We start from the raw sequence: 57,671 nt of genomic DNA on the forward strand, positions 1-57,671 counted from the left end.
GTGATTCGATGTAACGTTGTTTGTACTTTTTCTTTCATAAAGAAAGAATGGTGGCTACTGCGGGATTCGAACCTGCGACCCCATCATTATGAGTGATGTGCTCTAACCAACTGAGCTAAGTAGCCATCTGAGAGCGAAGTAATATAATATAATCTCGCTTCCAATGCCATTATCTTTTTAAAGATAATTACACTTTTAATAGTGGCTGGGCTACCTGGATTCGAACCAGGGAATGCTGGCATCAAAAGCCAGTGCCTTACCGCTTGGCGATAGCCCAACAGGATATCATTTAAGATATCTAAATAATGGTGCGGTCGGAGAGACTTGAACTCTCACACCTCTCGGCGCCAGAACCTAAATCTGGTGCGTCTACCAATTCCGCCACGACCGCTTTATTTCCTAAAAACTCTTTGTTGTCAAAAGACATACGTTTAATAACAAACAGAGTGCTTAGGAAATGGTGGCTACTGCGGGATTCGAACCTGCGACCCCATCATTATGAGTGATGTGCTCTAACCAACTGAGCTAAGTAGCCATTTCCAAATTGTTGCTCATTTCGAGACGTTGCCGCTTCGTTGTGAACGGGGCGCATTATGCGGAGTTGAGTGAAACCCGTCAACTTTTTTTTTGAATAAATCACGAATAAACATCTGTTCGGTTTCTTTTTAGTCAAAGAGGCGTATTTGTCAGCAAGAAATAGGTTCAAATGCCGATATATATAGGAAGTTAAGTTTTGGATAAGAAGCTCTTTAGAAAGAGCGAAAACGAAAAAGGCCAGTGAATTCACTGGCCTTTTATTAGATGTTTATCGGTAATTAAACGTTGAAACGGAAGTGAACAACATCACCGTCTTTAACGATGTATTCTTTGCCTTCAAGACGCCATTTACCTGCATCTTTTGCTCCGCTTTCACCGCCAAATTCGATGAAATGTTCGTAACCAACTACTTCTGCACGGATGAATCCTTTTTCGAAGTCGGTGTGGATCTTGCCTGCAGCTTGTGGCGCAGTCGCACCTACAGGGATCGTCCAAGCGCGAACTTCTTTAACACCTGCAGTGAAGTAAGTCTGAAGAGTAAGTAGTTCGTAACCAGAGCGGATCACTCGGTTAAGGCCTGGTTCTTCGATACCCATGTCTGCAAGGAACTCTTCACGATCTTCATCGTCAAGTTCAGAAAGCTCAGATTCGATTGCAGCACAAACAGCAACAACAACGTTGTTCTCTTTTTCTGCGTACTCACGAACTGCGTCTAGGTAAGGGTTGTTTTCAAAACCATCTTCAGCAACGTTTGCGATGTACATTGTTGGCTTAAGCGTTAGGAAGTTAAGGTAGTCGATCGCCGCTACTTCTTCTTTAGCAAGTTCAACAGTACGAGCCATACCACCTTCTGTCAGGATAGGTAGTAGCTTTTCAAGAACCGTAGTTTCGAATTTAGCGTCTTTATCGCCGCCTTTTGCTTTTTTAGCATTGCGGAATATTGCACGTTCACAGCTATCTAGATCGGCAAGAGCAAGCTCAAGGTTGATCACTTCGATATCTTCGATAGGTGATACTTTGCCTGAAACGTGAACGATGTTTTCGTTTTCAAAGCAGCGTACAACGTGACCGATAGCATCAGTTTCGCGGATGTTAGCTAGGAACTTGTTACCTAGACCTTCGCCTTTAGATGCGCCAGCAACTAGGCCTGCGATATCTACGAATTCCATTGTCGTTGGAAGGATCTTCTGTGGATTAACAATTTTTGCTAATGCATCTAAGCGTAGATCTGGAACCGGAACGATACCTGTGTTTGGTTCGATCGTACAAAATGGAAAGTTTGCTGCTTCGATGCCTGCTTTAGTCAGTGCGTTAAACAGAGTTGACTTACCAACGTTTGGTAGACCAACGATGCCACATTTAAAACCCATGATATAAACCTTATTCTGCTTTGAACGTATGTAAGCGATTTTGTGCTTTTGGTAGGCCATCTTTCAATAAGATGTCTAGGCTACGAACCGATTCGTCAACGACAGCCTCGATACACTCTTGCTCTTTCGCAGGAGCTTTGCCTAATACATAACCTGCAACTTTATCTTTGTGTCCTGGATGGCCAATGCCTAATCTAAGACGATAGAATTCTTTATTGTTACCCTGCTTGCTGATGATGTCTTTCAGACCATTATGTCCACCATGACCACCACCTTTTTTAAACTTACCAATACCTGGAGGGAGGTCTAACTCATCGTGAGCGACCATGATCTCTTCTGGTTTAATTTGGTAGAACTTTGCCAGTGCTGCAACTGCTTTGCCGGATAAGTTCATAAAAGTCGTTGGGATCAGCAAACGAAGATCTTCACCATGAACCATGATACGACCCGTTAGGCCAAAGAACTTTGGTTCGTTCTTCAGTGTCACGTTGTGTACACGTGCTAATTCTTCAACTACCCAAGCACCCGCATTGTGGCGAGTTTTGGCGTATTCTGGACCTGGATTAGCCAGTCCAACGAGAAGTTTTATTTGTTGGCTCAAGGTATGGATCTCTCTTGGGATTTCAAAAAGCGCCGTATGATATCACAGTTTATGAAAAAGGTGCGAGCTAGCTGATAGCAACTCAATGATTCAAAACTGTGGTCAAATTCACTTTGTGGTCGTTATACCAATCGTAGTAAATAACTGGTCACCCTAGCTGGTTAAAATGCTCGATAACTGCGTTATAATTTTTGATTGTAGAATAACTACTTATCAAAAAATTACGCCTTGTTCTCAAGCTTTTTTCCTGCGCTATTTCTGAACACTTACTTACTGTGATTGGTATTAGATATAAAAAAAGCACTTCATTGAATGAAGTGCTTAATATCTTTTTCAGATTGTTCTGCTAAAGCAAAGCTATAGAACTTTGATTAGTTGAACATCGCAGAGATAGACTCTTCGTTGCTGATACGACGAATCGCTTCAGCAAGCATGCGAGAAAGGCTTAGTTCAGTTACTTTACCTGTCGCGGCCATTTCTGGAGAAAGCTTGATTGAATCGGTAACAATAACTTGGTCTAGAACTGAATTGCGGATGTTTTCTGCAGCAGTACCAGAGAATACAGCGTGAGTTGCGTAAGCGAATACACGCTTAGCACCGCGCTCTTTAAGCGCTTCAGCTGCTTTACATAGTGTGCCACCCGTATCGATCATGTCATCAACGATAACACAGTCACGGCCTTCAACATCACCGATTAGGTTCATTACTTCAGAAACGTTAGCACGTGGACGACGCTTATCAACGATAGCGATGTCAACATCACCTAGCGCTTTAGCCGTTGCACGAGCACGTACAACACCACCAAGGTCTGGAGAAACCACAACTGGGTTTTCTAGGCCACGGTTAGCCATGTCTTCTAGAAGAACTGGAGTGCCGAAAATGTTATCAACAGGTACATCGAAGAAGCCTTGGATTTGCTCTGCGTGTAGGTCGATAGTCAAAACGCGGTCAACACCAACGTTAGAAAGGAAATCTGCAACAACTTTTGCAGTAATAGGCACACGAGCAGAACGTACACGACGATCTTGACGGGCATAACCGAAGTAAGGGATTACAGCAGTAATACGGCCAGCAGAAGCACGGCGCATTGCGTCAATCATTACCACCAATTCCATAAGGTTGTCATTGGTTGGTGCACAAGTTGATTGAATCAGGAATACATCGCTACCACGAACGTTTTCATTGATTTGTACAGCGACTTCGCCATCAGAAAAACGGTCTACAGTAGCATCTCCAAGAGAGATGTATAGACGATCAGCAATACGTTGGGCTAGTTCAGGTGTTGCGTTACCAGCAAATAGCTTCATATCAGGCACGGTGGAAACCTCGGGTTGCGTCCAGTTTTAAATAGATTGTGGGTGGGCTGATTGGTATTCAGCCAAAGTTTCTTTTAAAGGCGAAATGTTTCGTCCTCTCGCGACAAACGCGGAAACTGTGTCAGGCAGTTGCTCTAGCACTGATTCGGCTTCTTTTTTGCTGCTAAATTCAGCAAAAACGCATGAACCCGTACCAGTCAATCTCGACGGCGCGTATTGTAGCAGCCATGAAAGTTGCTTATCAACCTCTGGGTACAGCATTCGCACAATTTTTTCGCAATCGTTTACGTATTCTTGCTCTAGAAGCGTTGATAGTGCTCGCTTCGGCGTATTTCGAGTTAATTCTGAATGTGTGAATATGTCTACAGTTGCTATGCTCACTTGAGGTTTAACAACGAGATACCATTTTTCATCCGGATTGGCGGGTTGCAGTTGTTCTCCAACCCCTTCAGCAAAGGCGGCATGGCCTTTAACGAAGACAGGAACGTCTGCACCAAGCTTCAAACCGATCTCTGCTAGCTGATTATCAGAAAGGTTGAGTTGCCATAAATGGTTGAGAGCGACTAACACGGTCGCAGCATTTGAAGAACCTCCACCAATGCCACCTCCCATAGGAAGCACTTTCTTTAACTCAATATCCGCACCGAAAGTCGTCGATGTGTATTGTTGAAGGGCAGTTGCGGCTTTCCAAATCAGGTTATCTTCTGTCGCAACACCTGGAATTTCAGGTGTGATGGTTATCGAGCTTGTTTCTCGGTTTGCGGTAACCGTAAGTTCATCGCCAAAGTCGACAAACTGAAATAGGGTCTGAAGTTCGTGATAGCCATTGTCGCGTTGGCCAGTGATATAGAGAAATAAATTCAGCTTAGCTGGCGAAGGCCAGTGCGTTGGCGTTGTTATCATTTTTTCAGTGTCCACTTCGAAACTACAATGTTGATTTTGTTCTCGTCTTGATTGAATGACAATCGAGTAGGGAGGGGAATTGTCTCTACCTTTGCGTTGTCTTCATCTGATAGTTGCTTACTCGGCATCTCTGTATTGTGATAGTTAGCAAAATTCAGGGTCCACAGTTGACTGCTGACTTGTTTAGACAGAGATTCAAGCGTGTTAGTGCTGTTGAGTTGGTAGCTGTCTGCTTGGTCGGGAATGCCAAGGAACCATTGTGGTAGGTGATCAATGGGGATCTGCAATCCAGTAAGTTGCTCTACCAATACAGATGCACTTGCATGGGTGAATACTTGATCATCGTAAGTCACGACTTTTGCACCCAAACTGTCGATTGTAAGGTTCAAAGCGGTTTGACCAAGGAAAGTGGTCAGTCTTAATTGGCTTTGATTTGGGGAGTGCTTCCATATGAAGTTTAGGCTTTGGCGTTGCTCTGGAGAAATGTAAGCGAGCTTGCCTGAAGCTTGATAGTTTTCTATCTGTAAAAGCCTGTTTTGGTGACTTTGCCACTCAACGCTGGTCGGTTGTTCTGGGATAGACGAGCAACCCACCATAATGATGGTCAAAAAAATAAGAGACGTGATTTTTCGAAGCTTGCTCATATTTGCTCACAACTTGTTCAAATTTATCTAAAAAACGTCTCAACTATAGCATTGAATTCACGAACTCAGGAAAACAAATCCCGCTTGCTCTTTAAATAGAGCCATGCATCAAGTAAAATTCGCCCCTTGTTTCCATTCCCTGATCGAGAACTTCTGATACATGTCTTTGCTTGCCGTAGGTATCAATCACAATACAGCGTCGGTTGAATTGCGAGAAAAAGTCGCTTTTGGTCCAGATAAATTATCTGAGGCACTTAAGCAACTTAACGCAAATGCACACGTAAATGGAAGTGTCATACTTTCTACCTGTAATCGAACTGAAGTGTATTGTGACGTCAAAGGCGTGGCAAAAAACAAGTTGATCGATTGGCTGTCTGTATTTCATCAAGTTAGCCCTGAAGAATTAAAACCGAGCATCTACATCCATGAAGAACAAGCCGCGATTAAGCACTTAATGCGCGTTGCCTGTGGTTTGGACTCTCTGGTGTTGGGTGAACCACAGATTTTAGGTCAGGTGAAGCAAGCTTATACAGACTCTCGAGATAACAAATCTGTTGATGCTTCAATGGAAAAACTGTTTCAGAAATCATTTTCTGTCGCTAAGCGTGTTCGAACTGAAACTGAAATTGGCGGAAGCGCGGTTTCCGTTGCTTACGCAGCTTGCACATTAGCCAAACACATCTTTGAGTCGATTGCTGAATCAACGGTGTTACTGGTAGGTGCGGGTGAGACGATTGAATTGGTGGCAAAACACCTTTCAGCGAATGGTTGCACCAAGATGATTGTGGCCAACCGAACTCGTGAGCGTGCTTTAGGGCTAGCTGAAGAGTTTGGTGCTAAAGTGATTAGCCTCAATGAAATCCCCGATCACCTGCATCGAGCGGATATCGTGATCAGCTCAACCGCTAGTCCACTGCCTATTATTGGGAAGGGCATGGTTGAGACCGCACTTAAGACAAGAAAACATCAACCGATGTTGTTGGTTGATATTGCAGTTCCCCGAGACGTTGAGTCTCAGGTAGGCGATCTGAATGATGCTTACCTGTATTCCGTTGATGATCTGCAGTCGATTGTTGATGGCAACATTGAACAACGTAAAGTGGAAGCGATCCAAGCGGAAGCGATCGTTAGTGAAGAAAGTGCAGCATTCATGAGTTGGATGCGTTCACTGCAAGCGGTAGACAGTATTCGTGACTATCGAAAATCGGCCAATGAAATCCGAGAAGAATTATTAAGTAAGAGTTTACAATCACTTGCCGCTGGCGGTGACCCTGAAAAAGTTTTACTTGAGCTAAGTAACAAGCTCACAAACAAATTGATCCATGCTCCAACGCGTGCACTCCAAAGTGCAGCAGAGCAAGGAGAACCTGCAAAATTAACGGTCATTAGACAGAGTTTGGGCTTAGAAAACCCTCAATAATATTCGACCTCCAACAGAATAAGACATTATGAAAGCCTCGATTCTAATAAAGCTTGAAACACTTGTTGAACGCTATGAAGAAGTTCAACATCTACTTGGTGATCCCGATGTACTTGGGAATCAAGATAAATTCCGTGCCTTGTCAAAAGAGTATTCTCAATTAGAAGAGGTGACGGGGTGCTTTAAATCATACCAGCAAGCTCAAGAAGATTTAGAAGCTGCTGAAGAGATGGCAAATGAAGACGACGCAGAAATGCGTGAAATGGCTCAAGAAGAAATCAAAGATGCGAAAGCGAACATTGAACGTCTGACTGATGAGCTGCAAATTCTTCTGATTCCAAAAGATCCAAACGATGAGCGTAACTGCTTCTTAGAGATTCGTGCCGGCGCAGGTGGTGATGAAGCGGGGATCTTTGCAGGTAACCTTTTCCGTATGTACTCTAAGTTTGCCGAGAAAAAAGGCTGGCGCGTCGAAGTGATGAGCAGCAATGTTTCAGAGCAGGGCGGCTTTAAAGAGATGATCGCTAAAATCAGTGGCGACGCTGTTTACGGCACAATGAAGTTCGAGTCTGGCGGTCACCGTGTACAACGTGTACCGGAGACGGAATCTCAAGGTCGTGTTCATACATCAGCATGTACTGTTGCGGTTATGCCTGAGATTCCAGAAGCGGATCTGCCAGAGATCAAAGCTGGCGACCTTAAGATTGATACTTTCCGTGCATCTGGCGCGGGTGGTCAGCACGTTAACACCACGGATTCAGCAATCCGTATTACTCACTTACCTACAGGTACAGTAGTAGAGTGTCAAGACGAGCGTTCTCAGCATAAAAACAAAGCGAAAGCGATGGCTGTTCTTGCGGCTCGTATCGTTCAAGCTGAAGAAGAGCGTCGTGCTGCCGCGATTTCAGATACACGTCGTAACCTATTAGGTTCTGGTGACCGTAGTGACCGTATTCGTACGTACAACTACCCTCAAGGCCGTGTTTCTGATCACCGCATCAACTTAACTATCTACCGCCTGAACGAAGTTCTGGAAGGTGATATGCAAAGCCTGCTTGATCCTGTTCTACAAGAGCACCAAGCCGATCAACTAGCTGCACTTGCTGAGCACAACTAATTACTATGCAGTCAGCATATACGGTTGAAAGTGCTTTAAAGTCAGCAATCGTACAGCTTCAAGAGGGCGATAACACATCGCCCTCGATTGATGCTGCGGTACTGCTTTGTCACGCCTTAGATAAACCTAGATCTTACCTACTGACTTGGCCTGAGAAGCATCTCACTTCAGAACAAGAATCCGAATTCCATACCCTTCTAAAACGTCGCTTAACCGGTGAGCCTGTGGCTTATATTGTTGGTGAACGTGAGTTTTGGTCGCTGCCGTTAAAAGTCTCTCCTTCTACTTTAATCCCGCGTCCAGATACGGAACGTTTGGTTGAAGTGGCGTTAGACAAAACGTATGGCAAGCAAGGTGCGATTCTCGATTTAGGAACTGGTACAGGTGCGATTGCTTTGGCATTGGCCTCTGAGATGCCGAACCGACCAGTGACGGGGATTGATCTTCGTCCGGAAGCGCAGCAACTTGCGACAGAAAACGCTCAGCGATTAAATATCACCAACGCCACCTTTTTACACGGCAGTTGGTTTGAGCCTTTGAACCTAGCCAACTCTGAAAAAGAAGCGGTGAAGTTCTCGTTGATTGTCTCTAACCCACCTTACATAGAGAAGAATGCCCCTCATTTATCTCAAGGTGATGTGCGTTTTGAACCGATCACAGCGTTAGTTGCTGAAGAGAAAGGTTTAGCAGATATTCGATACATTTCTGAAAACGCACGAAGCTTTTTAGAAAACGAAGGTTGGTTAGCGTTTGAACACGGTTACGACCAAGGTTTAGCTGTACGTGAGATTATGCAGGCGCTCGGATATCTCGATGTTGTGACAGAGAAAGATTACGGTGGTAATGACCGAGTGACATTGGGTCGTTACTGTTCATAGGCTGCTGTTAATCATCTTGTGAGCAATAGATGATGAACTTGCTAAATTGATACCTTTAACTCGAAAATACACTTAACTTGATAATGCATTTAACGCAGAAATACAGAGCATTAACGGGTATTGTGTGGCTCGTGTTAACGAAAGACATATAAAAATATAAAGGAATACCATGTACGAAGGTTTAAAACATTTTCACCTATTAACGATTGCTATAAGCGCACTGCTTCTTTCGATTCGTTTCGCTCTTATGATGGCTAACTCACCGAAGCTTAAGCATCCTTTCTTACAGCGTTTCCCTCATATCAATGACTCATTGCTGTTGCTTTCGGGTATTGGTTTGATTTTTATCACTGGCTTTATTCCATTTACACCAGCAGCACCCTGGTTAACCGAAAAACTAACCTGTGTTATGGCTTACATCGCACTGGGCTTCTTTGCGCTTAAGCTAGGTAAAAACAAGCTACTGAGAGTGTTCTCTTTCTTTGGTGCGCTTGGCTGGTTAGCGATGGCAGGTAAAATTGCAATGACGAAGACACCAACATTTTTCGGTTAATTATCTCCTTATTTCGGTTAACTACCTATGTACGAATTTTTTGATGAAGACTTTGACCAGCTAGAGTTAGCTGAAGGTGCATTGATCTTAAATAAAGCGATTAACCCAGAAACTCAAGACAGTTGGGCAGAACAAGAGTTGGCGAGATTGTTAAAAGACGCCGAGTTTGCTTTGGTTAACGAAACGGATGAACAGCAGAAGTTTGAATCCTTTATTCGACTATTCTTTTATGAGTGGGGTTTTGCTGGGGATAAAGATGCGTATTTTTCTTCGGAAAACGCATTTATCGATAAAGTACTTGAGAGAAAAAAAGGCATTCCAGTGAGTCTTGGTGCGATCTTTCTTTATCTAGGTCGCAAGTTAGGCTTCCCTGTTGAAGGCGTGTCTTTCCCAACTCAATTCTTACTTAAAGTGAGTTGGTTCGGGCAAGCTGCTGTATACATTAACCCGTACAACGGCGAGTACGTTGGCGTGCAAACTTTACGAGCATGGCTTATTGGGCATGATGGCCCACTAGCTAAGGTAAAAGCTGAACACTTAGAAGTTGCTGACCACCCAACGATTATTGGTAAGTGGCTAGCGTTACTTAAGAGTGCATTGCTTCGAGAAGAGCGTTATACGCTTGCATTGAAGTGTACCGACCTTGCGTTAACGTTTGTGCCGGATGATCCGTATGAAATCCGCGACCGCGGCTTTATTTATCAGCAGCTAGACTGTCATCAGGTCGCTGCTACGGATTATCAATATTTTATCGACCAATGCCCAGATGACCCTGCATCTGAGCTACTAAAATCTCAAGTGAACGTCATGAACGAAAAGATAGTGGTTGTTCACTAATTAATAATTATTTAGAGAGAATATGATGGAACAGAAAACAGTTCACATTGGCAATATGCCAATTGCTAATGACAAGCCATTTACGCTATTTGCAGGTATGAACGTTCTTGAATCTCGCGATCTAGCTATGCAGATCTGTGAGCACTACGTGAAAGTAACAGAGAAGTTGGGTATCCCTTATGTATTTAAGGCGTCTTTCGACAAAGCAAACCGTAGCTCAGTTCACTCATACCGTGGTCCTGGCATGGAAGAAGGTCTTAAAATTTTCCAAGAGCTGAAAGATACCTTTGGCGTGAAGATCATCACTGATATTCACACTGAAGCGCAAGCTCAGCCTGTTGCTGATGTGGTTGATGTAATCCAGCTTCCAGCGTTCCTTGCTCGTCAAACTGATCTTGTTGAAGCAATGGCTAAGACTGGCGCGGTTATCAATGTGAAGAAGCCTCAGTTCATGAGCCCAGATCAAGTGGGTAATATCGTTGATAAGTTTGCTGAGTGTGGCAACGAGAACATCATTCTTTGTGAACGCGGTTCTTGCATGGGTTATGACAACTTAGTAGTTGATATGCTTGGTTTTGGTGTGATGAAGAAATCATCAAACGGTAGCCCAATCATCTTTGATGTGACTCACGCGCTTCAAATGCGTGATCCATCAGGTGCTGCATCTGGCGGTCGTCGTGAGCAAACGGTTGAACTAGCTAAAGCGGGCATTGCGACGGGTATTGCTGGTCTATTTCTTGAGGCTCACCCTAACCCGGATCAAGCTCGTTGTGATGGCCCATCAGCTCTACCGCTAGATAAGCTAGAACCGTTCTTGAAGCAGATGAAAGCACTTGATGACCTTATCAAAGGCTTCGAGCACATCGAAATCAAATAGTTTTATCTGATGTTAAGTCACTAGTATTAACTAGAGAGTGTTAACTCGTTATTTGATTGTAATAGACAAACGCCCAACTCTTAGAGTTGGGCGTTTTTTAATGGAACATCCGTTTAGTTCACCGAAGCCTCGGCCTATTTGGGCTATGACTAAGCTGTCTGTCTGGCTGTTCACGAACTTGTTTTGCAGTGCGTCAATCCACGATAGGCGATTAACCCCTTGTTAACAGAGCCTCTGATTCCCTAAGAAAGCGGTATAGGTGTGTGAGGTCTGTCCTGTTTGTAGTGAATTGCTGACATTCATCACACTTTATAAGTAAACGATTGCCTGTGATGCAGGGGAAGTTTGAGTGTAATCTCATAATTTTGTTACACTTAACTGTTGATTCATGCGTGACCAATTCGACATAAATATGAAATCATCGTGTTACATTTAGAATGTTAATTTAAGATTAGTCATGTTGAAGTCTTATTGTTCGAACTCCAGACAAGGAGTCGCAATGGATTATAGAAAGCAGTGGATTCCCCTAAAAAGTTCAAAGGTATGACAATGAAGCAACGCCTTATTCTAAAGACAGCACTAAGTGCTGCAATCCTAGCTACTTTGGCTGGATGTGCGTCTCAATCAGCTCATGATTGGAACCAAGACGAAACTTATAAGCTAACTATCCTGCATACGAACGACAACCATGGTCGTTTTTGGCAGAACAAATACGGCGAATACGGCATGTCTGCACGTAAAACGCTTGTTGACCAACTTCGTGCAGAAGTTGAAGCAGAAGGCGGTAGCGTGTTGCTTCTATCTGGCGGTGACATCAACACTGGTGTACCAGAGTCAGACCTTCAGGATGCAGAACCTGATTTTAAAGGTATGAATAAAATTGGTTACGATGCAATGGCATTAGGTAACCACGAGTTCGATAACTCACTAGACGTACTGCAAAAACAGATCGACTGGGCAAACTTCCCAATGCTATCTGCAAACATCTACGACAAAGCGACAGGCGAGCGTAAATTCCAAGCTTACGAGATGTTTGAAAAGCAAGGTATCAAAATTGCTGTTATCGGTCTAACGACTGAAGATACTGCGAAAATTGGTAACCCAGAATTTATTGCTGGTATCGATTTCCGTGACCCTAAAGAAGAAGCGAAGAAACTGATCGCTGAACTTAAAGAAACAGAAAAACCCGATCTTATCTTCGCTGTGACTCACATGGGTCACTACGAAAATGGTCAGCGTGGTGTTAATGCTCCGGGTGATGTAGCACTAGCTCGTTACCTAAATGAAGGCGATCTAGATATGATCGTTGGTGGTCACTCTCAAGAGCCTGTATGTATGGAAGGCCCTAACGTTGCGAAGCAAAACTTCAAGCCGGGTGATGAGTGTAAACCAGACGTTCAAAACGGTACTTACATCGTTCAAGCTCACGAGTGGGGCAAGTACGTAGGCCGTGCTGATTACGAATTCCGTAATGGCGAACTAGAGATGGTGAGCTACGACTTGGTTCCCGTTAACCTTAAGAAGAAAGTTAAGATTGACGGCAAGAAGCAACGCGTTCTTATTCAAGATGAAATCGCACAAGATCCAGAGCTGCTTGAATTCCTACGTCCTTTCCAAGAACAGGGCCAAGCTCAGTTAGAAGTTCAAATCGCTGAGACAAATGGCAAGCTTGAAGGTGACCGTAACGTAGTTCGCTTCCAACAAACTAACCTGGGTCGTTTGATTGCGACTTCTCACATGGAGCGTGCAAAAGCAGACTTCGCTGTGATGAACTCTGGTGGCGTTCGTGACTCAATTGAAGCCGGCGATGTGACGTACAAAGATGTACTAACAGTACAGCCTTTTGCAAACATCCTGACTTACACTGATATGACTGGTAAAGAAGTTCTAGATTACCTAAACGTAGTGGCGACTAAACCTGTTGATTCAGGTGCTTATGCACAGTTTGCAGGTATTTCTATGACTGTCGCTGACGGTGAAGTATCGAATGTCTTCATCGGTGGCAAGCAGCTTCGTTTAGATGAAACATACCGCTTTACGGTACCAAGCTTTAACGCTGCTGGCGGTGACGGTTACCCTAAACTGTCTGATCACCCTGGCTTTGTGAACACAGGTTTTGTTGACGCTGAAGTACTAAAAGAGTACCTAGAAGCAAACAGCCCTGTTGATGTGAACAAGTACGCGCCTTCAGGTCAAATGGTTTACAAGTAATTGAACCCAGTTAATTGAATCACTAGGTGCTAAATTAGATTGACTCTAGCACCATGATAAATTTAACTAAAGCGACGCCTCGGCGTCGCTTTTTGTTTATCTATCGTTTGGATTTGTTATGACCCCTGCAATCAATCTCGCCAAGAAAAAGAAAATCGCTCACAGTGTGCATCAGTATCATCATGATACAAATAACACGAATTATGGATTAGAGGCTGTCGAAGCGCTTGGTCAAGATCCCAAACGTGTATTCAAAACTCTGTTGTTCAGCTTGAATGGTGTGGCGAAAGATTTGGCGGTAGCTGTTATTCCTGTTGACCAGAAGTTAAACCTTAAGCTTGCAGCTAAAGCAGCGAAAGGTAAAAAAGCAGAGATGGCTGATCCAGATATTGCTCAGAAAACGACAGGTTATGTGGTGGGAGGAATCAGTCCTCTTGGTCAGAAAAAAGCATTACCTACCTTTGTTCATTCCAGCGCTACCGATTTTGAAACGATATGTGTGAGTGCAGGGAAGAGAGGGTTAGAGATCGAGCTAGATCCGAAAGACTTAGTACTACTTACGCGTGGTCAGTTTGCTGAACTATGCCTGTAGCTTGTGCTTTCCATAACGATAAACGTACATGATCACAAATAAAAACGCCCGCTAGACTAATCTAGCGGGCGTTTCTTTATCGACAGTCCCGTTTGAAAGGATTCTGACTATTTCTTCAAACCTAAAGTACCACCAACACGTTTCGGTGCAGGTTTGTTCGGCCTGTTTGAATCTTGACTACGGTCTGTCGGTTTACCGCTTCGACGTTCGTTATTGTCGCGATCTGTGCGATTGCGATCCGAACGGTTTTTATCTGAATTAGAACGCTCTGAACGAGAGTTTGATTTCCAGTTTTCGGTATTGCCACCGCCACCGCTTTCACCGTTCGATGAGTTACGGCCACGCTTTGAGTTAGGCGCATGACGGAATTCATCCGCATTGTTACCGCGGTAAGTGCGAGTACGGTTCTCGTTTTGATTACGGCGCGCTGTTGAAGTTTGGTTCTCTTCACGGCTATCAAAAAGTTTCGCGTCAGTTGCTTTACGAATTCGTTGACCTTTCGCGTTCATTTTTGACGCATCTTCAGTACTTACTGAGCCTTCACACATCGCCAAGATTTCATTAATCTCTTCGTCGCTCAGGTAGCGCCATTTTCCGTTAGGAATACCGTCTAATGAGATGTTCATAATACGAACACGGCGTAGCTTAAATACTTCGTAACCGAGCGCTTCACACATACGGCGAATCTGACGGTTAAGGCCTTGCGTTAATGTGATGCGAAACGAGAACTTGGTCTCTTTCTCTACCTTACATGGCAAGGTAACAGTATCGAGAATATGAACGCCAGCGCCCATTTGCTTTAAGAACTCAGTCGTAATAGGTTTATCTACACGAACCACGTATTCTTTTTCGTGGTTGTTACCTGCACGTAGGATTTTGTTTACGATATCGCCGTCGTTGGTCAAGAAGATAAGACCATCAGAAGGCTTATCTAGACGACCAATAGGGAATATACGTTTGTGGTGACCTATAAAGTCGACGATGTTGCCTGGAATATCACGCTCAGTAGTACAGGTGATACCTGTTGGTTTATTAAGAGCAATGTAGATCGGCTTTTCTCTTGAACGAACAGGTTTATTGTCGATCTCAACATCATCACCAGGCAAGACTTTAGTGCCCATTTCAGGGATCTTACCGTTAATAGTAACTCGGCCAGCATCAATGAGTTTGTCGGCTTCGCGGCGTGAGCAAAAACCAGTTTCACTGATGTATTTATTAAGGCGTTTAGCTTGGGATTCTTGTGACATGATATTCTCTTAGCGTTTCACAACGGAAATATAGATAAACAAAAAGCAACCTCTGAATAGTTGCTTTGAGTTGGGATTCGTTAACTGAGGACAATTTTAGCACTTGGTGTGAGTCTAGGCACGAAATATCGCTCTTGATGCAAGACCGCTATTAGCTTACTTATCTATCTCAACTTATCAACTGCTGCGCTTTTGATGGCGCTCTCTGTTCTCTAGCTTTTTGTCATTACTCTTTCTGAGCATGACATAGACCGCACCTGTACCACCGTGAAATTGCTGAGCTGAATGAACACATTGAACATCATTAATTTGTGTTAGCCAATTTGCCACGTAGCTTTTCATCATTGCTGGTGGATTCGAACGCTCACCTTTACCGTGGACAATGATAACGGTGCGAACATCCATTCTTAAACACTGGCGTAAAAATGAGAGTACTTCGTTACGAGCGTCTTTCAGTGTTTTCCTGTGAAGGTCGAGTTTGGCTTGAATTGGATACTTGCCCAAGCGCAGCTTTTTGTATACGCCTTCTTGTACGCCATCTTTTTTATAAGCAATGACATCGTCAGGTTTGATCATTGGAGAGTAGTCTAATGATAAGTAGTCTTTCTCGTCGTCAGACAGCCACATAGCGGCTTCACGCTTAGCAAGGTGAGATTCTGTGACTCGGTGTACTTTCTGGTGTTCGGCGGTGTCATGGTCGATACGTTTAACATCGCCCATCATTTCTTGGAATAGATCTAAGTCGTCATCATGAGACATAGTGTGTATCTCAAGTTGGATAAGGATAAGGTAAGTATACCTAAGTTGAGGCCGGGTTTAAAAATGAAAAAACCGGAGAAGACAATAAGTCGGCTCCGGTGCAAAGCGTTTTTACATCTACCTAAAGAAAATGATACTTAAAAGTAGATGATTTAGGCTGAGCGATTCTAGTGAGGAGATTTTTCAGTCATAACTTTGTAGATGAAGAAGCCTCCATAGAACATCATGAGACCCAGAGCCCCGAATATTACTATCATTGAAGATAGCCCCACCGCATTACCAAATAGGAGTTCTAGCCAAAAGTCCATGTGTATACCTCAAAGTTATATGACACGAGTTAGTGTATTAACTGGTGTTATCAATTCACTGATCTGGATCAATCCTGTTTCATAAGTTAAATACTTGTTGGTAACTGTGTGTTTTTCGTCACATTGGCATTTCACTTGTACGTCTTTTGTTCGAACGATTCGATATTGTAAAAAAGAGTGAAAAAAGCCCTTGCGGATAAACTCAGAATCCGTATTATACGCTTCATCGACAGGCAATCAGCCAGTTAGATATCTCGGTGAATAGCGCAGCTTGGTAGCGCATCTGGTTTGGGACCAGAGGGTCGGGGGTTCGAATCCCTCTTCACCGACCACATTAAGAAAGCCTGCTCAATGAGCAGGCTTTCGTCGTTTTAGATCATAGGAAATAGGATCAGAACCAAAGTGGGGTTCGCCTGATATTCAAAATAAGCTCTTCACCGGCCACATTAAGAAAGCTTGCTCATTGAGCAGGCTTTCGTCGTTTTAGAGCGTTGGAAATAGGATTAGAACCAAAGTGGGGTTCGCCTGATGTTCAAAATAAGATCTTCACTGCCACATTGAAGAAAGCCGTAGCACTCTCGTAATAGAGGGGGCTACGGCTTTTTTGCATTTTGGTATATGTGTCATTCCCTAGAGCGACGAAGGAGTGAGTCGGAAATCTCTTGTTGTTCTAAACATCCCGCATAGAGAAAGGATTGACTCAATAAGCCAGCCGAAAATCTGTTTACTTCACATCACACGTGATGTTCTTGATTGGCGTCTCTGAAGTAACAAAGCAAACATACGCTTCAACAGGGTTATTTCGACCAATTCGAATGTAACCCGCCTGTATTTCATCTTCATTAAACGTCACCGAGTGAGAGTTACTCGTTTGGCCATCGTAAAAGCTCGCTTCAAATTTTCTATTCATTTGGCTCGCGATACGGTTGCGTGTCGTCGATGTAATGAACGTAATATTGGCGCAGCGCATCGGTGGCTTCTCAGTGATCAGAAACTGGCCGCTTTCTTTATCTAACACACCGCCTTTTGTATCCGGTTGAATGTCTATCGCCTGAAACTGTTCGATGGTACAAGTTTCTTTAGCCGTCACTACCGTAGGCGTGAGGATCGCTAGGGCTAAAGGTAAAGCAAAGAGTACTAGTTTCATGAGAACAACACCGTATATAAAAAGAGCGAAAGATAATAACACCGTTATGGTGCAATTAAGTGTAATGATTCAGTTATTAGGTAATGGTTATATTATGAGAAGGTCATGGTATCGAATTTAGTTAGTTGTCGTCACTAGTCTCAAATTGACACCGGGCCTGTTGGCTTTGTGATTGTTGAGTGACATTGAAACCTTTCTCTTCTAACAACTGCAATAAGTTACCTTCTCCTATTAGGTGCAAGGCGCCAACCACAATTAAGTAGCTATCTTTCGAGTCAAGTTTCCAATCATTGGCGGATAGTTTGTTTGCCCAGTCTATATTGCGATCGGTTAAAAATGCTTTCTCTAGTTCAGGTGACATCTCAGACAGCTCTGCGAAAGCTTCCAGCTTCGCTAAATCACCCGCTTTCCAACTTTCGATTAAGCAATGAACCACACGATCAGTTTGGTCAAACTCTTCAAGGCTACTGACTAACCACTCCTTACCGTCGTCCTTTTGTTTTGTCATCAGGTCTATTTGGAATTGAAGCGGCTCTAAGCTGATAACGGGAACATCTTGGATAGTCGCTTTGTAAGCTAGCGTCGCATCAACGCCGCCGGCGGAGCCATAACCGAGTTTTTTTAACTGCTGCATCTGTATAGAAAGAGATGTCGCCCAAGGCGGTGAGCTAAGCAGTTGTTGCGTCGGCATGTCCAATGATTTTGAGATGTCGGTTAATAATCGCAGCTGTTCTTCATTGAGTACATCGGCTGTAGTGAATTTGTTGCGGGGATATACAACGTCATCAGACTTTCTGATATCCGTTTCGATAACTAAGCCATCACTGTTTTTTAGCGCGTCGGTAATTGCCGAAGGAAGTGGGTACATGCTCTCGTCTCCCACGTGCACAGAACCTAAGATAGTAAGCGTCAGATCATCCTTTTTGGCTTGCCAATAAAGAGGCTCGGCCGCAGCTTGTTTGGCTGAAAATGCGAGAACGAATAAAGTTACGTACAAAAATGTGCGCAAGGAAAGCTCCTATTAAAAGATATGAACTCGTTAAAATTGATTTTGACGGCGTTTTTTAACGGTTTTTTTTGAGAACGATGTCACGTTGTTTGTACGAAAAGTATAACAACACGAACAAACTCTTAAACCTTTCTCCCTACCAACAACACGATTTTATGAAATCCTTTAAAAAGATTGTGATTCAATTCTCAGTTTTTACGTCAAAATAAAAATGACGGAAGTGCCGTGGGTTGTAACTTTATGATTTTAATATAATTAATTTTATCAGTGTTTTTGAGATTTGAAGCCGATCACTTTATTAACCTGATTTAATTCACAGCAAAAAATAAGCCCATATAGTTTATCTAACTTTCGAAGCGCTCCACTTTGCTTCTGACTCAATTTTAAATTTATGGGTGAATACGATGTTGAAGAGAAACTTACTATCTGTAGCGGTACTGGCTGGTTTGACGGGTTGTGCTGTAACGCAAGCACCTGAGCAACAGGTGGTTAATGCACTGGCTGATAACCTTGATGTGCAATATGAAATTCTAACCAATCACGGTGCGAATGAAGGCATGGCTTGTCAGGACCTAGGTGCTGAGTGGGCGTCATGTAATAAAGTGAACATGACCCTGACCAATGACGGTGAAGCGATTGATTCGAAAGATTGGACTATCTACTTCCATAGTATTCGCCTTATTTTAGATGTTGATAACGAACAATTTAAAATCACTCGTGTAACGGGTGACCTACACAAACTAGAACCTACAGATAAGTTCGATGGTTTTGCCGCTGGTGAAGAAGTGATTCTTCCGTTAACGAGTGAGTACTGGCAACTGTTTGAAACTGACTTTATGCCGGGTGCATTCGTAACTGCGCCAAACGCAGAACCTAAGATGATTGCTTCATTGAATACTGAAGATGTCGCGTCGTTCGTAACAGGTTTGGAAGGAAACAACCTTAAGCGTACACCTGATGACAACAATGTCATGGCGACTGCGGTTACGCGTTTCGAAAAGAATGCGGATCTAGCAACGCAAGACGTTTCAACAACGCTTTTACCAACCCCAATGTCGGTAGAAGCGGGTGAAGGTTCAGTGAGTATTGCTGGTGGTATTGCCCTACCTAAAGAGGCATTCGATGCTGAGCAGTTCGCTGCAATTGAAGAACGTGCAGATGTGGTAAACGTAGATGTGAGTGGCGACCTACCTGTTAGTGTTGCCGTTGTTCCTACTCAGTTTACGGGTGATTTAGCAAAATCTGGCGCTTATGAACTAAGCATCTCGGAAGAGGGGATTGCGATTAAAGCGTTTGATAAAACAGGTGCTTTCTACGCAGTTCAGTCTATTTTTGGCCTAATAGACAGTCAGAACGCTGAATCACTACCACAACTGTCGATCAAAGATGCACCACGCTTTGATTACCGTGGTGTGATGGTGGATGTTGCTCGAAACTTTCACTCAAAAGATGCCATCCTAGCGACGCTAGAACAAATGGCTGCATACAAGATGAATAAACTTCACCTTCACTTAACGGATGATGAAGGTTGGCGTTTAGAAATCCCAGGTTTACCAGAGCTAACGGATGTAGGGTCTAATCGTTGTTTTGATTTGGAAGAGCAAAGCTGTTTACTGCCTCAGCTAGGTTCAGGTCCAACAACAGACAACTTTGGCTCTGGTTTCTTTAGTAAAGCGGATTACGTCGAGATCTTAAGCTACGCAAAAGCGCGCAGCATCGAAGTAATTCCAGAAATTGATATGCCAGCACACGCTCGTTCTGCTGTGGTATCAATGGAAGCGCGTTACACTCGCCTAATGGCGGAAGGCAAAGAAGCTGAAGCAAGTGAATATCGCTTGATGGATCCACAAGATACGTCAAACGTGACGACTATTCAGTTCTACGATAAGCACAGCTTCATCAACCCATGTATGGAATCATCGACTCGCTTTGTTGATAAAGTGATTACTGAAATTGCAGCAATGCACAATGAAGCGGGTATGCCGCTAACGACTTGGCACTTTGGTGGTGATGAAGCGAAAAACATCAAGCTAGGCGCAGGCTTTCAAGATGTTGATGCTCAAGACAAAGTGGCATGGAAAGGTAACATTGAGCTAGACAAGCAAGACAAGCCATTCCAACAGTCTCCACAATGTCAGTCTTTGATTGCTGATGGTTCAGTGAGTGATTTTGGTCACCTGCCTGGCTACTTTGCAAAAGAAGTATCAAAAATTGTTGCAGACAAAGGCATTCCTCACTTCCAAGCTTGGCAAGATGGCTTGAAGTATGTGGAAGAGGGTGAATCTGGCTTCGCTACTGAAACGACTCGCGTTAACTTCTGGGACGTTCTTTACTGGGGCGGCACTTCATCAGTGTACGACTGGTCAGCGAAAGGTTATGACGTGATTGTCTCTAACCCAGATTACGTATACATGGATATGCCATACGAAGTTGACGCAGCAGAGCGAGGTTACTACTGGGCAACGCGTGCAACGGATACTCGTAAGATGTTTGGCTTCGCACCAGAAAACATGCCACAAAACGCGGAAACTTCATTAGACCGTGACGGCAATGGCTTCACTGGTAAAGGCGAGATTGAAGCAAAACCTTTCTACGGCTTGTCTGCACAGCTTTGGTCTGAAACAGTACGTACCGACGAGCAGTATGAATACATGGTGTTCCCTCGCGTACTTGCAGCAGCAGAGCGCGCATGGCACAGAGCTGATTGGGAAAACGACTACAAAGTGGGCGTTGAATACTCTCAAGATACCGACCTAGTAAATAAGCAGTCTTTAAACAACGACTTTAATCGCTTCGCGAATATTGTTGGTCAACGTGAACTGGCTAAGCTTGAGAAAGCGGGTATTGATTACCGACTACCAGTTCCGGGGGCAAAAGTTATTGATGGCAAGCTAGCGATGAACGTTCAATTCCCTGGCGTAGAGCTTCAATACTCAGCGGATGGTGAAAACTGGTTAACGTACGATGAGCAACAACGTCCTTCGGTTTCAGGCGAAACTTACATCCGCTCTATCTCTGAAAGTGGCGAGAAAGTAAGTCGAGTGACTTCGGTGAAATAATCGATAAGCAACATTAATAGATGAGCTCCCTAACTATTATCTTACTCAGATAAAAGTGGGAGCTTTTTTTTCGTCCAAACTAAGTTCGGTACATTCCTTAAACTGAAACATATAGAAATAACCTTTGTTTATAACGTCAACAATGCACATAAGGTGAGCTTCATCGCAAAAGTGACGCACTTCTCATTCTTCTCTTCAAAAAATAAGTCCGCCATAAAAAACTATAAATCAGGTGTGATTGAAATAACTGAATCTAATTTTACGCCGTGAAATAACGTGACCTTGATCCGTTTTGATTATTGGGTTTCTTTTTTTATCTATTTTTATGTTTTTAAGTTATTGATTTGTTAGGTTTAAATAACTTTCTTTTTTTTGATGGTGAGAGAGATCACTCTGTTTGCCCTTTTATTTTGAAGCGTAAATTAATTCGAGCAAGATAGATTTCATGCCAGGGAGGCTACCAATTACTCAAGCGGCGAAGGTGAATGATATACCGAAGATATGTCGCTGAAAAATTTAAACTAAGGCAGTTTACTATGAAAAAAATTATCGCTCTAAGTGCACTTTCTCTAGCTTTCGCTTCTAGTGCTTTCGCTGGTTCTTCTTACGTTACAGGTAATATCCAATTTCACGACGATGGCCGTATCCACGGTTCTGATATGACTTCGACTCTAGAAGCTGGCCACACGTTTGACAACTCTCTAGGCGGTTTAACTGTTTACACTGAGTTTGATGGCATCCAACTTGGCGACCTTGAAGGTCTAACTGCTGCTGAAACTGGTGGCGACGCAACAACTGGTCAAGCAAATGCATTCATCACTGTTGGTGGTGAGCAAGCTTTCAATATCACTGACAACCTATGGGTTGCTGCGGGTTACCAACATGTCTTCTCTGCTGGCGAGAGCATTCAGTTCCGTCCATTGGTTAAAATTGGCTACAACTTCGATAACGGTATCTCTATTAGTAACCGTACTCGTGCACACATCGATGACACTTCTGCAGATGCAGACACTGATTACCGCATGGATAACCGCATTGCTTACTCTGTAAACGAAGACCTAGCGCTGAGCTACAACAACGTATACATGATTGATGCTGAAGCTATGGATCACGAGCTTCGTGCAACATGGACTCGTCAAGGTGTTCAACCTTACTTCGAATTCCGTAGCCAAGCTAACGGAGTTGATTTCGCGAACGGCGCGTCTAAAACAAACAACGCATTCGTATTCGGTGCATCTTACGGCTTCTAAGCTGATTCACTTGGCTGCTTAATCGATTAGATTATTAGCCAAGTGAGTTTCTTCGCTAATTAGCTTTTTTGTTAAATAGAGTTTTTGCTAACTAGCGACGAAAACATAGTGGTACTAACAGCCCGGTTGGTGCCGCGACAAGATTTGCTTTACTGTCCAAAAGCAAAGAGCCTAGTAAGTAAACCACAGTCTTGGGTTTACTTAATGCTAGGCTCTATTTTTATTACTGTTCGTAGGTCTATTTACGCTCTATTTTCCGTTGTAATGACGGTATTCAAACACCTGACCTTTCTCGTTAAACGCATACACAGAATACTCGTCTTTCTTATCGCCATACTCCATGCCCGGAGAGCCCATTGGCATGCCTGGAACCGCCAAGCCAATCGCATTGCGTGGTGGGTTCTCTAAAAAGGCTTTCACGTCCTCTGCAGGAATGTGCCCTTCAAATACGTAACCGTCGATCTCTGCCGTATGGCAAGAAGCCAGTTCTGGCGTTACTCCTAACTTCTGCTTGATTGGGTTCATGTCATCATGGAGTTTCTCTGTGACATCGAAACCTGCGTCTTGCATGTGTTCTGTCCATTCTGTGCAGCAGCCACAATATGGAGACTTATGGTTTAGTACATTAGTAGCGAGAGCTTGTCCTGAAATTGCAGCGAGTGCAGTAAGAGTCATAACTTTACGAATCATGGTGAACCTCATGAATTTGGTTTTTGTTGATATTATAATGAGTGGGTTTGAACAATCTTAATCTGTTGGCATTGCTGACTACGGTGATTGATGACATCGCCATCGCAGCGCCTGCAACGACAGGGCTAAGTAAAAATCCAAAAAATGGGTAGAGCACACCAGCCGCAATTGGAATACCTAACGAGTTATAGATGAAGGCACCAAACAGGTTTTGCTTCATATTTCTCACGGTCGCCTGGGATAGCTCGATCGCATTACTCACAGACAGTGGCGACGAGTTCAGCAGCGTCATTTGCGCACTTTCAATCGCCACATCACTACCACTGCCCATTGCGATTCCTATATCCGCTTGAGCAAGAGCTGGTGCATCGTTAATACCGTCTCCTACCATGGCAACGCTCTTATATTGTTGTTGAAGCTGAACAATATGCTGAGCTTTCTGCTCTGGTAGTACTTCCGAGATAACCTCGTCGATACCGACGTTTTTACCTATTGCTTGAGCCACAGAGTCGTTGTCGCCCGTTAATAGTACGGTGTGAATTCCGGCGGATTTTAGTTGAGCAATGGCTTGTTTGCTATCTATTTTTAACGAGTCTGAAATGCCAAATATGCCTTCCAGTTTTTGATCGATTACAACGAAGATGGGTGTCCATGCTTGTGTACGACAAAGCTCGATGAAATCCGCGCCAATGTCTGTATTGACACCTAATTGGGTTAGGAACTTAAGCGAGCCAACTTGCACGTTCTTGCCGTTAATTATTGCCAGTACCCCAAGCCCTCGTTGGTTTTCAAATTCGCTGTGGGGTAGTGCTGAAACTTGTAAGCTCTCAGCATATTGGCAAACGGCTTTCGCTAATGGGTGTTCTGACCCTACCTCTACCGAATAGGCGTAAGCCAGCAGTTCTTGTTCTGATAAGTCGCCATAAAAGGCCTGCTGAACGGTTGGTTTACCTTGGGTTAGGGTGCCTGTTTTATCAAATACGACAGCATCAATTTTGCTTGCAGATTGCAACACATCTGCATCCTTGATCAGAACACCAAACTCAGCGGCTTTGCCAACGCCAACAGTAATAGAGAGCGGTGTCGCTAAGCCCAATGCGCATGGGCAGGCGATGATTAGCACTGTTGTTGATACCACTAGCATGTAACTTGCACTCGGTTGTGGTCCAACAAAAAACCAAACTAGGGCGGCAATGGCTGCGATCGCGACCACAACTGGTACGAAAACGGCAGAAATAGAGTCGGCAAGCTTCGCAATCTCAGGCTTGCTGCTTTGTGCTTGGCGAACCATCTGAATGATTCGAGTCAACATGGTGCTTGAGCCAATCCCCGTAGCTTCAATGATTAAGCTGCCATCACCATTAATGGTACCTGCTGAAACGCCATCATTAATCGATTTAACGTTGGGAAGCGGTTCGCCAGTCAGCATCGATTCATCGATATAAGATTCGCCAGATACCACGACACCATCGACAGGGACTTTTTCTCCTGGCTTCACTCGAACTTGCATACCGACTTGAATGGCTTCTACAGCGATGGTTTGCTCTTTGCCATCGACGATAACCACCGCTTTTTGAGGCTGTAAGTTAATCAGCGCCTGCAAAGACTTAGTGGTGCGAGCTTTGGCTTTGGCTTCAATGTAGTGACCCAAAGAAATTAGGCCAACAATCATTGCGCTCGCTTCAAAATAGACATGGCGCGATGGTTCTGGGAACCATGATGGAATAAGCACAACCAACATTGAATAGAACCATGCTGCGCCAGTACCTAAAGCAACTAACGTATCCATGGTTGCACGCTTGTGCATCAGTGATTGCCAAGCGTTAGTAAAGAAGCTGCGTCCTGAGGTCGCAAGCAGTACCAAACAGACAACACCTATTAAGCCCCAAGCCAATTGGTCGTTAAATGTAGCAATAGTCATGCTGCCACCAAACAGACCCCACGCCATCAGCGGAGCACCGATAAGTAGCGCGCTTACTGAATTATTTAGGAAAGCTTTTTGGGTACGAAGTTGTTGTTCTTGCTGTTTTTGTTGTTGAGTTGCCGCGTCATCAACGAACTCGGCACCATAACCTGCGGTTTTTACCGATTCTATGAGAGGGCTTTCGATGACGCTACGTGTTTCAGATGTGAAGACTAAGGCTGTCTGTTCGGCGAGGTTGATCTGAGCTTGGTCGACGAACTCATTCTTTTTCAGAGCTTTCTCTACCGAAGAAACACAACTCGCACACGTCATTCCCTCAAGAACAAGGTGATAGGTATATTGGCTAGCCGCAGGTTTAGCTTGTGTCGGTTCCACGGGCACTGTTTTTTTATCGTCTTCTGATTCTTTATTAGATAAAGGCTCATTAATTTCAGAGTAAGGAGTTGCGTGATAACCCACACTTTCGATTAGCTCAATAAGCTCGGATTCTGAAAGCAGACTAACCAACGACAATTCATGTTTGCTGACTTCTAGGTCTGAGATTTGCTCGGTCTGCTCAAGCGCTTGTGTCAGCTTGTTCACGCACTTACCGCAGCTAAGACCGGATAACGAAAGGTGCAGTTTATTGCCCATGCTATAACCAAGCGTCGCTAACTGTTGGTTGAGTTGAACGTAATTAAAAGGAGTAGAAATATCGATGTGGGTCGGCGATATATCATTGATCGTCGTGTTGTCGAATTCGCCAAACAGTGTGCGAACTTTCTTCGCACAACCCATGCAATTTAGGCCGTTGAGCATAGCTGTGTAATGGTTCATATCGATACTCCAATTCTCATCTACGCCTAACATAAACCTTCCCGTAAGGGTAAGGTCAAACATAAATTCAAGAATTTGATATTTGCTGGAATATTGAGTGATGGAATAGATGAGGTTTATCGCGAGCGTGGCGAGAATTTGCCGTTTTAGAGCATTTGACATGTGCTTGAGCTATTGGTTTGCTCCTTCTACGATAGCTTTCGTACAAGATCAGCGCATTAATCATTCACTACTGATTGTAGATTTAAGCGGTGGTGATAAAATAGCGCCCAAAATTTAGTGATATTTTTCTGTTGCAGGCTTTGTAATGGCAATCACTAAAAGAATCACCTACATAATCAAGGTATTTAAATGACGGTTAAAACTCGTTTTGCTCCTAGCCCAACTGGCTATCTTCACGTTGGTGGTGCACGTACTGCACTTTACTCTTGGCTATTCGCTAAGAATCAAGGTGGTGAATTCGTTCTGCGTATCGAAGACACGGACCTTGAGCGTAACTCTCAAGAAGCGGTTGATGCAATTCTAGAAGGCATGCAATGGATGGGTATGGAATGGGATGAAGGTCCTTACTACCAATCTAAGCGTTTTGACCGTTACAACGAAATGGTTGATAAGCTACTTGCTGAAGACAAAGCTTTCAAATGCTATGCGTCTAAAGAGCTGCTTGACGAAATTCGTGCAGAGCAAGAAGAAAACAAAGAGATGGCTCGTTACGATGCGAACCACCCTAAAATTGTTGCAGCAAACGAAGCAGCAAAAGAAGGTGATGCGTGCGTTATCCGTTTCCGTAACCCTAAAGAAGGCAGCGTAGTATTTGATGACCAAATTCGTGGTCGCATTGAAATTTCTAACAGCCAACTTGATGACCTAATCATTCGTCGTACAGACGGTGCACCAACATACAACTTCGTTGTTGTAGTGGATGACTGGGACATGGGTATTACACACGTTGTACGTGGTGAAGACCACATCAACAACACACCTCGTCAAATCAACATCTATGAAGCACTAGGCGCGCCAGTTCCAACTTTCGCTCACTGTGCAATGATTCTTGGTGATGACGGTGCGAAACTTTCTAAGCGTCACGGTGCTGTTTCTGTAATGCAATACCGCGACGAAGGTTACCTACCAAATGCACTAAACAACTACCTAGTTCGTTTAGGTTGGTCTCACGGTGACCAAGAGATCTTCTCTCAAGAAGAGATGATTGAATTCTTCAGCCTGAACGCTATCAGCAAGTCTGCTTCTGCATTCAACACTGATAAGCTACTTTGGTTGAACAACCACTACATCAAGACTTCTGAGCCTGAGTACGTTGCTAAATACCTGCAATGGCACCTAGATGCACAAAAGATCGATACAATAAATGGCCCGGCTATCACTGAAGTGATCACGCTAGTTGGCGAGCGTTGTAATACGCTTATCGAACTTGCTGAACAGTCTCGTTACTTCTACGAAGATTTCTCTGAGTTTGAAGCTGGCGCAGCGAAGAAGCACCTACGTGGTGTTGCTAAAGGCCCACTAGAGCTTGCTCTTGCTAAGGTTGAAGCGCTTGAGGATTTCACTACTGCAAACATCAAAGATGGTGTGATTGCAGCAGTATGTGAAGAGCTAGAGGTCGGCATGGGTAAAATCGGTATGCCACTTCGCGTAGCAGTAACAGGTGGCGGCCAGTCTCCTTCTGTTGATGCAGTGATGGAGCTTGTTGGTAAAGAGCGCGTAATCGCTCGCATTAAGATGGCTCTTGAGTTCATCGCTAAGCGTGAAGCTAACGCTTAATTGAGCATTAGCTAGATTGAAAAAAGGGTCAGTAACTTGGTTACTGACCCTTTTTATTTGTCTTGAGTTTTATCTAGCTAAGCTCAGATTTTCTTGAAGATGATTGAAGTGTTGATTCCGCCAAAGGCAAAGTTATTACTCATTACATACTCAACATTCAATTCGCGACCAGAACCTGTAATGTAATCGAGTTTACCGCAGCGAACGTCGATGTTTTCAAGGTTCAATGTTGGGCTGAACCAGCCGGAATGCATCATTTCTAGGCTCAACCAAGCCTCAATGGCACCACATGCGCCAAGCGTATGACCAAAGTAGCTTTTTAATGAGCTGATTGGCACTTCACCAAAAATGTTCGCGGTCGCATTACTTTCGGCAATATCGCCTTTATCTGTTGCCGTTCCGTGCGCCGAAACGTAACCAATTTTTTCAGCAGGAAGCTGTGCATCTTTCAGCGCTTTCTCCATACAGATTTGCATGGTTTCCATCTGAGGTTGAGTCACATGAGCTGCATCGCAGTTGCTGGCAAAACCGATGATTTCCGCGTAGATCTTTGCGCCACGAGCCACAGCATGTTCATACTCTTCAAGAACAAGTGTACCTGCGCCTTCACCGATAACCAGGCCATCGCGCTCACTGTCGTAAGGGCTAGGGGATTTTTCTGGCGTGTCGTTTTTTAAACTGGTAGCAAAAAGGGTATCGAAAACGGCAGATTCGGTTGGGCATAGCTCTTCACCACCACCGGCAACCATCACGGTTTGGTAACCGTGTTTGATTGCTTCATAGGCGTAGCCAATCGCTTGGCTACCTGAAGTACAGGCACTGCTGGTGGGAATCACACGTCCACGTAAGCCAAAGAATAGCCCGACGTTGACCGCCGCGGTGTGTGGCATCATCTGAACGTAAGTCGTTGCGGTGATCGCTCGTGTCGATTTCTCGTTAAGCATCACGCCAAATGCACCAACAGCGTCTGTACTGCCGGTTGAAGAACCATAGGCAATGCCTGTTTCGCCATTAGTCAAAACGTCGTGGCCAATCAGCCCTGCTTGCTCTAGTGCATTTTCGGTCGCCACTGTTGCTAGGCGAGACACACGGCCCATACCACGTACTTGTTTACGCTTATAGTGCTTAGGTAGTTGGAAGTCATCGATTGGAGCTGCAAGCTTAGTGTTTAGGCCATCGTACTGCTCAAAGCTTGGCATATACTGGGTCGCATTTTCACACGCTTTTAGTTTTGGCTCGATGTGCTGCCAATCGTTGCCAAAAGCGGTAACGCCTGACATGCCAGTTACAACAACGCGGCGGGTCATACTAAGCCTCCATTAACTGAAATCACTTGGCGAGTTACGTAGCCGGCAATATCCGACATTAGGTAGCTGATTAGGCCGGCGACTTCTTCTGGCTCGCCCATGCGGCGCAGTGGAACTTGAGGCAGCGCATGCTCTTTTACATGCTCATCAACCATCCCGGTATCGATTAGACCAGGAGCGACACAGTTTACCGTTATCTTGCGTTTTGCGAGCTCTAGAGCCAGAGACTTAGTTGCGCCAATCACACCTGCTTTTGCTGCGGCGTAGTTGGTTTGACCGCGGTTACCCATGATGCCGGATACAGAAGCCAGAGTAACGATTCGACCGCCTTTGCGTTTTTGAACCATTGGCATCACGCACGGGTGAAGTACGTTGTAGAAGCTGTCGAGGTTGGTATGGATAACACCATCCCACTCTTCTTCCGTCATGGCAGGGAAGGCCGTGTCACGAGTAATACCGGCATTATTCACCACACCATAGTAAGCGCCGTGTTCGGCAATATCTGACTCAAGCGTTTCGCGACATTCGCTGCGATTGCTGATATCAAATTGGATCAGACGTCCTGCAGCACCGAGCTCAGTGATCGACTTTAATGTGTCTTCAGCACCTTGCTTGTCACCCATGTAATGAACGGCGATTTCAAAACCGTCTTTCGCGAGTTGAATAGCGATCGCTTTACCAATGCCTTTGCTGGCACCTGTGACTAAAACCTGACGGCTCATGATGGGCTCCTAGTTTTCATTTCTTGTAATTTTTGTTCGGTCGGCACGTAGACGTTGAGTTGGCATTGAGCCACTAACTCGCCTTGGTCTTCGACTCGGGCGGTAAACACGGCCATGCCACTGTCTTCCATGAGTTGTTCAGCATAGATATCAAGGGTTTGACCTTGAGTAAATTCATCACACAGTGACTTGTAGCGACGAGAACCGAGTAAGAAGCCGATTGGAGGAGTAGTGCCGTTTTTCAGCGCATGGTATCCAGACCAAGCTGCAACAGACTGCGCCATAAACTCGATGCCAACATAAGCTGGGACCGTTTGAGATTCGGCGTCAAAGAATAGGTTGTGCGCGCCAATATCGACCTGGCAGTGAATCGACAATGCCTCAACGTTGATAGCTCGATCGATTAATATCATCGGATCATCGTGTGGGAGAAGTTGGTCTACAGAAGGGATATCAGTCATTTATTACACCAAAAATCAGGCTAATGTTATTGCCACCAAAAGCGAACGAGTTGCTTAAGATGTTCTTTACTTTAAGTTTCTGGGAACAGTTTACCAAATCAATCTCAATATCTTCAGCTTTATACTGACATTTTTGTAAGGGGAGTGGTAAGTCATATTTTAGAATATGCCACGCAATTGCAGCCTCTATCGCACTTGCCGCTCCAAGAGTATGTCCTGTTAGAGGTTTGGTTGAACTGACGGGAACCTTGTTTGCAAAAATACGATGGATGGCTTTGCTTTCCATTGAGTCATTGAGTGGGGTTGCGGTGCCATGGGCATTAATATAACCGATGTCTTCTGCTCGTAACTGTGCAGAACCTAACGCCTTTCTCATTGCTTGCTCTGCGCCATTCCCTTCAGGGTGGGGCGCTGAAATATGGTGTGCGTCGGAGCTGTCTCCATAGCCTAATAGGGCTATATTCGAAGTGCTTTGAGTTGTATTAGTAGCGGTTGGTTTTGTCTTGCTAAGCAACATAAATGCCGCTGCTTCTCCGATGTTGATGCCATCACGAGAGGCGCTAAAAGGCTTACAATGTGTGGTTGATAGCGCTTCAAGACCATGAAAGCCATTGAGCGTCAGTTTACATAGTGTATCGACACCTCCAACCAACACAGCATCAGCCATTCCTGAATCTAATAAACGTTGGGCAGTAACAAATACACGGCCACTTGATGAGCAAGCGGTCGATATCGCATAGCTTGGCCCGGTTAATGCACAATGTTGGCTAACAAACTCAGAGGTGTTGCTTAGCTCTTGTTTTGAATAGTGGAAATCTTCGGGGAAAGAGCCATGTTCTAGTTTGTGTTTAAACGCCGTTTCACCATCAGAAATTCCCGAGGTGCTTGTGCCGATAACTACAGCAATTCTATCGGCACCAAATTGTGATTTTGCTTGCTCGATAGAGTCTTTGATTTGATTAACAGCCGATAACGCCAGTTGATTGTTGCGAGTGGCGTATTCCGCTTGTTCTGATGGGATTTCTGGTAATTCGCCAGCCACCTTACCAACGACCGTCGGCTTACCGTCGTTTAGCATGTCGCTCACTTCAACCATGCTTGATTCATGCTCGCCTTTGAGGCAACCATGAATGTCAGCAACGCTTGAGCCTAATGCGGAGTGGAAACCACAGTCTTGGATATAAATAGGCATGATGTTTAGCTCTTACTTGGGTTATCGACAATCGTTGAGTTCAACGTTTGTATCGTGATGGTGTAGCCTTGAATCAAATGCTTGAAAACAATGTTGCCTGCGGTTTTGTGTGTTCCGGGCTCTGCTTGGTAATCAATTTTAATGATTGGCTGTTGGTTTTCATCAAATACGGTGCGGCTGTTTTCGGTATCGACCAAATACCAACCGATGTCTTGTAAAGGTTGAGCCCATGCTTCAACTGGCCATAGAGTCAGCATCAAATTAAATAGTACTTGCTCGGGTAGCGGCAGGATAGCGCCAAGACCAGATAGAACTTGAGTATCAATCGTTTGGTTTTGGTATTGCAGCGATAGAATGCGAGTACCCCAAGAGGAGAAACCCGCCAACACGACTTTGTCTGATGTGACTTCGACTTGAACAGGAAGTTGCTGCGTATCATCTTGCCATGTTGCGCTGATCAGCTGACTTGCCGTAAATGAGTATCCCAGTTCAGCAGGCAGCGGCAAGGCGAGCTCTGTGTCTTTGTCGATTGCGACACTTGCGCCTGTAGGCTGTTGAGACACCATCGAACAAGCGCTGAGTAGTAAGCCCAATCCAACGGCGAGCGCTATCTTGATTGTTTTGTTCATCTAAAAGCCTCTCGAGAGTTTGATTTTTCCGCTGCTTGTTGGTTGTTGATTGCAAGTGGCGAAAGCAACCACGCGACGAAAATACCAGTTAGGACGGTAACACCGAAGCTATGAATGGCATGAGTCTGACTCAGTGACAATAAGCCAAATGAGAGTAGCGTTGTGAGGCCTGACAAAGTAATCGCTAATAAGGTGCTTAGTGATTTCTTCTGTTCAGCAAAGAAGAGGGTATAGTCGATACCAATCCCTAAAATCAGAATCAAGCCCAGCAGATTAAACAGGTTTAACGTTGAGCCTAAAATGCCCGTTATCGCTAAACCAGCGACTCCGGCAATTAATGAAGGCAACAGCATTAATAGGCTTTGCTTCACACCGTAGCGCCAACCTAACACCATTCCAATAGCGGCCAAAGCTATCAATAATAGCTCGGTGATCTTGACTCTATATTCCGCAAAGAGAGCGGAGATTTCATCGGCTTTATTCAGGTATTTAACGCCTTGTTGCTGAGCAAAGCTTGAATCGAGCCATTGAGAGAACAATTCTGAATTCGTGACGTCTTTGATCAAAATGACTGACGCCGCTTGTCCATCGATAGGTTTTAACCAAAGTGGTCGAACAGGTTCTGACACCGGTGATTCCAAAAACCCAGATACCGTGATTGCTTCGAACTTAGGTAATTCTGGAAAGCTAGGCCAACCAAGAGTGTTCTGTAAGATATGGCTTTGCTGGCGATAGAGTTGTTCAACCAATTGATAGTTATCATGCTGGTCTTGTTTACTTAACAACTGCTGATTGATGCTGCGATATCCTGAGATACCTTGGCTATCGATTAAAGAGTCTAAGCTTGTGGTGATTTCTGCCAGTTTTTTGAGTAGCTTTTGATCGCTCTTAGCGGTCACCAGCAGCATATTTTGGCCACTGCCTAATCCTGATATCTCAGTAATGGCTTGCTCTTGCTGTTTGAGTTGATCAGGCATCGCTTGAAGTTGGCGAATATCGTCGTCGTAGCGAATTTGACTGAGTGATATCAAGCTAACGACAGTCACTATTAATGGTAAGCCAATTCTAAACTTTTGGTTGCTCCAGAGACTTAACCAAGTATGCCAAAGTTTCGACAAGGGAAGCGGGCGTTCTTGACTTGGTTTTGCCGCTAAAACGGGATACCAACACACCACACTGGCGTAAGCTGCGATCAGTCCAATCGACGAAAACAGAGCAAGTTGCTGTAAACCCGGGAAAGGTGCCACCAACAAACCTAGGTAGCCAATCAAGCTGGTGATCAGACCCAAGGTGATCGCAACGATAATATGTTTCAACCCTTTGTCGCTTTGCCATTGATTACCCGCCGCCAAACGATCGGTTAGGTAATGAAAAGAGTAGTCGATGGATACGCCAATCAAGCTGGCACCGAACACCAAACTAAATAGGTGAACTTTGCCGAAGATAGCGACGGTGCTTGCAAGAGCAACCAACAACCCAGTGCTGATGGAAAGCAAGGATAAGGCAAGTGGTAGGGCACTACGAAACGTCAGCCACACCAATAAAATAACACCGGCTAATGAGCCCAAACCAATAGTACTGATTTCTGATTTTGCGCTTTCGGTGCCGTAATTTGCGTAGAACACCACACCAGTATGCTGCACTTTGACGCCAAACTGCTTTTCGACTTCGCGCTCAATTGAATCAAGATCAGGAAGTTGTTCTTGAATCGCCAAGCTATAAGGTGAGCCAGCCAGCGTAGCCGTGACCAAAATATGAGTTTGCTCATTAGACTGGGCTGTGAGGTAGCCTTCTTTCAGAACAAAGTTGCTTGATTGAACGCCAACTGCACTGATGTAGTCGCGAAATAGCAGAAATGGGTCGAGAGATAGCTCTGCTGCAGTGACGCCTGAAAACGGATTGTACAGAGACTGAATGACATATTGAGCTCGCGAATCCGGCGAGTGTGTCAGCGTCTCTTTTTGTTGTTGGGTCAGCAGTTGAGCTCGGTGACGAAAATAGAAGTCGCTCCACTGGCTTTGAGTACTGGCGTTGATTTTTCCTTGAACTTGCTTAAACAGAGTTGGCTGGCTTGAGAAAGCTCTTTGGTTAAGTTTTTTTTCAAAAGCGTCAGTCGCTGTCATGGCTTGTTCGACGTCGGAGGCACTTATGATAAAGACCACTTGCTCGCTCATCGAGCTGGATATCTGCTGAAAGGCTTGTTCTACCATGGGGTCTTGCTGGTTTTCAGGCAGCAATTTCATGATGTTGCTTTCAATGGGTACTGACGAAGAAAAAGCGAATTGTTTGATCAACAATCCGCTAAACAGTATTACGACAACAAGCCAAGCAAGGGCTAGGCTAGAATTGGAATTGTTGCGCTTCAGCATCTGATAATACTTCCGGTAGATGACTTAACTGGCTAAATTCGATCACTGTGCTGTCTCCACGAACTTCTCTAAGTTCGATACGTTCAATGTCATCTTGTCCTTGCAGCGTGATGGCTTCAAACACCGCGTTCATTGGTGCATTCTTTGGCTTTAGAGTGAGTGTCCATCGTGTGTCTTCTGAACTTGAGTTTGCACTTTCATCAGAATTTTTCGCAGTTGCTGGTTCAAATGAAAGTGAGAATTGCTCTTGAAGCTTTTGCGTATCCCCATGAAACACTGACAAGAAGATATGGCTGAAATAAAACGCCATCGGGTTTTCTTTGTCGGTGATGATTTTAGCGGGTTGATCTGCAAACCTTTGGCTCAGTTTGTTATCGGTTAGCACTAAGCTCACAGGGAAGGGGGTCGCTTGTGTCCAAAGTAAACCATTCGACTTGTCTAACAGGAAAGTACCTTGTGATGTTAGAGGTTGGGCGAACATTTCCATGTTGCGTGTTTGAGTAAACTCACCACGAACGATACTATTTTCGCTTAACACGGTTTGTAGTTCTGTAATAGAACCGACAGCATTTGTGTTCTCGCTAGCGCCAGCAAAGTGACTAGCCATCATTGAAGCAAGCCCTAGCAGTGCGATACTGATTTGCTTACGGCCGTGTTTAAACAGACTCATGTTTCACCTGCTGCTGTGTGTTAGATACTTGAGATGGGTCTGATTGTTGGTCGTTTGGTTGCTGCTCAGCTGATTGGGGTAAGCAGCCAAATTGATGCCAGCGTTCGACTTTATCGGTAAACACCTTCGGCGAAGCAAAACACATCTCTTGCTCTTCAATGGTTACTGCAACCTGCATGGTGTGAGCGCGTGTCATACGAGCACCGGTGTTGGCATCGTGAATTTCGTAGTCAACACGCAAGCGGTTTTCCCATTCAGTTAACTTAGCGGATACCGTGATCTGATGATTAAACGGTATTGCTTTGATGTACTTTACGCGCGTGTCGATGATCGGCCACATGTAGCCCGAATCCTTCATCTCATGGTAGTTGTACTCAATCTTATCCATCATGATGCGCCTAACTTCTTCAAAAAATCGGAAGTAGTTGCCATGGTAGATCACGCCCATTGGGTCGGCATCTTGGAATGAGGTTACTAAAGTAACCTCTGATTTTAATGGATGAAGGATTTCAGACATAAATCGCTCTCAACAATATTGCGTAAAGGGTTAGCTACTCTAGGAGTAAAGTGACCAGTGTTGACTTTGAATACGAGCAATGAAGTGGCGTAGATCGCCTTCAAGTGGTCGATCTTCTACGATAAATTCAAACTCTTTAAGCACTTCGTCGCGAATGTGCTTTAGGTTTTCACTCATGTGGTGCTCATCAAGCTCATTGTGGCGTTTACGAAGCTCAAGCGCTTGTGTCCCCGCCAGAAGTGATGCTGCCGCTACTTGTTCAGTCAGTTCAAGAACGCGTAAGCAGTCACGAGCCGCAATAGTGCCCATGCTGACTTTGTCTTGGTTGTGACACTCGGTTGAACGAGAGAACACGCTTGCTGGCATGGTGTGTTTTAATGCTTCTGCTGTCCAAGCTGAAACGCCAATCTGTACCGCTTTGAAACCGTGGTTGATTGGTTTACGTTCGCCTTCAGCACCGGTTAGGTTAAATGGCAAGCCGTTGTTGAACTTGTAATCCATCAACTGCGCCATTTGTCGATCAAGTAGGTCTGCAAGGTTGGCTACCGCTGTTTTTAGTGTATCCATTGCCATTGCGATGTGGCCACCGTAGAAATGTCCACCGTGCAGTACGCGCTCATTGTCGCCATCGATAATTGGGTTATCGTTAGCGCTGTTGAGCTCGTTCTCAATCATTTGGCGTAGCCAAGGCAGAGAGTCTTGAACCACACCAATCACATGTGGAGCACAACGCAGTGAGTAACGATCTTGTAAGCGATCACTGTTGCGTGGCGGGCGATCTGCTTGTAAGTCATCACGTAGCCATGCAGCAACTTGCTGTTGACCCGGATGAGGCTTCACTGCAAACAGCGCCTCATCGAAATGGAAATCGTTGCCTTGCATACCTACAGACACCATTGCGGTGATCTTAGTCGACAGCTGAGCTAGGTATTCTGCACGTTTGTAGGCGATACAAGCTAAAGCCGTCATTACTGACGTGCCATTCATCAATGCTAAGCCTTCTTTTGGCTTAAGCTTGATAGGGTTAATCCCTAGCTCTTTGTAAACGTCACTAGTAGGGCGAACTTCACCTTTGTAGATGACATCGCGCTCACCAATCAGGGCAGCTGCCAGATAAGACAGCGGCGTTAAATCACCACTGGCACCAACCGATCCTTCTTGAGGAATACGCGGTGAGATATCTTGATTGATCAGAGTGACGATCTGGTTGAGCAAATCGTGCGTCACACCAGAGACACCTTGTGACAATGAACAAAGACGTGTCGCTAATACGGCACGAGCTTGCTCATGAGACAGTATTTCGCCTAAACCACAGCCATGAAAGCGCGTTAGATGCAGTGGTAATTCATCAACAAGGTTTGGCGGAATTGCAACGGTACATGAGTCACCGTAGCCCGTTGTCACACCATAGATCACGCCTTCTTCTTTCAATAGGCGTTCTAAAAAAGCGACACCGCGGTCGATCTTTGATGTGAACTCATTACTTGAGTTCATCGAGGCTTTTGCGCCTTGTGAAATAGCGACAACATCCTCAATCGTGAGGCGTTCGGCACCAAAGGTGATGCTATTTGGATTTTTTTTCGTCATGGTGCTTGCTCAATGTCCAAAAGTTAAAAAAGTTGTACCACTGAAGCGGTGCTTTCAGTGTGTAGTGCTGAAGTCGGTCTGCGTATTTCTGCACGACTTGCTGTAAAGATTGTTCGCGAGTCTTCCTTGGTAGCTCTATCTTGTCGCTGAAATGCTCAAAATAGACATTAAAATGCGGTTTGGTTTGTGAGTCATCTCGTAGGCCAAACAGTAAGAATACTGGCGCTTTGAGAACAGAGGCTAACATAAATGGCCCTTGAGGGAAGGGAGCTTCTTTACCCAAGAACTCTGCCCATACTGAGCGACTCTCTTTGCTGGTGGAGGTTCTATCGCCAACGATCACAATCCATTCACCTTGCTCCAATTTTTGTTGCAACAAGATGGCGGTATCAGGGCCCATCGATGTCACCTGAATCAGGTTTAAATCAGATTGTGGGTTTACTGCTTTCATCACCGAATTAAAGCGTTCGGCGTGTTCCGTGAAGACCAGCGCATTGATTTTGATGTGTGAGTGTCGACGTCCCAAAGCTCGGCACAACTCGATATTACCAAGGTGAGAACCCAGGATTAGCACACCTTGCTGGTTTTCCACCATACTTTCGAATTGCTCTTGACCATGAATAGTCAGGTTATCGACTGAGAAATCACCTTTCCATGCGGCTAATTTGTCTAGCATGGTGTGGCCAAACGAAAGCAGGTGGTTATAACTGGTTAATTCAGCGGGTAACTCAATATTCTGTTGCTCTGCGTATGTCTTAAGCTGGAATAGGTATTGCTCAGAAGCGTTTCGCGCGCGTTTGCCTGTCAAATGGTAGTAACGCATCACACCGCGCAAAATTAGGTTGAATACACCTCGGCCTAATAGTGAGTACACAGCTAACAACAGTTTGATACCGAGAACTGTGCCGCGCTCTTGAGTTCTGGACCAATGAGGCTGTTCAGTGCTATTTGGTATTTGCTGCGCCTGATTGCTTTCTGAAAATTGTGTCGAAGTCGTTGGGTGATCTTCAGAATCTGATTTGAAGTGACGAGCAATCAGCTTAGGGGCTCTTGGCAGCATGCCGAAGAACAGTCGAGTATGCATCCAACTGATTTTTACGTTGTCCCACAGCGCATCGAAATGAGAGACACCATTTTCAGGGTAGATGACTCGCGTCTCAATGAAGTCAATGTCGCAACCTTCCCAGTATAAGCGAACCAGAATCTCGATATCGAAGTCCATTCTCGAACCGACATCGTATTTATTCAGTACTGTTTGTGTCTTATCGATTGGATACGCTCTAAAGCCACACATGCTGTCTTTAATTGAGAGAGATAGAGTTTCTATCCACACCCAAATATGTGTCGCGTAGCGCCCGTAGAGCCTTGCCTTCGGTACGCTATCGTCATAGACAGGCTGACCTGAGATCAGGCGCTGGGGCTTAGCTTGTGACGCTTCGATTAATGCGGGTAGGGCGTCTAGGTCATGTTGACCGTCAGCATCAATCTGAATGGCATGACTAAAGCCGAGCTCCTGTGCTCGCTTGATGCCAGCCTTTACGGCACCGCCTTTGCCTTGGTTCTGCTCAAGCGTCACCAAGGTTACGTTTGAATTCTCTACTAAGGGAGCCAGAAACTGTTTCGTGGTGAGTTCACTGCCATCGTCAACGATGATGATCGGCAACTCAAAATGATGGAGTGACGACACCACTGCAGGCATGGTTTCGCCGTGGTTAAAGCACGGAATTAGGAAGCAAGCTTTGTAGTCGCTTTCTTTTGTTACGTGTTGAGAAGCAGTCTCAGCAGGAGCGCTATTCACTTTTCTCTCCCAGCTTCATTTTTCCTGAAGAGTGGGTCTGTTCACCGCTGTTTGAGGTGTAGCTGAAGCTCAGCTTGTCTTTGTCAGCATCCCATTTGAGTGATAGCTGGATTGTGGCGTCAGGAAGGATAGGCTCTTGGAATTTGATGACCTCCATACCTTTAAAGTAACCAGGGACATTTAACTCTTGGACAGCATAGTGAAGTGCCCAGTCAATTTGTGTCACACCGGGAAGAATAGGGAAGCTCTTAAAGTGCCCCTTAAAATCGGTGATGTCTCCGGTAACATGGAGTGTCAGGGTCGATTCTTTCTCTACAGTGTCAACAGCAATGACGTTTGGTTTTCTCTTATCCATAGCGTGTGCTTAGAATCCTTGGGCTAAAATGGGTCTTCTGACAAAAATATAAAAGATAATCTCAGTATAAAATGCGACCAGTGATTTTTATGATTTGACGAGCTGCTCTATGTGAGAGGTTAGTCGCTTGCCTTGGCTGTTGAGGGGGATCTCATCAACAACACGATACTTTCTTGGAATAGCGATTGGCTCTAACCATTTTCTGAGTTCTGAACGTAACATTAACCAGAATTTACCTTTACTCATGGTTGCGAGAGTCGCTTGGCCTTCCTCTGATAATACCAAAACTGACGCCAAGATTAAGCGTTCAGGCTCTTCAAAGGGAATGACCACACACTCGCTTATCCAAGGTAGTTGCTCCAGTCGCTTTTCAACTTCAACCAGTGATACTCGTTTTTCTTCTATCTTGATCACTCGGTCGGTTCGGCCTTTCAATATAAATTGATTATCTGAGACCATTTCGCACTCGTCTGCGGTTTGATACCAGTTGTTTTTGTCGATGTACGGCGACAATAACTTAATGCAATTCTCACTATTGAGACTGGCCTTAATACAGTCAAAAAGCTGCCAAGGTGTTTGAACGCTCTGTTGCTGACGAAACGCGATGCCGCCGGTTTCTGTGCTGCCAAACACTTCGATAGGTAAATGCCCAAGCAGACCTCGTGATTGATGAGCCGACTCGGTAGGTAAAGGGCCACCAGAAGAGAATACCCCCGCTAGATGCGTAGACTTTGTCTCGTGTTTTAATCGTTTGAGTAGCGCAGGGCTGCTGATCAGCACGCTCTGCTTGTTAGCGTGAGACAGGATCTGTTCCGGGTATTCGAGATTGTTTCGAGAAAATGGAACGCTAGAACAAAGCGGCCATAAGATTCGAAACAACAGACCATAGATATGTTGGTGTGAGACGGTGCTGTGGACTTGGTTGTCTTTAAGCAAGGCGCCCCAGTTTTTATCTAGCTGAGCGATTTCAATATCTAGGTGTTCTAAGGTCTTATGGATTGCTTTTGGTGTACCGCTTGAGCCTGAAGTAAACAAGGTCAATTGGATTGCTGCTAACTCAATGGCGGGAAGATTATCGGTTAGAGGTTCTCGTATTTCGGTGTCTAATAAGGTTTGGATATTGCGAACTTCATTTATTTCCACTGCACCAATCGCATCATCGACCAACAGACAGTCAAAATGCTCACTCAGCTCGGCAAGCGCACACGGTTGATAGTTACCTGGCAAGATGATGTGTTTGTTGCTGGCTGCGCACGCTAAAAAGGCCACTGAAAATAGGTAGCTGTCTTGGGTGCAAATCGCAACTCGTTGAAAAGGGGATGAAGATAAAAGCTGTACGAGTTGAGATAAGTCGTCGTTAAATGTTTGCCACGAAATCTCGCTATTGTCGTCAAAGCAGACAATACAATCAGGCGATCTGTTCTGACTGAGAAGTTCAGACAAGGAAGTGTAAGAGACGGTTTGGGTCATAACAATTTAACTCTGACGAATGCGCTGTCTTACTACCCACTCTCCTGCAAAGAGCAACCCTGCAAATACATAGCTGAGTAAGCCATTGTATAGGGTCCATATTTCAAGAGGTTGGAAGCAGGTGTAAAGGGCGATAGAGCCATTGATAACAAAGAACAGACACCAAACTTTGGTGACTATTCGTGTGTAATCAACGCCACTTTGTGGAAGTTCTGGCTCTTGGAGGCGAGCAAGCCGCTCGATAATCGTTTGCGGTTGCCATAGGCTCGAGGCGAACACAACCAGCATACAAACATTAACGATGACGGGGTAATAAGTTAGCCAGCCGTGCTGTTTGAAGGTTAACCCTAATGCCAGCAGAACAATTCCGGCACTTCCGCTGATCCAAGCTAGGTGTTTTAGCTCTTTGATTTTAGCCTGACCACCGGTGAAAATGCGGACAGCAAAAATAGCGGCTAAGACGATACCAACGGTTTGTAGGCCAAACTTGTTGAGTCCAAAGTAAACCGCTATTGGATAAGTGAAAAGTATGATTGCCGACAGTAAAGTCAGCAGAGGACGCATTATGCGTCCTTCAATAGTTCAACGACAGACTCGACAACGTCATTAACGGTGCGTACTGCTTTGAACTCTTCAGGCTTGATCTTCTTACCTGTAACGTTCTGTAAGTGAACGACCAAATCAACGGCATCAATGCTGTCGAGGTCGAGGTCGAGATAAAGGTGTGCTTCTGGAGTGATATCTTCAGCATCAAGCTCAAACAGCTCGATAAGCGCATCTTTAACCTGGTTGAATACTTCTTGTTGGTTAGCTTGTGTCATAAAGATCTGTCTAGTTGTTCGTTTTAGATGAAATGTAGTTAGCTAGGTTTTCAACCGATGCAAAATGCTGGCGAGTGTTTGAATCGTCGGCATCGATAACAATGTTGTACTTTTTCTTGATAGCAAGGCCGAGCTCAAGGGCATCGATAGAATCTAATCCAAGTCCATCACCAAACAGTGGTGCTTCCGTTTCAATTTCATCAATGCTCATATCTTCAAGATTCAGTGCGTCGATAATCAGTTGTTTTAGTTCGTTGTGTAATGTTTCCACTTAGGCCTACTTAGTACTTTATCTAAATGCTACTTCAAGGGGGGCGATTCTACATTATGTGATGTATTTTCGAAACGCTGATATCACCAGTTGTTTTATTGATGAGCTAAATATTTTCTTCGGAAGGAAAAATAGTCTGTGCAAGGTGTTGATTGAGGCGCCTTGCTGCCGAAGTTAAGTTATTTGAATTCTCAATAAAAGGTGCGACGTCTATTTTACCTTTCACTGCGATATGAAAAAAGGGTTTAGTGGCAGGAACTTGATACCATTTTTTCTCTTTTGTTAAGAATGTCGGAGAAACTGTAATATGAATCACGCGTAAGTCGGTTTGTGTTCGAGTGGCAATTTGTGCCGCACCACGTTGTAAGGATGGTTCAATTCCTGGCGTTGTGCGAGTGCCTTCAGGGAAAACTAACAATACATTTCCACGCGAAAAGCGTTCTTCACAGCGTTCTAAAAGATCGTCAGGGGTTTGGTTGGGTATGTATCCCGCTGCTTTGACAATCCTCTTCATAAACGGGTTTTCCCATATTGCCGCTTTAACAAGACAATCACATTGAGGAAGTTGAGAGGCGATCAGTACATAGTCAATCAAGCTAGGGTGATTGGCGACAATGATGCAGTTGCGATCTTCGCGGAGCAGTTCGGCGCCATCAATTCGGTAATCAATCGCGCCTGTAAACTTCATTATTTGGCAGAATGCATTGAATGAGAAACGGATTAATCGCTGTGCTTTGAGCTCTCTTTCTATGACGTTGCGAGTCGTTAGGGCGATCGAAGGTAAGATTAAGAAGCTTAAGACTAAGCCTCCCAAACCAAAGATGGTAAAGCAGAGCCCCGTCGCGAATACTCGCCAACATTGGCCTACTTTGCTCATTTCTGTGCACCTGTTTGCGCGTTATTGACCCAGGACCAGTTTTGGTGCTTACCAGCAATAGTCCAATGCTGTGTTCCCAATAGGATATGTTGTAGCGTTTGTAGGCCTTGCGGTAAATCAGCTGCTGAGTTGTCTCTAACTTTGGGGGTGCTAGCGATTGGTTTACTTGTTACTGCTCTCGAAACCGAGTAGTCACTGCCTGCTGTGAGTACTAAACCTAGAGCGTAGTCAGCATAGTGCTGATTTTCATATTCTCGATATACATCAGGCAGAGGTTGGTCGAAGTCAATGACGAGTACACGATGTGACGGATACTGATGTAGGTAAAGATAAGCTTCAATCAGGGCGTTGTGAAAGGTATCTTGCCCAGCAGCGATAGAGGTCAGTGGAATCGGCGCTTTTGCAGCAATCGTTGTTAGACCTGCAGCGGTGTTGTGTACCGATTGGGAAAACGCCATTGGAGAGGCGTCGTCACCTTCTAATATTGATTGAATTAAAGTGGCTGTTCGGTGGAGCTCACCATGTCGACTGGCAAAAACCAGATAATCAATCGAGGTATCTTTTAATAGGGTTAATGCGGTTTGGACGGCCAGTTTGCTTTGCAGGCTCATTCGGCGGCGCATCATAGGAGGGATGGCTTTAAATTCAGTTGAGCCATTTTGTGGCCAATCTAAATGAGTGCTCCACGTTTGCCACTCGGCAACGGAATAGAGGCCTGGCGAATTTGCTGACCATTTTTCAATATTAAACGACATTAATTGGGATTGATTTGACATAGAGTATTGATTTACTTTGGGTCTAACTAATACTATGCATGCTTATAAATAAACACGGGTAAGGAGTTTAAATGAAATTACTAAAAATAGCCGTTTCAATGTTATTTATACTCGTTCTTGCAGGCTGTGGACGTGTCCAACCTGTAATGAATATTGAGGATACTCCAGTTGCTTTGAATCTTCAAAGTAAACAGGTGAAATCAGCGATTTATGAGTCTGCTGAGAACCGAGGTTGGTTGGTTTCAGAAATTAAGCCAGGCCTAATCCGTGCTGAACTGTATGTCCGTTCACATCATGCTGTGGTTGATATTCCATATAATGATAAGTTTTACTCTATTCTTTACGTCGAATCCGAGAATTTGAAGTACGACGATGGTGAAATTCACCGTAATTACAACCGTTGGGTTAATAACTTGAACGTTGATATTAAACGCAAGCTTGCACAAATGGCTGCTATGTAGCTCTCTATTATTTTAAAGTTAGGTTTTTCGTGTCGGAATATAAATTAGATCCATTTAACGCATTAGAAGCAAAAACAGAAGCGCAAAAATTGTCTTTTGCTCCTATTGTTTTTCATACAGCTCGTACACTTCGTGATTTAGGTATTTTGAAAGCGTTAGATGATGCGGGCAATGATGGTTTACCCGCTGAAACTATTTCTCAAGCAACGGGTGTATCCGAATACGGTGTCAAAGTTCTGCTTGATATGGCGTTGAGTGCTCACATCGTTACTTGGGATAAGCCTCATTATAAAATGGCTAACCTAGGTTTTTATCTATTGCATGATGGCATGACCAACGCAAATATGGATTTCACGGCTGATGTTTGTTATGCCGCGATGATGCATTTAACCGAAGCAATAGAAGAAGGTACACCTGCAGGCCTGAAAGAGCTGGGTGATTGGGAAACGATTTATCAAGGTTTGTCTCAATTACCAGAAAAAGCAAAAGAGAGCTGGTTTAAGTTTGATCATTTCTACTCAGATCGTTCGTTCCCTGTGTTGCTTGAGAAAGTTTTCAGTAAGAAGCCTAAATCGCTGGTGGATATTGGCGGTAATACAGGTAAGTGGGCAATGCAATGTTGTAACTACGACTCTGATGTCGAGGTGACGATTGTCGATTTGCCGCAGCAATTAGAAATGGCAATGGCAAACGCAACACAGCACGGTCATCAAGATCGAGTGACTCCATTCCCCGCTAACATGCTTGATAAACAGCAAGCGCTGCCGACAGGTACGGATGTGTGGTGGATGAGTCAGTTCCTTGATTGTTTCTCGCCAATGGAAATTCTTAGCATATTAAAGCGTGTTCGCTCTCATATGTCAGAAGACGCGACTGTTTATATCCTTGAACTGTTTTGGGATGCACAGAAATACGATGCGGCTTCTTATAGCTTAAATGCGACGTCTCTCTACTTCACTTGCTTGGCCAACGGCAACAGCCGCTTTTACCGCAGTGAAGATTTCCTAGAGATAGTGGAAGAGGCTGGCTTTGATGTGGTGACTCGTACCGACGATATCGGTCTTGGGCATACGCTTCTGGAGCTGAAAGCTAGCGCGAAATAATCATGGTAAACATGGCTTAAATTAATGAAAAAACTGTCAACTCAAGTAGTGATCATCGGAGCTGGCCCATCAGGGTCTATTGCGGCGTCTTTGCTTCATAAAAAAGGCATCGATGTTCGAGTGATTGAAAAAAGCCTTTTCCCCCGTTTTTCTATTGGTGAAAGCCTGTTACCAGCGTGCATGGAAGTGATCGAACAAGCGGGCATGAGCGAAGCTGTGGCTAATGCTAACTTCCAATTTAAAGATGGCGCGGCTTTTCGTAAAAATGGTGTTTATACGGCGTTTAATTTTGAAGATAAGTTCTCTTCTGGGCCGGGAACGACGTTTCAGGTTCAACGAGGTACTTTTGATAAGGTAATGGCAGACTGTGCTGAAGCGCAGGGTGTTACCATTGATTACCAACATGAACTGATAGGCATTAACTTCGCTGAAGACCGTACTATATTAGATGTACAAATACAGGGTGGAGAGCGTTATCAGCTAGAGGCTCAATACGTCCTTGATGGTAGTGGTTTTGGTCGAGTGTTACCCAAAATGCTCGATTTAGAAGAGCCATCACGACTTCCTCCGCGCAAAGCTATCTTCACACATATTAATGATCATATCTCAGCAACGGATAGTGATCTTGAATACGATCGCAGTAAAATTTTGGTCTCGGTACATCCAACCAATCCTGATGTTTGGTATTGGTTGATTCCCTTCAGTAACGGAGTCTCTTCATTCGGTGTGGTAGGGGAACCTAAATTCTTTGAATCATACCCAGAAGACAAGATTTCGGCGATTAAGCAGCTGGCAACAGAAGAGTCGGGCTTGGCCGAGATTTTGGCAAATGCGGAGTATCCAAATCCCGCAGGCGAAATTGGTGGCTATTCTGTCAACGTTAAACATCTTGCAACCGATAAGTATGCATTACTGGGTAATGCAGGGGAATTTCTTGACCCTGTATTTTCATCGGGAGTGACTATTGCGATGAAGTCGGCTCAGTTTGTGGTTGAGTGTGTGGAAAAACAACTCAATGGCGAGAAAGTCGACTGGGATCGTGAATACGCTGAACCATTGATGATTGGGGTAAATACTTTTAGAACGTATGTTGAAGGGTGGTACTCGGGGGCTCTTCAGGATGTGATTTTCTATCAAGAACCAAACCCGAAGATAAAGCAAATGGTATGTTCGATTTTGGCGGGCTACGCATGGGATCAAAGCAACCCCTATGTAAACGAGTCAAAACGTCGATTGAAGACGCTGGCAGAGATATGCCGAAGCTAGATGGTCTATTTAGTATGTAATAGCATGCTAAATGGTCACTATGGTTAGCCATAAATCAAAACAGCCGCAATGCGCGGCTGTTTTTGTATCTGATAATCAGCCTCTCAGCTCGAGTACCAACTCCAGTACGTCAGAATCCAAAGTTTCTAACGAAGTTATCGAGGTTGATACTACTTCAGATCAATGCTGTTCAATCGTCCCATAAAGATAAGCAGCTCAATCACATCTTTGTGAGCTTCAAGCAGTGCTCGTTTGGTTTGGCTGTAGGCTGCGAGTCGACCGTGTTTCCGTATAGAACATACTTTCGTTCTGTATTTGTAATCACCATTCTCAGAGAAAACACGCCATTTAGCTATGTAGCACTCGTCGCGATGTTCAGGGTCACTCTGCGTTGGATTGGGCTTAAATACAATTTTAGGCTCTAAACTATGAGGCAGACGTGTCATGAGATAGGGTTCTTTGAGGACCTTTGGCCAAAACTTGCCCCAAAGCTGTCTACCTAGCTCATCTCTTAATTTGATGGTTTTCTTGAGTGCTTTGTCTTCCCCCATACGAACAAAGCCAACTGAACGATGTAATACCGTATCGTCGGGTGTATGAATGTGGATCTTAAAAGCGGTCTTACCTTTCGAGATAAAGCGGTAACCGGTAGCACCAATTAGATTATTCTGGCTCATAGTTTGCTAAATGATGATTATGTTATTAGTAAGGTTACGACAAATACCGCGAAACCGAAACTAATCCTCATGAAAAAAATAAAGCCTTAACAAAAGTGCTAAGGCTTTATTAGGAAATATGAGTTGATGGTGCTGCTAACTACATGATTTTCTGCATTACATCACCAATTTGAATGCTTCCCGCAAGGCTTGGTTGATCAATGGTGAGTTCAGCTTCGTTTTCATAAACGCGAGAAACCGTCAGGGTGATATCGCTTTGAGAGACCTTATTGCGCGGCAAGCCTCTTTGGTCGATAAATGAACCTGTGTGCCAAAGCTGAAGTTTGTCACCTTGTTGTACACCGTGTATTCGGCCTAAATCAATGGTCACCATATTCCCAAACACCGCGGCAACTTCAGGAAGCGTGATCTTACAAGATACTTCTGATTCTAAGTCCAACATAATATTTCGACTGACACGAAGCATCATACTGCCGTAAGTTGATGCCCAGAAACGAGCACTGCGGGTGTCGATTTCACTGGTCTTAGCAAATGGCCATTTTGCAACTTCACGATAGCTTCGGTTGTAAACCTGATGACCTGTTTTACCATCGAATACCTGCATTTCTAACGCAAATTGGCGATTGATAATGTCGTCTTTCAAAAGCTTCGATTCGATGGTTGCGGTTAAGTCGGTGATGTCACCACCTATGATGTACTGTGCCCCGGTATCTTGTGCGATCATTTTGATCACTTCCGGTCGACGCTTGTCTATGTCGTAATTTGTTGTACCAACAGAGACAAAACTGCGAGATTCTTGCGCCAGTTGTCGGTTAACAACATGGCCAAAATCATCACCAATGTTATAGATTCGACCCATCACAGCTTGTTGTGGAGAGGTCACATCAATATTACCGACCAAAAACGTCTTCTTATATTGGCTGTCATGGCAAGCACTTGCCGAAGGGTAGATGTCTACCCTTGCGGTGATCATGATATTGCCACCGCGTTTCTTCTCTTTTTCTACCAGGATGTAGCGTACTTCATGATTGGTAAATTGAAATTCTTTCTTTTTTGCATCTAAGTAGGGGGTGAGGTTTGCAATACTGCCGATGTCAGCGCCTGAGAACTGTATGGCTTTGTAGACGGCATCCTCTAAGGCGTGAACCCTTGCCGCATCCTCTGACGATACTATGGCCGCAGTACCGGTAACTTCATACCAAGAGGCATGAGTGCTGAAGCTGATGGTTGTCAGTAAACTTATTGAAAATAAGTAATAAATTATTTTTTTCATCTATTCGTTACCAGTTGGGTATAAATATTGCTTAACAAATATTTATAAGCTTAAAGCTGACTCAAGTGCGTTTTTCATAATCTGAACCATTAATGAAAAGCAAAGATTGTTCCAACATTGTAATCCATTGAAAAGAGTCATGGCGAGAACATATTGGAACAGCAAGCACTAAATATATCTGGAGATAAGAGAATGAAAAAATGGCTCGTAGTAATGAGTGTCATGTTAATGACATCATGCGCTTATTCGCCAATCTATAACGGTAAATCTGAGTATTCAGGCAGTCCGTTTATGTTGATGGACAGCCCGCGTCATACCATGGATTTTTTCGTGGAAAGCATGACCGAAGATTTGATCTTGTCGAATACGAGTATTTCAGCCAGAACACCCATTGCCATTACCTCGTTTGTCGATCTGCAACACATGGACACAACCAGTTGGTTAGGAAACTCGGTATCAGAAGGTTTCATTCATCAGTTTCAGCGTCGAGGTTTTAAAGTGGTTGATTTTAAAACCACCGGCTCTATCCAAGTGACCCACCAGGGGGATTTTGCTATTAGCCGCGATTGGAAAGACTTAGCCCAAGAGCAAGACGTCCAGTATGTTTTGACTGGAACTATGCTTCGTCAAGAAGGCGGTGTTCTAGTGAATGCTCGTGTGGTCGGAATGCAAACTCGCATCGTTGTTGCCTCCGCACAAGGCTTTTTACCTGCAGACCGTATTGGTCGTGACTTAGATACCCTGAACAGTATTCGAACTCAAGATGGGGTTATTATTCGTTCTGATCCAACGATCAGTCAGCCTCATACTGTTATTCTTCGCCCTTAGGAGTTCGTGATGAAGAAATTAATATTTGTTGTTGCCGCTTTATTGCTTGTCGGCTGTCAACCATTACAAAGCATGAGACCTAATGACTTTTTGGTTGCGGTTGGCTACTCGAGTGTCAGCGAGCAGAAAGGTCGTAATGACGAAGAGAAACGTATCCGAGCAATGAGAGCTTCTAAAATTGATGCGTATCGTGAACTTGCCGAACAAGTGTATGGTATGCGCGTGAGTGGTCGGGCTGAGCTTGAGGATCAGCGTCTTGGTGCTGAAAGAACTTCAGGTGCAGTTGATGGTGTTATCCGTGGGGCTGAAGTGGTGCGCAGTTACCCTGTTGGCGACAGCTATGTGACTGAACTACGGTTAGATATCCGAAAAATGGAACAACTGCGTAATTATGGCGAAGTTCAACCAGTGCCTGAGAAGAGACAACAAACGTTGTTCTAGTTTAAGGATCGTCTAGTTATAGGTTTCTCCTGTTATATTGGCTGCTATTCGCTTTCCAGATGGCGTAACGGCAACCAGTAACGGCTATGAATAAGAAAGCGGCAAGTATTAAAGTACTTGCCGCTTTTTTGTTTATCGGCTTGGGGAGTACATTCACAGGTTTAGTGGGAGATTTGACTAGTGTAACGAGAAGGGTAGGCTGAGATACAGATACAGATACAGATACAGATACAGATACAGATACAGATACAGATACAGATACAGATATGAGAGGGCGGTGGTTTACCTAACTAAGCTTTAACGTTGGTTCCTAGCGTAGAAATTGTATGCGTTTGGCCTCCGGCATTGTAGGTCATGCCAATTTTGCCGTGACTTTGCTGCATCATATTGCTGAGTTTTTTGAAGCTAAGGTGTGCTCGATTCAAGGCTTCGCCATTTACTAGGTTCGCTTGATGGCAGTCGTGCACTATGGACTTGATGGTTGCGACTAACTGAGCAAGTTCAGGGTTCTCGGTTAGTTCAGATATATTAGTATGGGCAGCGATTCGTTGATCGGTTGATCTTAGTTGTTCAACAAGAACCACTTTCTCTTTGGCTATTCGCTCAATATCGCTCGATTGTCGGCTTGTAATAGCGATTTTCTCTGAACTCAATAATTCAGATAAGGCTTTGGCATTTTGAAGTTGGAAATTAACTAAATCTGCTAGTGCCGCCATAATGTAACCTACTAATAACCTCGTGTACTTTAAGATAATAACTTTATTTAAAAGCTAATGTTTGCTTAAAGACCTTTTAATTCGTTTTCAAATTTCATCATGTTGTCGGCCAACTTTTCTGGATCAACAGTGTATGAGCCATTTGCGATCGCTTCTTTTATTGCCGCGACTTTCACTGAATCGAAACTTGGTTGTGCTGCCATCTCTTGATGGAGTTGACCAATCGCCTTGCCTTGTTGGCTTAGTGAAACCGCATCTTTGCTTGCGGGTGATTTAGATGACACATCAGCTCTTGATGCCTCAGACTTAGAATCAGAGCGCACTGCTGAGCGGTTAGTGCTCGCTAGGGTTTGCCCTGAACGAATATTATCAATACCTGCCATAGTTAAGCCTTTTTCTTCAAAATGGGAACCTGTACAGTCAATATCGACCATGGGTGAGAATACTTTAGCAATTTTTAGCTCAATAGTCGAAAACGAACCAAACACCTCAACCGTTATAATTGGATGTTAGAGTTGAGAATAAAAGCGCTAACGATACCGACACTTTAAAGTGAAGTGTTAAAAGTAAACCGTGACTTCAGACATGCTGGTAACAATACCTTCGATTATACGCTGTGATTTGTCATTTTTCACCCTAACTTGATCACCCATTGAGCCATCGGTAAGTGCAGTACCTTTGGTGGTAATGGTCATGCCACCTTTTACTGCCTGTATGATAACCTTCTCATTTCGACATACGACACAAATATCGCCTCTTTCGACAACATCACCGGGTCTTAGGTTCTTTTTTACCTTAGCACCGATGACTTGTTGTGGAGTGGTAAAGCCTTGGCGACGAAATTTGTTGAGAGAGATCATCGCAGTTGTGACGTCGTATTGACCGACAATTTCGCCTCTCGCCAGTGAACGAGTCGTTGTGACAAGTGGTACTGACATTGAAAGGCGCACTGGCACGTAAACACGCCATTCATCAGGAACACAACGAACTAAAACAGTAATGCTGCTGCGAGTGTTGGTTGTTGTAGAGGCACTTGTCTCAAGGGGGATAGGACAATTTGTTGCTTTGATTCTAGAGTCTACATTAGCGGAATTAACAAAAAGTTCACCGCCTCGCGGTTGCTCCACCGAGTCAAGGATGTGTTGCTCAGCCGCTGATTGGATCATGTCAATTTGTTCCGGCGTTGCCGCGTGTGTAAAAAAACTAAACAATATTGTTAGAATGCCGATAAACTTAGCGACAGTTTTAAAAATAGTTCTACACATAGCTATGGAAAAAAGATATATGTTTGCTTTATGATATGTCATTTTATTTCTCTAGTGGTTCGTAGCCTGCAGTAGACTAACACTTTCTATCCAAAAAGTTTGATATGGAGATGAGCTCATGACGGGTATTCTTGATTCAGTGAATCAGCGTACGCAACTCGTCGGTCAAAACCGATTAGAATTACTAACCTTTCGCCTAATGGGGCGTCAGCGTTACGGTATTAATGTATTTAAAGTGAAAGAGGTTTTACAATGCCCTCGTCTGACTTTAATGCCAAATTTACATCATCTCGTAAAAGGTGTGGCTCATATTCGTGGTCAGACAGTTTCTGTCATTGATTTGAGCCTAGCGGTAGGCGGACGTCCTACATCTGATATCGATAAGTGCTTTGTGGTGATTGCTGAATTTAACCGTACTATCCAAGCATTCCTCGTAAGCTCTGTAGATAGAATTGTTAATATGCACTGGGAAGCTATTCTTCCACCACCAGATGGTTCAGGTAAAGATAATTACCTAACAGCGGTAACCAACATCGATAATGAATTGGTTGAAATTCTGGATGTTGAAAAGATTCTTGCTGAGATCTCACCTGTTGATGAAACCATGGATAGCAGAATCGCAGAGGAAATTGCAGAAGTTGAACAAGAGAAAGAATTGGTTCGCCGAATCTTGATTGCTGATGACTCGACGGTTGCTCGTAAGCAGGTTCAACGTGCTATAGAATCTATTGGTTTTGAGGTCATTGCTGTCAAAGATGGTAAAGAAGCCTATGAGACTCTGATGAAAATGGCATCGGAAGGCAGTATTTACGATCAAATTTCATTGGTGATTTCAGATATTGAAATGCCTGAAATGGATGGATACACGCTGACTGCTGAGATTCGTCGTCACGCAGAACTAAAAGATTTATACGTAATTTTGCACTCATCATTGAGTGGTGTATTTAACCAAGCCATGGTTGAGCGTGTAGGGGCTAACTCCTTCATCGCGAAATTCAATCCTGATGAGCTTGGTGGCGCGGTTAAAGCTGCGTTAACTAACTAAAAGAGACATTAATGACTGCTATAACAATAAGTGATCAAGAGTATCGCGATTTCAGCCGTTTCTTAGAATCTCAATGTGGCATTGTATTAGGTGACAGTAAGCAGTATTTAGTGCGCAGTCGTTTAAGCCCATTAGTAACGAAGTTTAATGTTGCTTCATTGTCTGATTTGCTAAGAGATGTAGTGACAGGTCGAAACCGTGAGTTGAGAGTGGCGGCAGTGGATGCTATGACGACTAACGAGACACTTTGGTTCCGAGATACTTATCCGTTTGCTGTACTAGCGGATAAACTTCTACCGGAAATAGCGGCAAATAAACGTCCTATCAAGATTTGGTCTGCGGCAAGCTCTTCAGGTCAAGAACCATACTCAATGGCTATGACGATACTTGAGACCCAAGCACGTAAGCCGGGTATGTTGCCAAATGTATCGATTACCGCTACTGATATTTCAGCAAGTATGTTAGATATGTGCCGCACTGGCGCTTATGACAACCTTGCCTTGGGCCGAGGACTTTCTCCTGAGCGCCGTCGCACTTTCTTTGAAGATGCTGGCGATGGTCGTATGAAAGTGAAAGACAACGTTAAGCGAATGGTAAACTTCCGTCCTCAGAACTTGATGGAGAGCTATGCACTGTTAGGCAAATTCGACATTATCTTTTGTCGTAACGTGTTGATTTATTTCTCTCCGGATATGAAGTCAAAAGTACTTAACCAGATGGCAAATAGCCTGAATCCTGGTGGTTACCTGTTATTGGGTGCGTCTGAATCGTTAACCGGCTTAACAGATCGTTTTGAAATGGTTCGCTGTAATCCAGGCATCATCTACAAATTAAAGTAATTAGTGTCACCACTTTAAGGTGCAATATTACTGTCCAAATTTAAAACCCAGCCAAGTGCTGGGTTTTCTTTTTCTCATTTAATCTATATCTTTAAGTCAGAGTGACATTCCAATTTACTCTATTTGTTGGCTTGTATATTGCAAGTTTACCCACGAGTAACCTGTAAAAGTAATGGTCGGCCACTTTATTTTTAAAGTTGGTATATATATTGCTTGGGTTATTTCATAACAGTCAGTTCTTGAGTTGAGGTTTACATGGCTATTTCTTTTGACAATGCTTTAGGCATTCACCAGCACACAGTTGGTGTACGTGAGCGTAACGCTGAGGTGCTTTCCACCAATATCGCGCAAGCTAACACGCCTGGGTATAAAGCAAAGGGATTAGACTTTAATAAATCACTGCAGGCGGCAAGTTCTGGGGCAAGCATTGGTCTTAGCCGAACAGACGGTCGGCATATTTCTGCCTCAACAACGGTGAATGGGGAAACGAAGTATCGAATTCCTACGCAACCTGATACTGGAGATGGCAATACGGTTGATTTGGATTTGGAACGAAATCTTTTCATGCAAAACCAAATTAGGCATCAAGCCTCTCTCGACTTCTTAGGAAGTAAGTTCAAGAATTTAACTAAAGCGATAAAAGGGGAATAACTAGATGAGCTTATTTAATGTATTCAATGTGACTGGTTCTGCGATGAGTGCTGAATCTGTTCGTCTAAATACTACCTCAAGTAACCTTGCTAACGCAGACAGTGTAAGTAGCTCTGCTAAAGACACTTACAAGGCTCGTCACGCAGTGTTTGGCGCTGAGTTAAATCAGGCACGTAATAGTGGTCACACTGTGCCAGTAAAAGTATTAGGTATCGTAGAAAGCGATAAACCGCTGAATGCGGAGTACAACCCAGATCACCCGTTAGCGAACAACGAAGGCTACATCTATAAGCCTAACGTTAACGTTATGGAAGAAATGGCAAACATGATTTCAGCATCACGTGCGTATCAAACAAACGTACAGGTTGCTGACTCGAGTAAACAAATGCTGCTGCGTACGCTGCAGATGGGTCAATAAGGATAAGGAGGTAGCAAATGGCTGGAATCAACAATGTTGGTCAAAGCGGCTTGTCCTATGTTGACCAGCTGAAGAGTCTTCAAGATGGTGCTAAGAAGCCCGATGAAACGACAGGTAAGCAAGATCTTAAACAAGATGACTTCTTATCGTTGTTGACTAAGCAACTTGCACAACAAGACCCTTTTAAGCCGGTTAGCAATGACCAGATGATTGCGCAAATGGCTTCATTTGCGACCGTAGATGGCATTGGCAAAATGAATACACAGTTTGAAAGCTTGAATTCATCAATGACCTCTAACCAAGCACTGCAGGCATCTTCTTTGGTTGGCCGCGATGTATTGGTTCCTGGAGCGGCAGGTGTGAAACAAGGTGATGGCGGTATGGCGTCAATGGTTAAGCTTCCTCAGGCAATGGACAATGTAATGGTCCGTGTTGAGAATGAAGTTGGCCAATTGGTTCGCACTTTTGATATCGGCTCAAAACCATCTGGTGACACGCGTGTTGAGTGGGACGGAAAAGACGAAGACGGTAATCCATTGCCGGCCGGTAAATACAACGTGAAAGCGTCGGGTTTATTGGAAGGTGAGAACACAGAGTTCCAAGTGTCGAGTTATGCGAACGTGAACAGTGTGCTTCTTGGTAAAGGCGATGGCAACGTACTACTCAATCTGGCTGGTTTTACATCGCCAGTACGACTTGCTGAAGTACTAGAAGTTGGTAAAGCGTAGCTCTTTTTAGAGTGATTATGCTAGCTAGATTAGGAGAATATTGGAATGTCATATGTATCTTTAAGCGGTCTATCCGCTGCACAGTTAGACCTGAATACAACCAGTAACAACATTGCGAACGCAAACACATTTGGCTTTAAAGAGTCTCGTGCGGAGTTCGGGGATGTTTACTCAAGCTCGTTGTTCACTAACGCAAAAACGACGCCAGGAGGTGGTGCGCAAGCTAGCCAAGTGGCACAACAGTTCCATGAAGGTTCAAGTATCTATACGAATAACCCAATGGACTTGCGTGTAAGTGGTACAGGTTTCTTTGCAGTATCGAAAGACCGTATGGTGCCAGAGATCAATGAACTAACGCGTAATGGTGCATTTCACCTAAACAAAGACAACTACATGGTTACGGCCAATGATGAGTTTCTTTTAGGTTATGATGTCGATCCAAACTCGGGTGAAGTTCTTTCTTATGCACCAAAGCCTCTCGACATTCCAGCTGAGTTTGGTAAGCCTAAACAGACAGAAAACATTGAAGTAGGGGTTAACCTTCCTGCGAACGGTGATCTTAAAGACCCGGCAACATTTGACTTCAAAGATCCAGATACCTATAACCGTGCAACGTCTTCGACGGTCTACGATTCTATGGGACAGTCTTACAAGTTAACGACTTACTACCTAAAAGATCAGACTCAACCGAATACTTGGCAAACGTACTACACCATGTCAGATGAAACGGGCGAGAAGCCGGTAAATATTACTGGTGGCGACGCGACGAATTCAGCAGGTCATGTTGGTCACACCATGAAATTCAACAATGACGGTACCTTAGCAAGCCTTAACAGTGGTCAGCCAATTCTATCTGATCCTATCGGCGCTGGTGAGAACGCAATTGATTTGAACGGTGCAGATCCGACACAGGTACTTAACTTTGGTCTGGATTCTTCAACTCAGTTTGCCGCTCCATTCGAACTGTCTAGGTTTGATGAAGATGGCGCGACAACTGGTTTCTTAACGAAAATCGATTTCGATGAGTACGGCAGTGTTCTAGGCAGTTACTCAAACGGTGAAAATGTGATACTAGGCCGCGTAGGTTTAGTTCGTGTACCTAATGAGCATGGTCTAGATAAGAAAGGCGGCACTCAATGGGATTCTACTAACGCTTCAGGTGATAAAATCTGGGGTGAATCAAATAAAGGTTCATTTGGTAGTATCAACAATGGCTCACTAGAGCAGTCGAATATCGATATGACTCAAGAATTGGTTGATTTGATTTCTGCTCAACGTAACTTCCAAGCGAACTCTCGTTCTCTAGAAGTACACAACCAACTACAACAGAATATTCTTCAGATTCGTTAATCGTTTCGAGCGTTTGAATCATCTGCGAATACCCAATTCAATGTTATTGAATTGGGTATTGTTGATGAATTACGTATGGCTGTTTGTTTTTCTATTTGCCGCCCCTATTGCCGCCCGGTAATGCCTCTGGCAACAATTCTTCCTCAATGATCCTTTATGGTCAGTTTTTTTTGTTGTTTCTCCGTTTAAGTTTTTGATAAATAACAGTTAAAAATATTGGCATAGTGTTTGCTTTATTAGTTCCAGAAAATGATTTTTGGAGCAAAATTATGGATCGCGCACTGTTTCTTGCCATGAGCGGCGCTAAGCAAAATATGCAGGCTTTGCAGCTGCGTTCGAACAACCTTGCCAATGTAAGTACAACGGGTTTCCGTGCTGATTTAGCACAGGCACGTTCAATGCAAGCGTATGGCGAAGGTATGCCTACTCGTGTTTTCAGCATGACAGAGCGTCCGGGTCATAATTTCGCTCAGGGTAGTGTGGTTACTACAGGCCGAGATCTAGACGTCACCATTCAAGGTGATGGTTGGATTTCAGTTATGGACAACACTGGTCGTGAAGGTTTAACTCGCAACGGTAACCTAAGGGTTGACCAAAACGGTCTACTTACCAACGCAAGTGGCCATTTAGTGCTTGGTGAAAACGACGCACCAATCACGCTCCCAATCCCAATCAGTAAAGTAGAAATTGGTACTGATGGTACGATTTCGGTGATTCCTCAAGGCGCTCCAGCTGAAGAATTAGCCGTAGTTGATCGTATTAAGCTTGTGCGTCCAGATAACCAAAGCTTGTTTAAAGATACGAATGGCCTCTTCCGTTCGAAAAACCCAGATCAGGCATACGAAGCAGATGCAGCGGTAACGTTGCTTAAAGGTGCTATCGAAGGCAGTAACGTAAATGCCGTAGGTGAAATGACCAGCTTAATTGACTTACAACGTCAGTTT

The 57,671-nt window shown here is 44.3% G+C and carries 57 protein-coding genes and 5 tRNA genes (1 of these 62 running past the window's edge); 24 read left to right on the forward strand and 38 right to left on the reverse strand.

Annotation, left to right across the window (positions count from 1 at the left end; all coding sequences use genetic code 11):
* Positions 1-48 precede the first annotated feature (48 nt).
* The 9 genes from AB4513_RS17075 to lolB all read right to left on the reverse strand — a co-directional run bounded on the left by AB4513_RS17075 (position 49) and on the right by lolB (position 5,371).
* A tRNA-Met gene (locus AB4513_RS17075) sits at positions 49-125 on the reverse strand.
* Positions 126-202: 77 nt separating this feature from the next.
* A tRNA-Gln gene (locus tag AB4513_RS17080) sits at positions 203-277 on the reverse strand.
* A gap of 29 nt (positions 278-306) precedes the next feature.
* A tRNA-Leu gene (locus AB4513_RS17085) sits at positions 307-391 on the reverse strand.
* Positions 392-458: 67 nt separating this feature from the next.
* Positions 459-535 (reverse strand) — tRNA-Met (locus AB4513_RS17090).
* 280 nt (positions 536-815) lie between these two features.
* Entirely contained in the window at positions 816-1,907 is a 1,092-nt protein-coding gene (gene ychF / locus AB4513_RS17095; RefSeq protein WP_029223110.1) for a redox-regulated ATPase YchF, read from the reverse strand.
* A 10-nt stretch (positions 1,908-1,917) separates the two neighbouring features.
* The gene (gene pth / locus AB4513_RS17100; RefSeq protein ID WP_010439162.1) at positions 1,918-2,508 is read right to left on the reverse strand and encodes an aminoacyl-tRNA hydrolase; all 591 of its coding nucleotides are present in this window, start codon (positions 2,506-2,508) and stop codon (positions 1,918-1,920) included.
* 371 nt (positions 2,509-2,879) lie between these two features.
* Positions 2,880-3,824: a ribose-phosphate pyrophosphokinase gene (locus AB4513_RS17105; protein ID WP_012603389.1), complete on the reverse strand. Its 945-nt coding sequence runs from the start codon at positions 3,822-3,824 to the stop codon at positions 2,880-2,882.
* Positions 3,825-3,851: 27 nt separating this feature from the next.
* Positions 3,852-4,727 (reverse strand): 4-(cytidine 5'-diphospho)-2-C-methyl-D-erythritol kinase, encoded by an 876-nt coding sequence (gene ispE, locus AB4513_RS17110; protein ID WP_102257968.1) that lies wholly within the window; start codon positions 4,725-4,727, stop codon positions 3,852-3,854.
* Positions 4,724-5,371, reverse strand: coding sequence for a lipoprotein insertase outer membrane protein LolB (lolB, locus tag AB4513_RS17115; protein ID WP_102257967.1), 648 nt, complete (start codon positions 5,369-5,371; stop codon positions 4,724-4,726). The genes ispE and lolB overlap by 4 nt, the downstream gene beginning before the upstream one ends.
* Before the next feature lie 160 nt (positions 5,372-5,531).
* Between lolB and hemA the strand changes: the two genes are divergently transcribed.
* From hemA to ybaK, 8 genes are all read left to right on the forward strand, one after another.
* Entirely contained in the window at positions 5,532-6,791 is a 1,260-nt protein-coding gene (hemA, locus tag AB4513_RS17120) for a glutamyl-tRNA reductase (protein WP_102257966.1), read from the forward strand.
* Positions 6,792-6,819: 28 nt separating this feature from the next.
* On the forward strand, positions 6,820-7,908 hold the full coding sequence (gene prfA / locus AB4513_RS17125) for a peptide chain release factor 1 (protein WP_009848728.1): 1,089 nt from the start codon (positions 6,820-6,822) through the stop codon (positions 7,906-7,908).
* A 5-nt stretch (positions 7,909-7,913) separates the two neighbouring features.
* Complete coding sequence (gene prmC, locus AB4513_RS17130; protein WP_102257965.1) at positions 7,914-8,786, forward strand: peptide chain release factor N(5)-glutamine methyltransferase; 873 nt, start codon at positions 7,914-7,916, stop codon at positions 8,784-8,786.
* A 169-nt stretch (positions 8,787-8,955) separates the two neighbouring features.
* Positions 8,956-9,339, forward strand: a complete 384-nt coding sequence (locus AB4513_RS17135) for a SirB2 family protein (protein WP_009848726.1) — start codon at positions 8,956-8,958, stop codon at positions 9,337-9,339.
* A gap of 27 nt (positions 9,340-9,366) precedes the next feature.
* Complete coding sequence (locus AB4513_RS17140; RefSeq protein ID WP_017097592.1) at positions 9,367-10,176, forward strand: SirB1 family protein; 810 nt, start codon at positions 9,367-9,369, stop codon at positions 10,174-10,176.
* 22 nt (positions 10,177-10,198) lie between these two features.
* Positions 10,199-11,053 carry a 3-deoxy-8-phosphooctulonate synthase gene (kdsA, locus tag AB4513_RS17145; RefSeq protein ID WP_012603393.1) on the forward strand — a complete coding sequence of 285 codons (855 nt, stop codon included), beginning with the start codon at positions 10,199-10,201 and terminating at the stop codon, positions 11,051-11,053.
* A 549-nt stretch (positions 11,054-11,602) separates the two neighbouring features.
* Entirely contained in the window at positions 11,603-13,264 is a 1,662-nt protein-coding gene (gene ushA / locus AB4513_RS17150) for a bifunctional UDP-sugar hydrolase/5'-nucleotidase UshA (protein ID WP_029223112.1), read from the forward strand.
* Between the two features lie 118 nt (positions 13,265-13,382).
* On the forward strand, positions 13,383-13,856 hold the full coding sequence (gene ybaK, locus AB4513_RS17155; RefSeq protein WP_017099628.1) for a Cys-tRNA(Pro) deacylase: 474 nt from the start codon (positions 13,383-13,385) through the stop codon (positions 13,854-13,856).
* Between the two features lie 107 nt (positions 13,857-13,963).
* Here the strand turns inward: ybaK and rluF are convergent, their stop codons facing one another.
* From rluF to AB4513_RS17170, 3 genes are all read right to left on the reverse strand, one after another.
* Positions 13,964-15,103 carry a 23S rRNA pseudouridine(2604) synthase RluF gene (gene rluF / locus AB4513_RS17160; protein WP_017097594.1) on the reverse strand — a complete coding sequence of 380 codons (1,140 nt, stop codon included), beginning with the start codon at positions 15,101-15,103 and terminating at the stop codon, positions 13,964-13,966.
* Between the two features lie 177 nt (positions 15,104-15,280).
* A complete protein-coding gene (gene smrA, locus AB4513_RS17165; RefSeq protein ID WP_009848720.1) occupies positions 15,281-15,862 on the reverse strand; it encodes a DNA endonuclease SmrA in 582 nt (193 codons plus the stop codon).
* Positions 15,863-16,029: 167 nt separating this feature from the next.
* Positions 16,030-16,170, reverse strand: coding sequence for a DUF3149 domain-containing protein (locus AB4513_RS17170; RefSeq protein WP_004736246.1), 141 nt, complete (start codon positions 16,168-16,170; stop codon positions 16,030-16,032).
* Between the two features lie 255 nt (positions 16,171-16,425).
* On the opposite strand from AB4513_RS17170, the gene AB4513_RS17175 reads away from it, so the two are divergent.
* A tRNA-Pro gene (locus tag AB4513_RS17175) sits at positions 16,426-16,502 on the forward strand.
* A 392-nt stretch (positions 16,503-16,894) separates the two neighbouring features.
* Here AB4513_RS17175 and AB4513_RS17180 read toward each other — a convergent pair.
* Both AB4513_RS17180 and AB4513_RS17185 read right to left on the reverse strand, forming a co-directional pair.
* Positions 16,895-17,317: a hypothetical protein gene (locus AB4513_RS17180; RefSeq protein ID WP_017099139.1), complete on the reverse strand. Its 423-nt coding sequence runs from the start codon at positions 17,315-17,317 to the stop codon at positions 16,895-16,897.
* A 121-nt stretch (positions 17,318-17,438) separates the two neighbouring features.
* Entirely contained in the window at positions 17,439-18,326 is an 888-nt protein-coding gene (locus tag AB4513_RS17185; protein ID WP_102257964.1) for a TraB/GumN family protein, read from the reverse strand.
* A 404-nt stretch (positions 18,327-18,730) separates the two neighbouring features.
* Between AB4513_RS17185 and AB4513_RS17190 the strand changes: the two genes are divergently transcribed.
* Together AB4513_RS17190 and AB4513_RS17195 are read left to right on the forward strand one after the other, a co-directional pair.
* On the forward strand, positions 18,731-21,385 hold the full coding sequence (locus tag AB4513_RS17190) for a beta-N-acetylhexosaminidase (protein WP_102257963.1): 2,655 nt from the start codon (positions 18,731-18,733) through the stop codon (positions 21,383-21,385).
* Positions 21,386-21,921: 536 nt separating this feature from the next.
* Positions 21,922-22,635 (forward strand): oligogalacturonate-specific porin KdgM family protein, encoded by a 714-nt coding sequence (locus tag AB4513_RS17195; RefSeq protein WP_009848608.1) that lies wholly within the window; start codon positions 21,922-21,924, stop codon positions 22,633-22,635.
* 249 nt (positions 22,636-22,884) lie between these two features.
* Here AB4513_RS17195 and AB4513_RS17200 read toward each other — a convergent pair whose 3' ends face one another.
* Both AB4513_RS17200 and AB4513_RS17205 read right to left on the reverse strand, forming a co-directional pair.
* Positions 22,885-23,325 carry a DUF411 domain-containing protein gene (locus AB4513_RS17200; RefSeq protein WP_029223113.1) on the reverse strand — a complete coding sequence of 147 codons (441 nt, stop codon included), beginning with the start codon at positions 23,323-23,325 and terminating at the stop codon, positions 22,885-22,887.
* Complete coding sequence (locus tag AB4513_RS17205; RefSeq protein WP_102257962.1) at positions 23,315-26,098, reverse strand: copper-translocating P-type ATPase; 2,784 nt, start codon at positions 26,096-26,098, stop codon at positions 23,315-23,317. The genes AB4513_RS17200 and AB4513_RS17205 overlap by 11 nt, the downstream gene beginning before the upstream one ends.
* A 318-nt stretch (positions 26,099-26,416) precedes the next feature.
* Between AB4513_RS17205 and gltX the strand changes: the two genes are divergently transcribed.
* Complete coding sequence (gltX, locus tag AB4513_RS17210) at positions 26,417-27,844, forward strand: glutamate--tRNA ligase (protein ID WP_102257961.1); 1,428 nt, start codon at positions 26,417-26,419, stop codon at positions 27,842-27,844.
* 83 nt (positions 27,845-27,927) lie between these two features.
* Here gltX and AB4513_RS17215 read toward each other — a convergent pair whose 3' ends face one another.
* From AB4513_RS17215 to AB4513_RS17295, 17 genes are all read right to left on the reverse strand, one after another.
* A complete protein-coding gene (locus tag AB4513_RS17215; RefSeq protein ID WP_102257960.1) occupies positions 27,928-29,151 on the reverse strand; it encodes a beta-ketoacyl-ACP synthase in 1,224 nt (407 codons plus the stop codon).
* The gene (locus AB4513_RS17220) at positions 29,148-29,873 is read right to left on the reverse strand and encodes a 3-ketoacyl-ACP reductase FabG2 (RefSeq protein ID WP_102257959.1); all 726 of its coding nucleotides are present in this window, start codon (positions 29,871-29,873) and stop codon (positions 29,148-29,150) included. Before AB4513_RS17220 ends, AB4513_RS17215 begins: the two co-directional genes overlap by 4 nt.
* On the reverse strand, positions 29,870-30,334 hold the full coding sequence (locus tag AB4513_RS17225; RefSeq protein WP_054548132.1) for a hotdog family protein: 465 nt from the start codon (positions 30,332-30,334) through the stop codon (positions 29,870-29,872). Before AB4513_RS17225 ends, AB4513_RS17220 begins: the two co-directional genes overlap by 4 nt.
* The gene (locus AB4513_RS17230; RefSeq protein WP_102257958.1) at positions 30,327-31,526 is read right to left on the reverse strand and encodes a beta-ketoacyl-[acyl-carrier-protein] synthase family protein; all 1,200 of its coding nucleotides are present in this window, start codon (positions 31,524-31,526) and stop codon (positions 30,327-30,329) included. Before AB4513_RS17230 ends, AB4513_RS17225 begins: the two co-directional genes overlap by 8 nt.
* A gap of 5 nt (positions 31,527-31,531) precedes the next feature.
* Positions 31,532-32,155, reverse strand: coding sequence for a DUF3261 domain-containing protein (locus AB4513_RS17235; RefSeq protein ID WP_102257957.1), 624 nt, complete (start codon positions 32,153-32,155; stop codon positions 31,532-31,534).
* Positions 32,152-34,524 (reverse strand): MMPL family transporter, encoded by a 2,373-nt coding sequence (locus tag AB4513_RS17240; protein WP_102257956.1) that lies wholly within the window; start codon positions 34,522-34,524, stop codon positions 32,152-32,154. Before AB4513_RS17240 ends, AB4513_RS17235 begins: the two co-directional genes overlap by 4 nt.
* Positions 34,496-35,194: an outer membrane lipoprotein carrier protein LolA gene (locus AB4513_RS17245; RefSeq protein WP_102257955.1), complete on the reverse strand. Its 699-nt coding sequence runs from the start codon at positions 35,192-35,194 to the stop codon at positions 34,496-34,498. The genes AB4513_RS17240 and AB4513_RS17245 overlap by 29 nt, the downstream gene beginning before the upstream one ends.
* Entirely contained in the window at positions 35,181-35,711 is a 531-nt protein-coding gene (locus AB4513_RS17250) for a thioesterase family protein (RefSeq protein WP_009848597.1), read from the reverse strand. The genes AB4513_RS17245 and AB4513_RS17250 overlap by 14 nt, the downstream gene beginning before the upstream one ends.
* Positions 35,712-35,750: 39 nt before the next feature.
* Complete coding sequence (hutH, locus tag AB4513_RS17255; RefSeq protein ID WP_009848596.1) at positions 35,751-37,298, reverse strand: histidine ammonia-lyase; 1,548 nt, start codon at positions 37,296-37,298, stop codon at positions 35,751-35,753.
* Positions 37,276-39,096, reverse strand: coding sequence for a glycosyltransferase (locus AB4513_RS17260; RefSeq protein ID WP_009848595.1), 1,821 nt, complete (start codon positions 39,094-39,096; stop codon positions 37,276-37,278). Before AB4513_RS17260 ends, hutH begins: the two co-directional genes overlap by 23 nt.
* On the reverse strand, positions 39,089-39,451 hold the full coding sequence (locus tag AB4513_RS17265; RefSeq protein ID WP_009848594.1) for a 3-hydroxyacyl-ACP dehydratase: 363 nt from the start codon (positions 39,449-39,451) through the stop codon (positions 39,089-39,091). Before AB4513_RS17265 ends, AB4513_RS17260 begins: the two co-directional genes overlap by 8 nt.
* Positions 39,452-39,538: 87 nt before the next feature.
* Positions 39,539-40,921, reverse strand: a complete 1,383-nt coding sequence (locus tag AB4513_RS17270; RefSeq protein ID WP_102257954.1) for an AMP-binding protein — start codon at positions 40,919-40,921, stop codon at positions 39,539-39,541.
* Between the two features lie 6 nt (positions 40,922-40,927).
* On the reverse strand, positions 40,928-41,485 hold the full coding sequence (locus tag AB4513_RS17275) for a septation protein IspZ (protein ID WP_009848592.1): 558 nt from the start codon (positions 41,483-41,485) through the stop codon (positions 40,928-40,930).
* A complete protein-coding gene (locus AB4513_RS17280) occupies positions 41,485-41,742 on the reverse strand; it encodes an acyl carrier protein (RefSeq protein WP_009848591.1) in 258 nt (85 codons plus the stop codon). The genes AB4513_RS17275 and AB4513_RS17280 overlap by 1 nt, the downstream gene beginning before the upstream one ends.
* A 10-nt stretch (positions 41,743-41,752) precedes the next feature.
* Positions 41,753-42,013: a phosphopantetheine-binding protein gene (locus tag AB4513_RS17285; protein ID WP_009848590.1), complete on the reverse strand. Its 261-nt coding sequence runs from the start codon at positions 42,011-42,013 to the stop codon at positions 41,753-41,755.
* Between the two features lie 106 nt (positions 42,014-42,119).
* On the reverse strand, positions 42,120-42,890 hold the full coding sequence (locus tag AB4513_RS17290; RefSeq protein WP_009848589.1) for a 1-acyl-sn-glycerol-3-phosphate acyltransferase: 771 nt from the start codon (positions 42,888-42,890) through the stop codon (positions 42,120-42,122).
* Positions 42,887-43,666, reverse strand: coding sequence for a beta-ketoacyl synthase chain length factor (locus AB4513_RS17295; RefSeq protein WP_170962735.1), 780 nt, complete (start codon positions 43,664-43,666; stop codon positions 42,887-42,889). Before AB4513_RS17295 ends, AB4513_RS17290 begins: the two co-directional genes overlap by 4 nt.
* 71 nt (positions 43,667-43,737) lie before the next feature.
* On the opposite strand from AB4513_RS17295, the gene AB4513_RS17300 reads away from it, so the two are divergent.
* Genes AB4513_RS17300 through AB4513_RS17310 form a run of 3 tightly spaced genes read left to right on the forward strand, consistent with a single transcriptional unit; the run spans position 43,738 to position 46,496 of the window.
* The gene (locus AB4513_RS17300; protein WP_009848587.1) at positions 43,738-44,127 is read left to right on the forward strand and encodes a hypothetical protein; all 390 of its coding nucleotides are present in this window, start codon (positions 43,738-43,740) and stop codon (positions 44,125-44,127) included.
* Between the two features lie 29 nt (positions 44,128-44,156).
* On the forward strand, positions 44,157-45,230 hold the full coding sequence (locus tag AB4513_RS17305) for a methyltransferase (RefSeq protein WP_009848586.1): 1,074 nt from the start codon (positions 44,157-44,159) through the stop codon (positions 45,228-45,230).
* 24 nt (positions 45,231-45,254) lie between these two features.
* Positions 45,255-46,496, forward strand: a complete 1,242-nt coding sequence (locus AB4513_RS17310; RefSeq protein ID WP_102257953.1) for an NAD(P)/FAD-dependent oxidoreductase — start codon at positions 45,255-45,257, stop codon at positions 46,494-46,496.
* Between the two features lie 170 nt (positions 46,497-46,666).
* On the opposite strand, the gene AB4513_RS17315 is transcribed toward AB4513_RS17310, so the two are convergent.
* Complete coding sequence (locus AB4513_RS17315; RefSeq protein WP_009848584.1) at positions 46,667-47,173, reverse strand: hypothetical protein; 507 nt, start codon at positions 47,171-47,173, stop codon at positions 46,667-46,669.
* A 139-nt stretch (positions 47,174-47,312) separates the two neighbouring features.
* Complete coding sequence (locus AB4513_RS17320; protein WP_009848583.1) at positions 47,313-48,446, reverse strand: flagellar assembly protein FlgT; 1,134 nt, start codon at positions 48,444-48,446, stop codon at positions 47,313-47,315.
* A gap of 192 nt (positions 48,447-48,638) precedes the next feature.
* Here AB4513_RS17320 and AB4513_RS17325 point away from each other — a divergent pair, with 192 nt between their 5' ends.
* The gene (locus AB4513_RS17325) at positions 48,639-49,274 is read left to right on the forward strand and encodes a FlgO family outer membrane protein (RefSeq protein ID WP_012603422.1); all 636 of its coding nucleotides are present in this window, start codon (positions 48,639-48,641) and stop codon (positions 49,272-49,274) included.
* Between the two features lie 9 nt (positions 49,275-49,283).
* Entirely contained in the window at positions 49,284-49,715 is a 432-nt protein-coding gene (gene flgP / locus AB4513_RS17330; RefSeq protein ID WP_009848581.1) for a flagellar assembly lipoprotein FlgP, read from the forward strand.
* A gap of 290 nt (positions 49,716-50,005) precedes the next feature.
* On the opposite strand, the gene AB4513_RS17335 is transcribed toward flgP, so the two are convergent.
* From AB4513_RS17335 to flgA, 3 genes are all read right to left on the reverse strand, one after another.
* On the reverse strand, positions 50,006-50,431 hold the full coding sequence (locus tag AB4513_RS17335) for a flagella synthesis protein FlgN (RefSeq protein WP_009848580.1): 426 nt from the start codon (positions 50,429-50,431) through the stop codon (positions 50,006-50,008).
* A 65-nt stretch (positions 50,432-50,496) separates the two neighbouring features.
* Positions 50,497-50,814 (reverse strand): flagellar biosynthesis anti-sigma factor FlgM, encoded by a 318-nt coding sequence (gene flgM, locus AB4513_RS17340; RefSeq protein WP_029225445.1) that lies wholly within the window; start codon positions 50,812-50,814, stop codon positions 50,497-50,499.
* 177 nt (positions 50,815-50,991) lie between these two features.
* On the reverse strand, positions 50,992-51,738 hold the full coding sequence (gene flgA, locus AB4513_RS17345; RefSeq protein WP_012603426.1) for a flagellar basal body P-ring formation chaperone FlgA: 747 nt from the start codon (positions 51,736-51,738) through the stop codon (positions 50,992-50,994).
* 76 nt (positions 51,739-51,814) lie between these two features.
* On the opposite strand from flgA, the gene AB4513_RS17350 reads away from it, so the two are divergent.
* The 7 genes from AB4513_RS17350 to flgF all read left to right on the forward strand — a co-directional run.
* Positions 51,815-52,741, forward strand: coding sequence for a chemotaxis protein CheV (locus AB4513_RS17350; RefSeq protein ID WP_009848577.1), 927 nt, complete (start codon positions 51,815-51,817; stop codon positions 52,739-52,741).
* 11 nt (positions 52,742-52,752) lie between these two features.
* Entirely contained in the window at positions 52,753-53,580 is an 828-nt protein-coding gene (locus AB4513_RS17355; protein WP_009848576.1) for a protein-glutamate O-methyltransferase, read from the forward strand.
* Positions 53,581-53,835: 255 nt separating this feature from the next.
* Positions 53,836-54,231, forward strand: a complete 396-nt coding sequence (flgB, locus tag AB4513_RS17360) for a flagellar basal body rod protein FlgB (RefSeq protein ID WP_009848575.1) — start codon at positions 53,836-53,838, stop codon at positions 54,229-54,231.
* Positions 54,232-54,235: 4 nt separating this feature from the next.
* A complete protein-coding gene (gene flgC, locus AB4513_RS17365; protein ID WP_009848574.1) occupies positions 54,236-54,649 on the forward strand; it encodes a flagellar basal body rod protein FlgC in 414 nt (137 codons plus the stop codon).
* Positions 54,650-54,666: 17 nt separating this feature from the next.
* Positions 54,667-55,377, forward strand: coding sequence for a flagellar hook assembly protein FlgD (gene flgD / locus AB4513_RS17370; protein ID WP_009848573.1), 711 nt, complete (start codon positions 54,667-54,669; stop codon positions 55,375-55,377).
* A 45-nt stretch (positions 55,378-55,422) separates the two neighbouring features.
* Positions 55,423-56,727, forward strand: coding sequence for a flagellar hook protein FlgE (gene flgE, locus AB4513_RS17375; protein WP_009848572.1), 1,305 nt, complete (start codon positions 55,423-55,425; stop codon positions 56,725-56,727).
* A 269-nt stretch (positions 56,728-56,996) separates the two neighbouring features.
* Positions 56,997-57,671: the 5' portion of a flagellar basal-body rod protein FlgF gene (gene flgF, locus AB4513_RS17380; protein WP_009848571.1), read on the forward strand. The gene runs 75 nt beyond the window's last position; 675 of the gene's 750 nt are visible here — the first part of the coding sequence; it begins with the start codon at positions 56,997-56,999; its stop codon lies beyond the right edge, outside the window.

The sequence above is a fragment of the Vibrio sp. 10N.222.54.E6 genome (assembly GCF_041473955.1).
Taxonomy (GTDB): domain Bacteria; phylum Pseudomonadota; class Gammaproteobacteria; order Enterobacterales; family Vibrionaceae; genus Vibrio; species Vibrio tasmaniensis_A.

Bases quoted from the DNA above. Each gene is read 5' to 3' on its own strand.
- AB4513_RS17250 (WP_009848597.1), bottom strand. From the start codon at position 35,711: ATGTCTGAAATCCTTCATCCATTAAAATCAGAGGTTACTTTAGTAACC.
- AB4513_RS17235 (WP_102257957.1), bottom strand. From the start codon at position 32,155: ATGAACAAAACAATCAAGATAGCGCTCGCCGTTGGATTGGGCTTACTA.
- flgM (WP_029225445.1), bottom strand. From the start codon at position 50,814: ATGGCAGGTATTGATAATATTCGTTCAGGGCAAACCCTAGCGAGCACT.
- ispE (WP_102257968.1), bottom strand. From the start codon at position 4,727: ATGATAACAACGCCAACGCACTGGCCTTCGCCAGCTAAGCTGAATTTA.
- lolB (WP_102257967.1), bottom strand. From the start codon at position 5,371: ATGAGCAAGCTTCGAAAAATCACGTCTCTTATTTTTTTGACCATCATT.
- flgE (WP_009848572.1), top strand. From the start codon at position 55,423: ATGTCATATGTATCTTTAAGCGGTCTATCCGCTGCACAGTTAGACCTG.
- AB4513_RS17230 (WP_102257958.1), bottom strand. From the start codon at position 31,526: ATGCCTATTTATATCCAAGACTGTGGTTTCCACTCCGCATTAGGCTCA.
- AB4513_RS17335 (WP_009848580.1), bottom strand. From the start codon at position 50,431: ATGGCGGCACTAGCAGATTTAGTTAATTTCCAACTTCAAAATGCCAAA.
- AB4513_RS17265 (WP_009848594.1), bottom strand. From the start codon at position 39,451: ATGGATAAGAGAAAACCAAACGTCATTGCTGTTGACACTGTAGAGAAA.
- AB4513_RS17275 (WP_009848592.1), bottom strand. From the start codon at position 41,485: ATGCGTCCTCTGCTGACTTTACTGTCGGCAATCATACTTTTCACTTAT.
- ybaK (WP_017099628.1), top strand. From the start codon at position 13,383: ATGACCCCTGCAATCAATCTCGCCAAGAAAAAGAAAATCGCTCACAGT.
- AB4513_RS17280 (WP_009848591.1), bottom strand. From the start codon at position 41,742: ATGACACAAGCTAACCAACAAGAAGTATTCAACCAGGTTAAAGATGCG.
- AB4513_RS17215 (WP_102257960.1), bottom strand. From the start codon at position 29,151: ATGACCCGCCGCGTTGTTGTAACTGGCATGTCAGGCGTTACCGCTTTT.
- AB4513_RS17195 (WP_009848608.1), top strand. From the start codon at position 21,922: ATGAAAAAAATTATCGCTCTAAGTGCACTTTCTCTAGCTTTCGCTTCT.
- smrA (WP_009848720.1), bottom strand. From the start codon at position 15,862: ATGTCTCATGATGACGACTTAGATCTATTCCAAGAAATGATGGGCGAT.
- AB4513_RS17290 (WP_009848589.1), bottom strand. From the start codon at position 42,890: ATGAGCAAAGTAGGCCAATGTTGGCGAGTATTCGCGACGGGGCTCTGC.
- AB4513_RS17325 (WP_012603422.1), top strand. From the start codon at position 48,639: ATGAAAAAATGGCTCGTAGTAATGAGTGTCATGTTAATGACATCATGC.
- AB4513_RS17170 (WP_004736246.1), bottom strand. From the start codon at position 16,170: ATGGACTTTTGGCTAGAACTCCTATTTGGTAATGCGGTGGGGCTATCT.
- AB4513_RS17190 (WP_102257963.1), top strand. From the start codon at position 18,731: ATGTTGAAGAGAAACTTACTATCTGTAGCGGTACTGGCTGGTTTGACG.
- AB4513_RS17295 (WP_170962735.1), bottom strand. From the start codon at position 43,666: ATGTCAAATCAATCCCAATTAATGTCGTTTAATATTGAAAAATGGTCA.
- rluF (WP_017097594.1), bottom strand. From the start codon at position 15,103: ATGTCACAAGAATCCCAAGCTAAACGCCTTAATAAATACATCAGTGAA.
- AB4513_RS17270 (WP_102257954.1), bottom strand. From the start codon at position 40,921: ATGACCCAAACCGTCTCTTACACTTCCTTGTCTGAACTTCTCAGTCAG.
- AB4513_RS17200 (WP_029223113.1), bottom strand. From the start codon at position 23,325: ATGATTCGTAAAGTTATGACTCTTACTGCACTCGCTGCAATTTCAGGA.
- prfA (WP_009848728.1), top strand. From the start codon at position 6,820: ATGAAAGCCTCGATTCTAATAAAGCTTGAAACACTTGTTGAACGCTAT.
- AB4513_RS17135 (WP_009848726.1), top strand. From the start codon at position 8,956: ATGTACGAAGGTTTAAAACATTTTCACCTATTAACGATTGCTATAAGC.
- prmC (WP_102257965.1), top strand. From the start codon at position 7,914: ATGCAGTCAGCATATACGGTTGAAAGTGCTTTAAAGTCAGCAATCGTA.
- AB4513_RS17140 (WP_017097592.1), top strand. From the start codon at position 9,367: ATGTACGAATTTTTTGATGAAGACTTTGACCAGCTAGAGTTAGCTGAA.
- gltX (WP_102257961.1), top strand. From the start codon at position 26,417: ATGACGGTTAAAACTCGTTTTGCTCCTAGCCCAACTGGCTATCTTCAC.
- flgP (WP_009848581.1), top strand. From the start codon at position 49,284: ATGAAGAAATTAATATTTGTTGTTGCCGCTTTATTGCTTGTCGGCTGT.
- AB4513_RS17180 (WP_017099139.1), bottom strand. From the start codon at position 17,317: ATGAAACTAGTACTCTTTGCTTTACCTTTAGCCCTAGCGATCCTCACG.
- flgC (WP_009848574.1), top strand. From the start codon at position 54,236: ATGAGCTTATTTAATGTATTCAATGTGACTGGTTCTGCGATGAGTGCT.
- AB4513_RS17350 (WP_009848577.1), top strand. From the start codon at position 51,815: ATGACGGGTATTCTTGATTCAGTGAATCAGCGTACGCAACTCGTCGGT.
- AB4513_RS17245 (WP_102257955.1), bottom strand. From the start codon at position 35,194: ATGAGTCTGTTTAAACACGGCCGTAAGCAAATCAGTATCGCACTGCTA.
- AB4513_RS17315 (WP_009848584.1), bottom strand. From the start codon at position 47,173: ATGAGCCAGAATAATCTAATTGGTGCTACCGGTTACCGCTTTATCTCG.
- AB4513_RS17310 (WP_102257953.1), top strand. From the start codon at position 45,255: ATGAAAAAACTGTCAACTCAAGTAGTGATCATCGGAGCTGGCCCATCA.
- AB4513_RS17320 (WP_009848583.1), bottom strand. From the start codon at position 48,446: ATGAAAAAAATAATTTATTACTTATTTTCAATAAGTTTACTGACAACC.
- flgB (WP_009848575.1), top strand. From the start codon at position 53,836: ATGGCTATTTCTTTTGACAATGCTTTAGGCATTCACCAGCACACAGTT.
- AB4513_RS17220 (WP_102257959.1), bottom strand. From the start codon at position 29,873: ATGAGCCGTCAGGTTTTAGTCACAGGTGCCAGCAAAGGCATTGGTAAA.
- hutH (WP_009848596.1), bottom strand. From the start codon at position 37,298: ATGACGAAAAAAAATCCAAATAGCATCACCTTTGGTGCCGAACGCCTC.
- AB4513_RS17205 (WP_102257962.1), bottom strand. From the start codon at position 26,098: ATGTTAGGCGTAGATGAGAATTGGAGTATCGATATGAACCATTACACA.
- AB4513_RS17300 (WP_009848587.1), top strand. From the start codon at position 43,738: ATGAAATTACTAAAAATAGCCGTTTCAATGTTATTTATACTCGTTCTT.
- AB4513_RS17225 (WP_054548132.1), bottom strand. From the start codon at position 30,334: ATGACTGATATCCCTTCTGTAGACCAACTTCTCCCACACGATGATCCG.
- hemA (WP_102257966.1), top strand. From the start codon at position 5,532: ATGTCTTTGCTTGCCGTAGGTATCAATCACAATACAGCGTCGGTTGAA.
- ychF (WP_029223110.1), bottom strand. From the start codon at position 1,907: ATGGGTTTTAAATGTGGCATCGTTGGTCTACCAAACGTTGGTAAGTCA.
- ushA (WP_029223112.1), top strand. From the start codon at position 11,603: ATGAAGCAACGCCTTATTCTAAAGACAGCACTAAGTGCTGCAATCCTA.
- kdsA (WP_012603393.1), top strand. From the start codon at position 10,199: ATGATGGAACAGAAAACAGTTCACATTGGCAATATGCCAATTGCTAAT.
- flgD (WP_009848573.1), top strand. From the start codon at position 54,667: ATGGCTGGAATCAACAATGTTGGTCAAAGCGGCTTGTCCTATGTTGAC.
- flgA (WP_012603426.1), bottom strand. From the start codon at position 51,738: ATGACATATCATAAAGCAAACATATATCTTTTTTCCATAGCTATGTGT.
- AB4513_RS17240 (WP_102257956.1), bottom strand. From the start codon at position 34,524: ATGCTGAAGCGCAACAATTCCAATTCTAGCCTAGCCCTTGCTTGGCTT.
- AB4513_RS17355 (WP_009848576.1), top strand. From the start codon at position 52,753: ATGACTGCTATAACAATAAGTGATCAAGAGTATCGCGATTTCAGCCGT.